Origin of the sequence: Vibrio sp. EA2, assembly GCF_033042495.1 — a bacterium.
Classification (GTDB): domain Bacteria; phylum Pseudomonadota; class Gammaproteobacteria; order Enterobacterales; family Vibrionaceae; genus Vibrio.
The window spans coordinates 230,265-271,171 of sequence record NZ_JAWLID010000005.1 but is presented as its reverse complement, the minus strand read 5'-3'; the positions used below and the strand labels follow the sequence as shown (position 1 = coordinate 271,171).

At 45.0% G+C, this 40,907-nt stretch carries 38 protein-coding genes (1 of these 38 only partly in view); 15 read left to right on the top strand and 23 right to left on the bottom strand.

The annotated features are described in order from the left end of the window. Positions 1-372 (top strand): transketolase-like TK C-terminal-containing protein (locus RXX31_RS14020; RefSeq protein ID WP_317590111.1); only part of this gene is annotated, 372 nt, incomplete at its 5' end. A gap of 87 nt (positions 373-459) precedes the next feature. Here RXX31_RS14020 and RXX31_RS14015 read toward each other — a convergent pair. Both RXX31_RS14015 and aroG read right to left on the bottom strand, forming a co-directional pair. Continuing rightward, positions 460-2,028 (bottom strand): PAS domain-containing methyl-accepting chemotaxis protein, encoded by a 1,569-nt coding sequence (locus RXX31_RS14015; protein ID WP_317590109.1) that lies wholly within the window; start codon positions 2,026-2,028, stop codon positions 460-462. 344 nt (positions 2,029-2,372) lie between these two features. After that, positions 2,373-3,425, bottom strand: coding sequence for a 3-deoxy-7-phosphoheptulonate synthase AroG (aroG, locus tag RXX31_RS14010; RefSeq protein ID WP_317590128.1), 1,053 nt, complete (start codon positions 3,423-3,425; stop codon positions 2,373-2,375). Positions 3,426-3,884: 459 nt separating this feature from the next. Between aroG and RXX31_RS14005 the strand changes: the two genes are divergently transcribed. After that, positions 3,885-4,868: an OmpA family protein gene (locus RXX31_RS14005; RefSeq protein WP_317590108.1), complete on the top strand. Its 984-nt coding sequence runs from the start codon at positions 3,885-3,887 to the stop codon at positions 4,866-4,868. 104 nt (positions 4,869-4,972) lie between these two features. On the opposite strand, the gene RXX31_RS14000 is transcribed toward RXX31_RS14005, so the two are convergent. Continuing rightward, positions 4,973-5,575, bottom strand: coding sequence for a beta-phosphoglucomutase family hydrolase (locus tag RXX31_RS14000; RefSeq protein ID WP_317590106.1), 603 nt, complete (start codon positions 5,573-5,575; stop codon positions 4,973-4,975). A gap of 76 nt (positions 5,576-5,651) precedes the next feature. Here RXX31_RS14000 and arfB point away from each other — a divergent pair, with 76 nt between their 5' ends. After that, the gene (gene arfB, locus RXX31_RS13995; protein WP_317590104.1) at positions 5,652-6,065 is read left to right on the top strand and encodes an alternative ribosome rescue aminoacyl-tRNA hydrolase ArfB; all 414 of its coding nucleotides are present in this window, start codon (positions 5,652-5,654) and stop codon (positions 6,063-6,065) included. An 89-nt stretch (positions 6,066-6,154) separates the two neighbouring features. Here arfB and vmeZ read toward each other — a convergent pair whose 3' ends face one another. Further along, on the bottom strand, positions 6,155-9,307 hold the full coding sequence (gene vmeZ / locus RXX31_RS13990) for a multidrug efflux RND transporter permease subunit VmeZ (protein WP_317590103.1): 3,153 nt from the start codon (positions 9,305-9,307) through the stop codon (positions 6,155-6,157). Positions 9,308-9,315: 8 nt separating this feature from the next. Beyond that, positions 9,316-10,443: a multidrug efflux RND transporter periplasmic adaptor subunit VmeY gene (vmeY, locus tag RXX31_RS13985; protein ID WP_317590102.1), complete on the bottom strand. Its 1,128-nt coding sequence runs from the start codon at positions 10,441-10,443 to the stop codon at positions 9,316-9,318. A 404-nt stretch (positions 10,444-10,847) separates the two neighbouring features. Between vmeY and RXX31_RS13980 the strand changes: the two genes are divergently transcribed. After that, the gene (locus RXX31_RS13980; protein WP_264908610.1) at positions 10,848-11,312 is read left to right on the top strand and encodes a dCMP deaminase family protein; all 465 of its coding nucleotides are present in this window, start codon (positions 10,848-10,850) and stop codon (positions 11,310-11,312) included. Positions 11,313-11,391: 79 nt separating this feature from the next. Here RXX31_RS13980 and pepT read toward each other — a convergent pair whose 3' ends face one another. After that, entirely contained in the window at positions 11,392-12,624 is a 1,233-nt protein-coding gene (gene pepT, locus RXX31_RS13975; RefSeq protein WP_317590100.1) for a peptidase T, read from the bottom strand. Between the two features lie 103 nt (positions 12,625-12,727). After that, positions 12,728-13,591, bottom strand: a complete 864-nt coding sequence (locus tag RXX31_RS13970) for a DUF6279 family lipoprotein (protein WP_317590099.1) — start codon at positions 13,589-13,591, stop codon at positions 12,728-12,730. Positions 13,592-13,850: 259 nt separating this feature from the next. On the opposite strand from RXX31_RS13970, the gene RXX31_RS13965 reads away from it, so the two are divergent. Continuing rightward, positions 13,851-14,024, top strand: a complete 174-nt coding sequence (locus RXX31_RS13965; RefSeq protein WP_317590098.1) for an RNA helicase — start codon at positions 13,851-13,853, stop codon at positions 14,022-14,024. Positions 14,025-14,063: 39 nt separating this feature from the next. Here the strand turns inward: RXX31_RS13965 and RXX31_RS13960 are convergent, their stop codons facing one another. Both RXX31_RS13960 and narQ read right to left on the bottom strand, forming a co-directional pair. Beyond that, a complete protein-coding gene (locus RXX31_RS13960; protein WP_020334165.1) occupies positions 14,064-14,678 on the bottom strand; it encodes a response regulator in 615 nt (204 codons plus the stop codon). 4 nt (positions 14,679-14,682) lie between these two features. Beyond that, positions 14,683-16,419: a nitrate/nitrite two-component system sensor histidine kinase NarQ gene (gene narQ / locus RXX31_RS13955; protein WP_317590096.1), complete on the bottom strand. Its 1,737-nt coding sequence runs from the start codon at positions 16,417-16,419 to the stop codon at positions 14,683-14,685. Between the two features lie 262 nt (positions 16,420-16,681). Here narQ and napF point away from each other — a divergent pair, with 262 nt between their 5' ends. The 6 genes from napF (at position 16,682) to RXX31_RS13925 (ending at position 21,292) form a co-directional block, all read left to right on the top strand. Continuing rightward, complete coding sequence (gene napF, locus RXX31_RS13950) at positions 16,682-17,173, top strand: ferredoxin-type protein NapF (protein ID WP_317590095.1); 492 nt, start codon at positions 16,682-16,684, stop codon at positions 17,171-17,173. Positions 17,174-17,208: 35 nt separating this feature from the next. Beyond that, positions 17,209-17,517 (top strand): chaperone NapD, encoded by a 309-nt coding sequence (locus RXX31_RS13945; RefSeq protein ID WP_317590094.1) that lies wholly within the window; start codon positions 17,209-17,211, stop codon positions 17,515-17,517. Then, the gene (gene napA / locus RXX31_RS13940; RefSeq protein WP_317590093.1) at positions 17,514-20,003 is read left to right on the top strand and encodes a periplasmic nitrate reductase subunit alpha; all 2,490 of its coding nucleotides are present in this window, start codon (positions 17,514-17,516) and stop codon (positions 20,001-20,003) included. The genes RXX31_RS13945 and napA overlap by 4 nt, the downstream gene beginning before the upstream one ends. A 79-nt stretch (positions 20,004-20,082) precedes the next feature. Next, positions 20,083-20,538 (top strand): nitrate reductase cytochrome c-type subunit, encoded by a 456-nt coding sequence (locus tag RXX31_RS13935; protein WP_317590092.1) that lies wholly within the window; start codon positions 20,083-20,085, stop codon positions 20,536-20,538. A 28-nt stretch (positions 20,539-20,566) separates the two neighbouring features. Further along, entirely contained in the window at positions 20,567-21,145 is a 579-nt protein-coding gene (locus RXX31_RS13930) for a NapC/NirT family cytochrome c (RefSeq protein WP_317590089.1), read from the top strand. A 12-nt stretch (positions 21,146-21,157) separates the two neighbouring features. Beyond that, positions 21,158-21,292, top strand: a complete 135-nt coding sequence (locus tag RXX31_RS13925) for a TIGR02808 family protein (protein ID WP_317590088.1) — start codon at positions 21,158-21,160, stop codon at positions 21,290-21,292. Between the two features lie 197 nt (positions 21,293-21,489). Here RXX31_RS13925 and phaC read toward each other — a convergent pair whose 3' ends face one another. The 4 genes from phaC to RXX31_RS13905 all read right to left on the bottom strand — a co-directional run bounded on the left by phaC (position 21,490) and on the right by RXX31_RS13905 (position 25,680). Further along, positions 21,490-23,259 carry a class I poly(R)-hydroxyalkanoic acid synthase gene (gene phaC, locus RXX31_RS13920; RefSeq protein WP_317590086.1) on the bottom strand — a complete coding sequence of 590 codons (1,770 nt, stop codon included), beginning with the start codon at positions 23,257-23,259 and terminating at the stop codon, positions 21,490-21,492. A gap of 66 nt (positions 23,260-23,325) precedes the next feature. After that, positions 23,326-23,673: a phasin family protein gene (locus RXX31_RS13915; RefSeq protein ID WP_317590084.1), complete on the bottom strand. Its 348-nt coding sequence runs from the start codon at positions 23,671-23,673 to the stop codon at positions 23,326-23,328. Positions 23,674-23,718: 45 nt separating this feature from the next. Beyond that, complete coding sequence (locus tag RXX31_RS13910) at positions 23,719-24,927, bottom strand: acetyl-CoA C-acetyltransferase (protein WP_317590083.1); 1,209 nt, start codon at positions 24,925-24,927, stop codon at positions 23,719-23,721. A 12-nt stretch (positions 24,928-24,939) separates the two neighbouring features. Then, entirely contained in the window at positions 24,940-25,680 is a 741-nt protein-coding gene (locus RXX31_RS13905) for an SDR family oxidoreductase (RefSeq protein WP_317590082.1), read from the bottom strand. A 722-nt stretch (positions 25,681-26,402) separates the two neighbouring features. Here RXX31_RS13905 and RXX31_RS13900 point away from each other — a divergent pair. Then, the gene (locus RXX31_RS13900; RefSeq protein WP_317590081.1) at positions 26,403-27,023 is read left to right on the top strand and encodes a LysE family translocator; all 621 of its coding nucleotides are present in this window, start codon (positions 26,403-26,405) and stop codon (positions 27,021-27,023) included. A 236-nt stretch (positions 27,024-27,259) separates the two neighbouring features. Here RXX31_RS13900 and secF read toward each other — a convergent pair whose 3' ends face one another. From secF to RXX31_RS13880, 4 genes are all read right to left on the bottom strand, one after another. Then, a complete protein-coding gene (gene secF / locus RXX31_RS13895) occupies positions 27,260-28,162 on the bottom strand; it encodes a protein translocase subunit SecF (RefSeq protein ID WP_317590079.1) in 903 nt (300 codons plus the stop codon). A gap of 2 nt (positions 28,163-28,164) precedes the next feature. After that, positions 28,165-30,003, bottom strand: a complete 1,839-nt coding sequence (secD, locus tag RXX31_RS13890) for a protein translocase subunit SecD (protein WP_317590078.1) — start codon at positions 30,001-30,003, stop codon at positions 28,165-28,167. Between the two features lie 170 nt (positions 30,004-30,173). Continuing rightward, positions 30,174-30,644, bottom strand: coding sequence for a hypothetical protein (locus tag RXX31_RS13885; RefSeq protein WP_317590077.1), 471 nt, complete (start codon positions 30,642-30,644; stop codon positions 30,174-30,176). 338 nt (positions 30,645-30,982) lie between these two features. Further along, positions 30,983-31,651: an SH3 domain-containing protein gene (locus tag RXX31_RS13880; protein ID WP_317590075.1), complete on the bottom strand. Its 669-nt coding sequence runs from the start codon at positions 31,649-31,651 to the stop codon at positions 30,983-30,985. Positions 31,652-31,755: 104 nt separating this feature from the next. Here RXX31_RS13880 and RXX31_RS13875 point away from each other — a divergent pair, with 104 nt between their 5' ends. Further along, positions 31,756-32,322, top strand: a complete 567-nt coding sequence (locus RXX31_RS13875; RefSeq protein WP_317590074.1) for an ATPase — start codon at positions 31,756-31,758, stop codon at positions 32,320-32,322. A 439-nt stretch (positions 32,323-32,761) separates the two neighbouring features. Here RXX31_RS13875 and RXX31_RS13870 read toward each other — a convergent pair whose 3' ends face one another. Further along, the gene (locus RXX31_RS13870) at positions 32,762-33,217 is read right to left on the bottom strand and encodes an Lrp/AsnC family transcriptional regulator (protein ID WP_317590072.1); all 456 of its coding nucleotides are present in this window, start codon (positions 33,215-33,217) and stop codon (positions 32,762-32,764) included. Between the two features lie 149 nt (positions 33,218-33,366). On the opposite strand from RXX31_RS13870, the gene RXX31_RS13865 reads away from it, so the two are divergent. Further along, the gene (locus RXX31_RS13865) at positions 33,367-34,293 is read left to right on the top strand and encodes a DMT family transporter (protein WP_317590070.1); all 927 of its coding nucleotides are present in this window, start codon (positions 33,367-33,369) and stop codon (positions 34,291-34,293) included. A gap of 232 nt (positions 34,294-34,525) precedes the next feature. Next, on the top strand, positions 34,526-35,188 hold the full coding sequence (locus RXX31_RS13860) for a flagellar brake protein (RefSeq protein ID WP_317590068.1): 663 nt from the start codon (positions 34,526-34,528) through the stop codon (positions 35,186-35,188). A 21-nt stretch (positions 35,189-35,209) separates the two neighbouring features. Here the strand turns inward: RXX31_RS13860 and RXX31_RS13855 are convergent, their stop codons facing one another. The 5 genes from RXX31_RS13855 to RXX31_RS13835 form a co-directional block, all read right to left on the bottom strand. Continuing rightward, positions 35,210-36,247, bottom strand: coding sequence for a DUF2955 domain-containing protein (locus RXX31_RS13855; protein ID WP_317590066.1), 1,038 nt, complete (start codon positions 36,245-36,247; stop codon positions 35,210-35,212). A gap of 12 nt (positions 36,248-36,259) precedes the next feature. Then, on the bottom strand, positions 36,260-37,318 hold the full coding sequence (locus RXX31_RS13850; protein WP_317590065.1) for an HlyD family secretion protein: 1,059 nt from the start codon (positions 37,316-37,318) through the stop codon (positions 36,260-36,262). Between the two features lie 32 nt (positions 37,319-37,350). Beyond that, a complete protein-coding gene (locus RXX31_RS13845) occupies positions 37,351-37,806 on the bottom strand; it encodes a MarR family transcriptional regulator (RefSeq protein ID WP_317590064.1) in 456 nt (151 codons plus the stop codon). A gap of 175 nt (positions 37,807-37,981) precedes the next feature. Next, positions 37,982-40,555 carry a quorum-sensing autoinducer 2 sensor kinase/phosphatase LuxQ gene (gene luxQ / locus RXX31_RS13840; RefSeq protein WP_317590063.1) on the bottom strand — a complete coding sequence of 858 codons (2,574 nt, stop codon included), beginning with the start codon at positions 40,553-40,555 and terminating at the stop codon, positions 37,982-37,984. Further along, positions 40,555-40,907, bottom strand: partial view of an autoinducer 2-binding periplasmic protein LuxP gene (locus RXX31_RS13835; RefSeq protein WP_317590062.1) — the end only. It continues 745 nt past the right edge of the window; only the last 353 of its 1,098 coding nucleotides appear in the window; its start codon lies beyond the right edge, outside the window — the gene reads right to left on this strand; the stop codon is at positions 40,555-40,557. The genes luxQ and RXX31_RS13835 overlap by 1 nt, the downstream gene beginning before the upstream one ends.

Genomic DNA, 40,907 nt, shown 5'->3' with positions numbered 1-40,907 from the left:
ATCCTGAAAGATTGCGAAGGCAAGCCAGAGCTTATCCTTATCGCAACAGGCTCTGAAGTTGAGCTAGCAGTAGAAGCCGCAGCACAACTAACCGCAGAAGGTAAGCAAGTACGTGTTGTTTCAATGCCATCAACAGATGCATTCGACAAGCAAGACGCGGCTTACCGTGAAGCAGTACTGCCATCAGACGTGACAGCACGCATCGCTATCGAAGCGGGCATTGCAGACTTCTGGTACAAGTACGTGGGCTTCGACGGTCGCATCATCGGCATGACGACCTTCGGTGAATCTGCACCGGCAGGCGAACTGTTCAAGATGTTTGGTTTCACTACTGAAAACGTAGTAAACACAGCAAAAGAACTGCTTGCTTAATCGAAGATTCGCTTTCGATTAATTGCTAACAAAACAAAGCCCCGCTAATACAGCGGGGCTTTTTATTGTCTGAATAACCGATAATTCTTACGACGGCTTATCTTCAAAACGAAGCGCCAGTTGATAGAAATCTTTGACCTGCTCTTTTAGCTGAAGACTGTTTTGTTCGACAGAATGCGTCGCAGCTAAGTTCTGTTCTGCAGTAGAGGCGATAGACTGAATGTGCAAGTTCACATCACTCGCCAGTTTTAGCTGATTATCCGCTGTCTGCGCTACATCGACCATTAAACCACTCATGGTTTGCATCATCTGCTCGACTTCCGATAAGCGAACGGTACTCTGCTCTGCCACTTTAGAGCATGCATCAGTCTGCTCTTTATTGGTCAGAATGTCTTGCTGCCAACTCTGTATAGTCGACAACATGGTAGCAATGGACGCCTGGATTTGTTCTGTCGCATTAGAAGTCCGGCCGGAAAGCGCTCTGACTTCATCCGCAACGACAGCAAAACCACGACCTTGTTCGCCAGCCCTTGCAGCTTCAATCGCAGCATTCAATGCCAACAGATTGGTTTGATCAGCAATGCCACCGATTTCTTCCATCAAGTGACTCACTTTTTGTGCCTGATCACTCAATTTGTATGTCGTTTCAGTGGCCTGTTCAGCCTGCAGACTTAACTGAGTCAAGTTACTGTGAGTCTGAACGATGGTTTCTTTTGCCATCAAACACGACTTAAGCGTGTCATCAATAAGTAGATGCGCTTCATTCGTCGTCGAAGACGCCGAGTTAGCCGAGAGCTCGACCTCTTGCATGGCATCACGGACTCGATGAATATCGATGTTTTGCTGGTTGAGCGCATCATGCACTTCAGCCGTAGTCAGACTGAGATCTTCTGCGCACTCTTGTAGTGGTAAGGCTGAGTCTGTCATGCGCCCCAACACGGTTCGTATTCTGGCTGACAGCATTTTTATATGAAAGTCCGCAATCGAGAAAGCGCTACCACCCGAGTAAATGAGCCGGCTTACACTGTCATATTGCTTATGTAGTTTTTTTAATTGTTGCGGAGTATCAATCAGCTCTTGGCGAAACAGCAGAGCTAGCACTCCAGCTGGTAAAGCACTTGCTAACCAAGCTAAAGGGCCTTCAGCAGATAATGCATAAGCGGCAGCTGGCGCCGTCAAAGCACCAAGTAAAATCGCATAACGCAGTGTTTCATTAATCTTTACAGACCAAGTGCGACCAGACTTTTCCGCCGCTTTCATACGCTTATAAGCTCTGGTGGCGATATCTACCCATTCACGTTTCGGTTTAACACGTACGGATTGGTAGCCTACGACCTGATTATTTTCATATATCGGCGTCACATAAGCATCAACCCAGTAGTATCCGCCAGATTTGGTGCTGTTTTTTACCATGCCGCGCCACGCTTTACCTTGCTTAAGACGAGCCCACATGTCGCCAAACGCCCCTTTCGGCATATCATTATGACGTACAATGTTATGATTTTGACCGATCAACTCTTGGTTTGTGTATTCTGCAACTCGACAAAATGCCTCGTTGCAGTAAGTGATAACACCTTTCAGATTTGTAGTGGAGACCAGTTCTTCAAACTCTCCGATAAGAGTCTCATGATCGCTGTGATTTGAATTGACTGACATAGACAATGCTTCTCATATTTATAGTTATCATTCAGTAATAATTTGTTGAGCTATTACGAAGTAATTGATTCACGACCCTATCTGGGTGACCCTTTAACGGCAAGTCCTCACTTTTCTTAAGAGTAAATACGGAGAAATTTACGCAATTGCTTGCATTGAAAAGTTGTGCTTCGGCCTGTCAGGAAACTAACTACGGCTTGGTACAAATCAACGGGAAGATATTGAGATAGGGTTTGCCCCTCGATCGGAGCATCAGCCAGTTTGAAAGGATATAGCAGGGAGAAATAAAAAGAGCCAGTGGCATCAACTGTCACTGGCTCTTTAAAGTCTATGATTAAAACGTGTTACTTGTTACGGCGTGCTTTTACCGCATCGGCAAGCTGACGTAAAACAACTTCAGTATCTTCCCAGCCGATACATGCATCAGTGATTGACTGACCGTAAGTTGCTACTTCGCCATCAACAAGATCCTGGCGACCTTCAACTAAATGAGATTCAATCATCACACCAAAAATAGCGTCTTCTCCACCAGCAATCTGCTCTGATACATCGTCCGATACCAGCATCTGACGCTTGAACTGCTTCGAGCTGTTAGCATGGCTGAAATCGATCATCACTTTTTGTGGTAGACCTGCAGCTTCTAGCTCATCTTTAATTCGCGTCACATGCGCCGCACTGTAGTTTGGCTCTTTACCACCACGCAGAATGATATGGCAATCTGGGTTACCCGCCGTTTCAACAATCGCTGAGTGGCCGTACTTCGTTACCGATAAGAAGTGGTGAGAAGCACTTGCAGAACGAATAGCATCACTTGCAATCTTAATATTGCCATCGGTGCCGTTTTTGAAACCAACCGGGCAAGATAGACCAGATGCTAATTCACGGTGTACCTGTGATTCTGTCGTACGCGCACCAATCGCACCCCAGCTAATAAGATCAGCAACGTATTGAGGCGTAATCATGTCTAGGAACTCACTGGCTGTTGGTAATCCCATATCAGTGAGGTCAAGAAGCAATTTACGTCCGATGCGCAAACCGTCGTTCAGTTTATACGTGTCATTCAGGTACGGGTCGTTAATCAGGCCTTTCCAACCTACGGTCGTACGTGGCTTTTCAAAGTAGACTCGCATCACGACTTCCAGCTGATCACCGAGCTCATCACGCAGTACTTTTAACTTTTTACCGTATTCAACTGCCGCTTCTGGGTCATGGATCGAGCACGGACCCACGATAACAAGCAGTCGGTCATCTTTCCCTTCCAAGATGTTATGAATAGCATTACGACAATCAAAAGTAGTTGAAGCAGCGGTTTCAGTGGTTGGAAATTTCTCTAAAACTGCGACTGGTGGTAGCAGTTCTTTTACTCTATTAATTCTTACATCATCAGTTTGAAACATTACTTCTACATCCTGGTTGTTATTACTGACCCACTTTTTGCCAACGATAAGCATTGCAATATTGTTCATAAAGCAAGCAGCAACAAGGGCTGTGGTTCATTTTTGACTTTCGATGCAAGTAACTTATCGGCTTCGCCATAGACTTGCAATCACTTTTTGCAAATGAATGCAAACAAATTACCAGTAATAAACAATGAACACGATGTAAACTATTGTTTACGTAAAAAAGTTCAAAATTATCAAATATTTTCTTATGCATTTTAAATTCTTTACTACAATGTAAGAAATATCAGAAGTTTGTGGGGTATTAAATACAGAAAAGTTTTTCTAGTTCTAATATTTTGTTGCTTGATATGAAATGAATAAACTATTAAACTAATTTCTTATAATCACTAGTTTTTTCTTTAATTTTGATAACTAGACGTATAAATTAATATGCAATCAATACAAGGAAACATTATGAACAAAGTAGCAATTGCAGTAGCAGCGGTGGTAGCTGGTGGTAGCGCTCTTTTGAACACTGCTCAAGCTGAAATGTATATCGGGGGCAAAGTGGGCATGAGTACACTCGATGATGCTTGCTATCTAAACAGCCCTTGTGATGATGAAGCATTCGCGGCCGGAATGCACGTTGGCTATGGCTTTAATGAATATTTTGATCTTGAATATGGTGTAGACTTCCTAGGCAACTACGAAGCTAACTTCAAGTCAGCAGCGGGCGCTGATACTATCGATGGCGACCTGTGGGCAATGACACTTGCACCTAAGCTAAACCTACCTCTTTCAGACGATTTCAACTTGTTTGCTAAGATCGGTGGTGCTTACATGATGTCTGGTGACGAAAAAGATTTCGTACCAACAGGTTCACTAGGTGCTGAGTACGCTCTTAACCGAAACCTAAGTCTTCGTGCAGAATACCAACGTTACCAAGACATGTCTGATGACGTGTGGGACGATATGGACGCAAACTTCTTCTCTGTTGGTGTTAACTACACATTCGCAGCTGCTCCTGTAGTCGCGGCCGTAGTTGAGCCAGAGCCAGAGCCAGAACCAGTAGCGGTAATGAAGACCCACAAAGAAGAGTACGGTTCAGGTACGTTTGAGTTTGATAGCGCAAAACTTACACCTGAAGCGACTGGACGTCTTGACACCTTCGTTGATCACTTGAACGAATACCCTCAAGCTAACGTAGAGATTACAGGTTACACTGATAGCTCAGGTCCAGCAGCGTACAACCAAAAACTGTCTGAGCGTCGCGCTCAAGCGGTTGCTGATTACCTAACAGCAGCTGGTATTGATGCAGGCCGTCTAACTGTGTCTGGCATGGGTGAAGAAAACCCAGTGGCTGACAACAGCACTAAAGAAGGCCGCGCGCTAAACCGTCGTGTTGAAGTAGTGGTTCCAGAATTCGAGTACGAAGTAATCGAAATGGTTCAACCATAAGCTCAGAGCTTTCAATACATTGATCATCAAGGGGTGCATTCGCACCCCTTTTTACTTGCAGCTACAGCGCTTAAAACAGGCTAACCGTTAACGCACTTACTCGTTTACGGCTTAGCGAAGAAAACGAGATCATCCTCTACTACCATGACGCAATCCATTCCTGCGGCATGTGCAGCTCGCTTGCCCAATTCCGTATCTTCGAAAACTAGACAGTTTGACGCTTCTAAGCCCAGGTGTTCTGCCGCCATAAGAAATGTGTCTGGAAACGGCTTGTGATTTTCTACATCTGTCGCGGTAACGACAGCATCCAACTTGTCTAATAAGCCCGCGTGACTTAGTAAGCGCATCGCACTTTCGCGTTGACTTCCCGTCCCTACTGCGATTTTTTTAACGCCTAGATACTCTTCTAACACGACGTTAGTGCAAGGAATATTCTCACCGTGCAATTCCATTGCAGAGAAGGTTTCCATCTTAAATCGCGCTACTTGTTTCGGGTTAAGCGATAGCCCGTGTTTGTTATTTAACTCAATAACAATCTTAAAGCTCGGCATGCCCCCTAAACTGTGGAACCAATCCTGACAAAATGGAAAATCAAATCGTTCTGCTGTTGCTTGCCAAGCGGCAAGATGGGCTGGCATGGTATCAATCAAGGTACCATCCATATCGAAGATGAATCCCTCATATGGTCTAAAATCAATCGTATTCATGTCTTTTCTTCTATTCTTATATCTGTAATGTTAATTTATCAGCTCTTTTAATCGTCCCTATCGGCATTCTCTTATCATGCTCAAAATTTCGAACTCCGTCACACTTCAAGAATGGGAAATCCAGTTATCCCCAATAAGAGCTCAAGGAAATGGTGGGCAGAACGTTAATAAAGTTGCGACTGCAATTCACTTGCGCTTCGACATACACCACTCAACATTACCGGAGTTCTACAAAGAGCGTTTACTCGCGCTTTCGGACAATCGTATATCAAAAGATGGCGTAATTATTATCAAAGCACAGCAATTCCGGACGCAGGAACAGAACAAAGAAGACGCACTAAATCGTCTACAAGAGCTGATTACATCTGCTGCTATACAACAAAAGAAGCGCATTAAAACAAGACCAACCCGCGCTTCGCAACGTCGTCGGCTTGACAGTAAAAATAAGCTGGGCGCTAAAAAGCAACAACGTAAGAAAGTGCAGTATTAAACACAAGTAAATAACCAAGAAAAAGCCCGAACCGGATGATATTTCGGGCTTTTTTGATTTAAAGGTAGCGGGCTAACCTTTGATCATCACTACTCATCATCGAGAGGAATAGGTTTGGTATTACCACCGTGTACCTTCTCACGCTGTTTCTGCACCAGAGCATAGAAGCCTGGGATCAGGAAGGTACCCGCGAGAAGCACACATAGCAGACCACCAATGAGGGAGATACCCAAAGAGTTCTGACTCACATGTCCAGCGCCTGCAGCAAAAATCAGTGGGAAAATACCCAAGATAAATGACCAGGATGTCATGTTCACCGCTCTAAAGCGCAATGTACCGCCCTTCACTGCCGCACTATCAATATCTGCGTCTTTCTCTTCGCGTTCCTGCTTCGCAAACTCCACAATCAGGATCGCGTTCTTGGCGGCTAACGCTATCAGCAGTACGAGACCTATCTGAGCGTACAAGTTCAACGGCGTTCCGGTTAGATTGAGTGCAAGGAAAGAACCGAGTGTCGCGACCGGAACGACGAGTATTATCGCCAGAGGGATACTCCAGCTCTCATACTGCGCCACCATGAACAGGTAAATAAAGATCAGTGCCAATGCAAAGGCATAAATCGCCTGATTGCCGGCCAGTACCTCTTGATAAGCCATGCCCGTCCACTCATAGGTGTAACCTTGAGGTAGAACCTCTGCCGCGACACGCTCCATGGCTGCGATCGCGTCACCACTTGAATAACCCGGTGCTGGTTGGCCTTGAATAATCGCGCTGCGGTACATGTTGTATCGCCATGCAACATCTGGCTCAAACACCTGCTCGTAACTGACCAGTGTGCTTAGCGGAACCATATCTCCACCAGCCGTACGCACGTGGAAACGTTCTAAGTCCTGCATGCTACTACGATGTTGGCTGTCCGCTTGCATGGTCACTCGGAAGTTCTTACCAAACATGGTGAAGTCATTCACATACAAACTGCCTAAGTTGCCTTGCAGTGTCTGGAAGATTGAGGACAATGAAATACCGAGTTGCTGCGCCTTTTCACGATCAATATCAACGTAGTAATGCGGTACGTTGGCTCGGAATGTACTGAAGGTATAAGCAATTTCAGGCGCTTGATTTGCTGCCTGAATCATCTCACCCATCACCATGGACAAATCGGTACGGCTACGTCCCAATGTATCTTCTAGGACGAATTCAAACCCTGATGCCGCCCCCATGCCCGGAACCGCAGGCGGCCCCATTGCAAATACGACAGCCTGAGGCAACTTCGTCGCGGCAAGGCCGTTGATACGGTTAGCAATAGTATTCGCGGAATGGTCTCCGTCTAAGGCGTTTCGCGTCTCCCAGTCATGCAATTTAATGAACATAGAGGCACCGTTTGAAGCGGCTGCACCAGTCATAAATGAATAACCGTTTGCTACTGTTACCCCATCCACGCCCGGCTCTTGCTCAACCATTTGCATCAACTCGCTCGTCACTTCTTCAGTACGAGATAATGAAGCAGAATCTGGCAGTTGAACATTCACCAGTAAGATGCCTTTATCTTCCTGAGGAACAAATGCCGTAGATGTCGTCTTGGCAAAGAATGTTACCGCTGCCACTGCAACAATGAAGAAGGTCACTAGCAACAGTGATTTCTTGACCAAGAAACCTGCAACCTGACTATAGCCTTTGGTCACACGCTCTAAACCACGGTTAAATGCTTGGAACCAGTTTGCGGTATTGCCACCACCTTGTTTTAACACCAATGAACATAACGCCGGAGAGAGGGTTAATGCGTTGATCGATGAGATCACTACCGAGATACAAATAGTCAGTGCAAACTGACGATACATAATGCCAGTGATACCAGGAAGCATCGCAACCGGTAGGAACACCGCAAGAAGCACCAAGGTTGAGGTGATGATCGGCCCGGTTACCTCCTTCATCGCGAGCAAGGTGGCTTTACGCGGTGAAATCGTCGGGTCTTTCGCCATAGTGGTATCGACGTTTTCGATAACCAAGATAGCGTCATCCACCACGATACCAATCGCGAGAATCAAACCAAACAGGGTTACGGTATTAATCGTAAAGCCGGTCACTTGCATGATGGCGAACGTACCAATCAGAGAAACCGGAATCGCGATCACCGGAATCAGCGTTGCGCGAGCACTGCCTAAGAACAGATACGTAACGGCAATAACGAGTAAAATGGCCTCGATTAGAGTTTTGACAACCCCTTTAATAGACTCCGAAACGAAAAGCGTCGTATCGTAACTGGTTTCGTAGGCCATGCCTTCCGGGAAATCTTGACTTAAACGTTCGAGTAGATCCATGACCGCTTGGCCACTTTCCAGCGCGTTTGCATCAGACTGAAGAGACAAAGCCACAATAGACGCATCTTGGCCGCGGAACTGACCGTTACCATCGTAAAACTTTTTACCCAGCTCCACGCGAGCGACATCTTTCAGGTAAACGCTTGAGCCATTGGAATTGGCGCGAAGTACCACATTCTCAAACTCGCTCACGCTCTCCAAGCGACCTTTAGTCACCAGATTGAACTGAACTTCCTGAGGATTATTGTAAGGAGCTGCGCCTACTCGGCCAGCCGCAACCTGAACGTTTTGCTCCGCCAGCGCGGCGTATACATCCGATGTGGTTAGCTTAAGATTGGCCATTTTTTCAGGGTCCAACCAAACTCGCATCGCGTATTCACCGCCACCAATTACATTAACTTCACTGATCCCTTTCGCACGAGCAAGCTGATCTTTGACGTTAAGATTGATGTAGTTGATGAGGAACTGGTCGTCATACTTGCCGTCCGGCGAGTAAAAGTTCAACACCATCAGCAGGTCTGGTGAACGTTTTTTAACCGTCACACCCACCATTCGAACTTCTTGGGGTAGCTTCGACTCAATCTGTGACACTCGGTTCTGAACGTTAACCTGTGCCATGTCGGGATCGGTTCCCACATCAAAGGTAACGTTCAAACTGTACGAGCCATCGTTGGCACTTTTAGAAGACATATAAATCATATCTTCTACCCCGTTCACGGATGTTTCTATCGGGTCGGCTATCGCTTGTTCGACAACCTCAGCGCTTGCCCCTGTGTAATACGCTGAGACGCTGACAGAGGGCGGGCTTATTTGTGGGTACTCCGCCACGGGCAGGATCGCTAATGAGATCGCACCCGCCAAGGTCAAAACAATCGAAATGACCAGAGCAAACTTAGGTCTTTGTATAAAGAAACGACTTAACATTCTACCTCCTACTGTTCAGTTTCAGTTGGAGTTTGAATACTGACTTCGATGCCGTTGCGTACTCGCTGCAATCCCTGGGTAATGACAGAATCATTCTGCGCTAAACCTTTGCGAATAATGATCCCTTGCTCTACTTGTGCGCCCAACTCGACGTTACGACGTTCTGCAATATTGCCTTCAGTGGTCACCATCACAAAGTCACCTTCCAGATCGGTCTGCACCGCTCGGCGTGGCACAGCAATAGCGTCTCTTGCATTCTTATCACGCAAATTTACTTTGATGTGCTGGCCCGGCAGCAGCTTATGATCCGGGTTTGTTACGATGGCTCGCATCGCAATCGTCCCCGTCTGGGTATCAATACGGTTACCCAAGAAGTCGAGTTGTCCTAAGTGTTCAAAAAACTCGCCGTTCTCAAGCTCTAACTGTACTTCGACACTGCTGGATTCGGCTGAACCATCACCTTTCACACGGTCCATGCCCATAGCAAGGCGTTCACGTTCACTGACGCTGAATGATGTATGAACCGGATCTAAACTCACCAGAGTAGTCAAAACGCCTGATGATGGAGAAACCAAATCACCGGTGCTGACTTTAGTATCACTGATGCGTCCGCTGAATGGCGCACGAATTTGCGTGTAAGAGAGATTAACCTCGGCGAGCTTAAGCTGCGCGTTAGCGGCTTCAAGCTCAGCCCTTGCACCTAAAAGTGCAGCGGTCAGCGCGTCAAACTCTGATTGAGAAATACTGCCGCGAGGAAGCAGGTTTGTTCCGCGTTGATGGTCGAGTTCCGCTTTCTTGAGCGCCGCTTTCGCCTGGGCTAATGTTGCTTTTGCACTGGCTACCTGAGCCTCGAAAGAAGAAGGTTCGATAGAATAAAGGAGCTGGCCTTTTTCTACCATTTGTCCTTCTTCGAAATGACGTGCTTTCAGATAGCCCGAAACTTGAGCGGTAATATTGGTATCTTCTACCGCCTCAATACGGCCGATGTACGACTTGCTCGGTTGGTAGTCGATGACGATCACATCCTGTGTCACAACGAGAGGCGCTTGATTGCCTGTCTGGCTCATGTTTGCTTCTCCGCATCCTGCAAGAATAGTTGTAGCCGCTATTAGCGTGACAAGTGTTTTCTTTTGCATGTATTTACCATTTTTATGGAACAGGATATTATTAAAAACCCGTCAACCTTACCGCCTGTCGAGTGCGAATTCTCCTACATAAATTGTTCAGATCGTTTCTAAGTGTAATGAAATGAAACGAAGTAAAATTAATGTGATACGAAGGGAATTTTTTTATGATTTTTATTTCTCCCACAACATCAAAACTCGCCAATCATCCGTGCTGTGTATGCCTGTTCATCTAGCCCCTATTGAAGCCATCAGCGCGTAGATTTAGATACGTGTTAAGCGAAAAAGTGACTTTTCTCCTCCACCAGAGCAATGAAAGTGGCTATTTAAGCGCTAATCATGGTTTTTTGACTATTTTTTACAACAAAATGAGTTATCATTTCGATATTTCAAAGCCTTCGATAGAGAGGATGTACATGATTTCTAAATGGGCGAAACGTTTTTACCAAATGGCTGAGTTGGTGGCGTCTTGGAGTAAAGACCCGTCGACGCAAGTTGGTGCCGTCATTACTAAGCAAAACCGTATCGTTTCTGTTGGCTTTAACGGCTACCCACACGGGGTTTCTGACAGTGTAGACACCGATGAGCGAGAGCTGAAATACCTAAAGACGCTGCATGCCGAAGAGAACGCCATTCTGTTTTCTAAGCGCGACTTAGACGGCTGTGATATCTGGGTTACGCATTTCCCGTGCCCTAACTGCGCAGCAAAGATTATTCAGACGGGTATCTCCCGGGTACATTGCCCAGAGCAATCAGAAGATTTTCTGTCTCGCTGGGGAGATAAGATTCAGGTTAGTCAGGATATGTTCGATCAAGCTGGTGTAGAAGTGGATTGGTTGCCGTTAGAAGACATCGAAATTGAAGGTAAAGACGTTCGTTAATCTTTATTTAAAATAACACTAAAAACACAACAGCCCAGATCTTGTCTGGGCTGTTTTTATTTGTTCGCGGTAGTTTCTATCACTTTTGGTATTTCTTCGCAGTTAGCTCTGCAATTTTGGCGATCACTAACACCGATTTTTCCATCATTTCTACTGAAACGAATTCATGGATACCATGAAAGTTAAACCCGCCGGTGAAGATATTTGGGCATGGTAACCCCATAAACGATAAACGAGCGCCATCGGTTCCGCCTCGTATTGGTTTAATCATAGGCTCAACATCGCACCCTTCCATTGCTTGCTTTGCAATATCAATAATATGAGGATGTGGCTCAACCATCTCACGCATGTTGTAGTAACTGTCTGTGATCTGAATTTCTACACCACCATGTTTGAGACCAGAGTTCATCTCATCCACCAATTTACGCATAAAAACTTTACGACTCTCTAAACCTTCGCGATCGAAATCCCGGATTATATAGCCCAGTTCACTTTGGGCAATACCCATGCTGCCGGACTTGAGATGGTAGAAGCCTTCATAACCTTCTGTGGTTTCGGGCGTTTGATCTTCTGGCATCTGAGTTTGGAATTTGGCCGCCAGGTTCATCGCGTTGACCATTTTCCCTTTAGCGGTTCCCGGATGAACACTGACACCATGGAAAATCACATCCGCACTCGCGGCATTAAAGTTCTCATATTCCAGCTCGCCTTGTGGACCACCATCGATCGTGTAAGCCCATTGTGCACCAAACTTCTCAACATCAAACTTATCGGCACCTCGGCCAATCTCTTCATCGGGCGTAAATCCGATGCAGATGTCTCCGTGAGGAATATCAGGGTTTGCATTCAGCATTGCAACTGCCGACAAGATTTCTGCTATTCCCGCTTTATTGTCTGCGCCTAGAAGGGTCTTACCATTGGTGGTGATAAGGTTGTGACCATGAAGCTGATGCAGCTCAGGATATTGAACTGGCGAGAGCACTTCGTCACCAAGCCCCAATGCAATGTCACCTCCCTGATAGTCTTCTACAAATTGTGGTGACACATTTTTACCAGAAGCATCTGGTGATGTATCCATATGAGCGATGAAACCAATAGCTGGTACGTCGTAATTCACATTGGATGGCAGCTTGGCCATCAGGTAACCATTGTCCGTTAGAACGATATCAACTAACCCAAGGTCAATCATTTCTTGTCTTAAATGTTGTGCAAAAACAAGCTGCCCCGAACTGCTTGGACAGGTTGTCGCTTTGGGGTTTGACTTAGTATTGAACGTGACGTAGCGAAGAAATCTCTCAACTAAATGCTTCATAATTATTCTCATTACTCTGGGCTTTTTTGCATGTTACGCCCACAGTAGAATAAGAACTTGCTTTGAATCAGTTTCTACTTAAAAACAGCGTGAATAACACTGGTCAATTGAGAAGCTCTTGCCCTAACACACGCCAGTCCGCAACGTTACCGTGAAAATGTTGCCACTGCTTTTTGGTCATTGACTTAGAGAGGGAGAACATAAGCTGCTCCACCAGCTCGATATTGCTCTCGATATTTTTAGACAATCGTTGACTGTAAAAACTCTCTGGCTCAAACAGTAATTGCATGAACACTCTCTGATAAATAGCGCGGTCAGATTTATGCTCGAACATATATTCAAGCTCTTGATATATTGACGCACGATAATTACGCCACAGAGGACTGTTGAGAATAACTTGATTGGAAAATTGCTTCACATACCCTTGCTGGTCATCATTTAATTCTCCTATCCATTCTGTCACCCACTCCTCAGTATTATCAAGCACTATCTCTCTGACTTCACTCTCTGTTTTATCAGCATATTTGGCGTTCCTCTTCCTATAGTCCTTTTGCACGTTGAGTAAAAATTCTCGCTCCTGCTCCGGTGTTAATAGCAAGCTGAGTGAGAACAATTCAGGCGCCACTTTGCTGACTATTCGGTCATAATGTTGACGAAATCTATCACGACTTTGCTGTAGGTAATTTAACGTTACATCTTCGGCGGTCATTGTTTCCATTTGCTTTAAATGGTCAACATAACGCGGTAGTTCTTCTTTCTTATGCCACTCAACTAATAGTAATAACCTCTCTTCGAGTAAGCTCTCTTGCTCCTGATTGAGCGTGACATAATCGTCCAAATATTCGAGGACGAACCAATCCAGATTGTTATATAAAAATTTCTTCGTGCACCCAGCCAGAACAAGAATGGAAATCAATATAAGACTGTACCGAAGCACTTTTTTAGATACGCCATATAATTTAATCACTTACTGAATTCCCTTTTCTTTCGATTACGCTCTATAATCAGTGATATCACTTAATATTGCGGCAAACTTACCTTGAAGTGACAAATATTTGTTGTCACCCTAATAGAATATAGAGTTTGAAAATAACTTTTAGATCATTACTATCCGCAAAAAAGTGAATTAGAGCGTATTGGTTGGCTAAAAATTACACCGAATAGCGCTCCGTATAACGGCATATAATTTGCTTGAATAGTTTTAGGATGGTTTATGGAGGCTAAGTATGGCTGCCGTTGAGCAACTTGATGACAGTGTAGAGTATGAAATTCTATATTTTGAGCAGGGAAGAATGTTCCGCATGATGGTCGACGCCGAGAGCAAAGACTCGGCGTATCAGTTTTATTTAGGGTGTGGGAAGCATATTAGCGACTTGTACTCGATTCGCCCAGATTATTAATATCCCACCTCTATGGTAAATAGAGGTGGGTTTAAAGTGTTATTTGCTATCGCCAAAACGTTCTAAGTAAAGAACGGTTGCTGCTGTGCGAGACGGTACTTTCAGTTTTTTTAGCAAACTCTTCATGTGCACTTTGACTGTCGATTCTGAGATGAAAAGGCGGTCTGCAATTTGTTTGTTGCGAAACCCTTTCGCCACTTCTTTGAGTATTTGGCTCTCACGCTCGGTTAACGCATCAAATACGTCTTCTTGCTCGCCTCGCTCACTCAGATACTTTGCCACTTCCTGGCTGTATGTTTTGTCACCACTATGAGCCTGCTTCAACAACTCTACTAGCTCATCTGGCTCAGTATCTTTAAGCAAGTACCCATCGGCACCGGTGCGAACAATCGCATCAATATCCGCCGGACTATCCGAGACCGTTAAAATAACAATGCGCGCTTCACATCCGTCAGCTCGCAATGCTTTTAGCGTATCCAAGCCAGACATTCCCTTCATATTAAGATCGAGAAGCACCAAATCCAGTTCTAATTCATGCGCTTTAGCAACAGCGTCCGCGCCATTACTCGCTTCTGCAACCACTTCAAATTCCGGCTCGAAACTCAAAAGCTGTTGGATACCACGTCGCATTAGTGGATGATCATCCACCAGCATCACTTTATACGCTGTCAATGTTTACTTCCTTACTATGTTGGAATTCAAGTGTTACGGTACAGCCGTTATTTTTCGATGCTTCCACGTGAAGATCGGCATGCAGCCTTGTGGCTCGCTCCTGCATGATACTCATACCGTAATGATTAATTTTTTCGTCTTGATGCTCAAAGCCTACTCCGTCATCTTCTATTGTTACTGTGATCTTTCCTTCATAATCAAGGCACTGAATAACAATATTGTCGGCTTGCGCATGCTTAATTGCGTTAATGGTTGCTTCTCTAATCAACTGTAGTAAATGAACCTGTTGATGCGCATCTAATTCTGTCGAAGAAAGACGGTTGTGTAGGGAGATCTCAGTCACGGTTTGTTCATTCAACGTCGCGACCATTTCTTGCAACGCCTGTCCGAAACTGCCCTCTTTGATCGTTAAGCGGAACGTCGTCAGTAGTTCTCTGAGCTGTGTATACGCAGCAGATAAGCCAGTATCCAGCTCAGCAATCACCTGATTCGCTTGCTCTATCGCCTTTTCATCTGGCAAATTTTTCACACTTCTTTTGAGCAAAGCGACCTGGATCTTCAGGTAAGACAGTGCCTGAGCCAATGAATCATGCAATTCTCGCGCAATGGTGGCGCGTTCTTCCATTAGCAATATTTGTTCGGCTTGGAGCTGGGCCCGATTGTAATACACGGCTCGGGAAAGAATTTGCACAAAGTTATCAATTAAGGATTCATTGGGACAAGGCAGCCCCGCCTTCCAATAAAGGAACCCCAAGTGCTCGCCATCAAGTTCCAACGGCTCAGCATGGCAGGCTTCATCACAGTCATGACAACATTCTTCTCCTTCAGTGAGGATCCAATTAGGCTCGCCAAGCTGTTCGATCTCCAGTTTGACCGCTTTAATGCCCTCCAGGCTAGCCAGGTGCTGTAAAATCGTCTGAAAGTTATCCTGACTAATTCGTGAAGCCGTCAGTTCTTTTGACGAGTCATACAGCACTTCGAGTGACTGGTTCGCTTGCTGTAATTTTCGCGTCTTCTCGTCCACCGCTTTCTCTAAACCTCGGTATAGTTTGCCAAGATCGGTCGACATACGATTAAAGGTACGCGTCAATATGCCCATTTCATTGTTGCTGGGTGCTTCAAGGGCAATATTGAAAGAACGGTTTTGTATCTGTTCACTCGCCACGATCAAAGAGCGTAGTGGCTTCACCACTTCACGACGAACAAAGAGAACGACGAAGATACTGACACAAAGAATCCCACCGAGGCCAAGCCCACCAATCCAGGCCAAATTGATCAACTTTTGTTCTGAAAAACTTTGCAGCTTAAATACAAACTCATCAATCTGCTGAACGAACCCTGCGACTAACATTTGATAGTCGCTTGGGTCGTCTCGCTTGAGAACGACTTTGAGTTCATGCCATCGAGTAATTAAACCGAGGTAATCTTGGGTAATGTCTTTTGGAACCGACCAATTTTGCAACGCTTGCATGGAAGGCGAATAAATCGATCGCTCGAATGCGTCTATATGAGCAGCGTAATCATTGGATTTGATCTGAATGTCATTAGCTAAGCGGTAACTCTGCATACGCATAGACCCTGCAACGTTAACCGCTTCGGCATCATTGAGGCTGGATGCAAGGGTAAAGATAGCAAAACCAGTCGTAGCGACAGACAACAACAAAATGCCCAGCATGGCCGTTGCAATCGTCCCGGTTACTGACTTTTTTACATTTTTAAACAACCTAGGTTCCTCACTTTATTGTCCAATTGGCTTGTCCAGTGAGCCTATGACGTTTCAACATCATCAATATGTGATCACTCGCGACAGAATTTATTGATCTAAAACAATAATACCCCCCGTTTAACCCCTTGGAGGTATTTATACGAATATGTCAAAAACTACAATTTCGTGAGCGTTAATGACAGTTTATTAATAAAAAATTGTGGTCTAAGCTTAGTTGAGTGCCAAATTTTAAAATGAACATCCGCGTCGAGGTGGCTAAGTGGTAAACCTTTCGAGAAGAAGACTCTTTGCAAGAAAAACGCACTCCGATGATGCGGTACGACTACCTTGGTTAGCACAGCCTGAGCACTTTACTGACGGTTGTACTCGCTGTGGTAAGTGCATAGATGTCTGTGAAACTAAAATTATAACCAAAAGTGACGGCGGATTCCCATCGGTCGATTTTACTATCGATGAATGTACATTTTGTTATCAATGCGCCGACGCCTGTCCAGAGCCACTATTTTTAGCAGAAACAGAGCAACCTTGGCAGGCCAAAGCGCAAATCAATGACCGATGTTTAGCAAAAAGTAATGTTGAATGCCGAAGCTGCGGGGACATGTGCGACCCAATGGCCATTCAGTTCAAATTAGAACTGGGCAAAGTAGCACAACCAATTTTGAACCTTGATGAATGTAACGGGTGTGGCGCATGTGTTTCAGTGTGCCCAACTTCATCCATCAATGTGAGCAACATAAATATAACTGCCTGAGCCGTATCTAGAAAGGCAACAACAGAGAGAGCTGTATGTCACTAAACGAAGTGCATATTTCAAGTTTGGTAGTACACGTACTGCCTGAACATCTGGATGAGATTAAAGCCCAGATCGAAGCATATGAAAATGCAGAGATTTACGGCGACAGTCCTGAAGGCAAAATCGTTGTGGTGCTTGAAACCGAGAACCAGGGTTTCATCACCGACACTATCGATGCGATTAACAATTTACCGAATGTCTTAAGTACAGTCCTGGTTTACCACCAAATTGAGACTGAGCTTGAACAAGCTGATGAACAAGACACTGGAACACAACATTCCCAAATTGAGGGTGAAGTATGAAAATGACAAGACGTGCGTTTGTGAAAGCAAACGCGGCTGCATCAGCGGCTGCTGTCGCAGGTATTACACTACCAGCGTCTGCAGCAAACCTGATCGCAAGCTCTGATCAAAGTAAAATTACGTGGGACAAAGCGCCTTGTCGTTTTTGTGGTACAGGCTGTTCTGTTCTTGTTGGTACGCAAAACGGCAAAGTCGTTGCGACACAAGGTGATCCAGAAGCACCTGTAAACAAAGGCCTGAACTGCATTAAAGGTTACTTCTTGTCTAAAATCATGTACGGGCAAGACCGTCTGACACAGCCATTATTGCGTATGAAAGATGGCAAGTACCATAAAGACGGTGATTTTACGCCAGTTTCGTGGGATGCCGCATTCGATATCATGGCAGAGAAGTGGAAAGCCTCTCTGGAGAAAAAAGGCCCAACTAGTGTTGGTATGTTTGGTTCTGGTCAATGGACAGTAATGGAAGGCTACGCTGCAGCAAAAATGATGAAAGCAGGCTTCCGTTCGAACAACATCGACCCGAATGCTCGTCACTGTATGGCCTCAGCAGTAGTCGGCTTCATGCGCGCCTTTGGTATTGATGAGCCAATGGGCTGTTACGACGACTTCGAAAACGCGGACGCATTCGTGCTTTGGGGTTCTAACATGGCCGAGATGCACCCAGTACTATGGACTCGTATCACTGACCGTCGTTTGAGCCACCCTCATGTGAAAGTAAACGTGCTTTCTACTTATTACCACCGTTCATTTGAGTTGGCTGACCACGGTTACATTTTCAATCCTCAGTCTGACCTTGCGATCGCAAACTTTATTGCCAACTACATCATCGAGAATGATGCGGTAAACTGGGACTTCGTCAACAAGCACACCAACTTTACACAGGCTGATACTGATATCGGCTATGGCTTACGTGATGATGACCCATTACAAGTCGCTGCCAAGAATCCAAACTCAGGCAAACTCACTTCTATCTCTTTTGAAGAGTACAAGAAGTCTGTCGCTCCTTACACTGTAGAGAAAGCGTCAGAGATTTCTGGTGTTGAGAAAGAGAAACTGATCGAGCTTGCTAAGCAATACGCCGATCCAAACACCAAGGTGATGTCACTTTGGACCATGGGTATGAACCAACACACTCGTGGCGTATGGATGAACAACCTGGTTTACAACATTCACCTGCTAACGGGTAAAATTGCGACTCCGGGTAACAGCCCATTCTCACTAACGGGTCAGCCATCGGCTTGTGGTACGGCACGTGAAGTAGGTACCTTTGCTCACCGTCTGCCAGCAGACATGGTGGTAGCAAATCCTAAACACCGTGAAATTGCCGAGAAGATCTGGAAATTACCTGAAGGTACGATTCCACCAAAACCAGGCTTCCACGCGGTTCTCCAAGATCGCATGCTCAACGATGGCGTGTTGAACTGTTACTGGGTTCAATGTAACAACAACATGCAAGCAGGTCCGAACATTAACACTGAACGTCTTCCTGGTTACCGTAACCCAGAAAACTTTATTATTGTGTCTGACCCATACCCAACCGCGACAGCACAAGCGGCAGACTTAGTGCTTCCTACCGCAATGTGGATTGAGAAAGAAGGCGCTTACGGTAACGCAGAACGCCGTACTCAAGCCTGGTATCAACAGGTTGGTACTGTGGGTGAAGCGAAATCAGACTTATGGCAGGTGATGGAGTTCGCGAAACGCTTCAAAATGGAAGAAGTGTGGCCTGAAGAGTTACTGGCAAAAGCGCCAGAGTATCGTGGTAAAACCATGTATGACATGCTGTTCAGAAACGGTCAGATCGACAAGTTCCCAGTCGAAGAAGCGCGTGAACTGAACGACGATTCTCATCACTTTGGCTACTACGTTCAGAAAGGCCTGTTCGAAGAGTACGCAACATTTGGTCGCGGTCATGGCCACGACTTGGCACCATACGATGTTTACCATACTGTGCGCGGATTACGCTGGCCAGTTGTCGATGGCAAAGAAACGCAGTGGCGCTTCAAAGAAGGCTCAGATCCTTATGCGAAAGCAGGCTCAGGCTGGGATTTCTACGGTAACGCGGACGGTAAAGCGAAGATCATCTCTGCGCCATACGAAGCGCCACCGGAAATGCCGGACTCAGAATACGACTTATGGCTATGTACCGGCCGTGTTCTTGAACACTGGCATACAGGCACCATGACTCGTCGTGTTCCTGAGCTTTACAAAGCGGTTCCAGACGCAGTGTGTTACATACACCCGGATGACGCGAAAGCGCGTAATGTTCGCCGCGGCGAAGAAATACTCATCACCAATAAACGTGGTGAAGTCCGCGCTCGTGTAGAAACCCGAGGCCGTAACCGTCCGCCAAAAGGCTTGGTCTTTGTACCATTCTTTGATGCTCGTATCTTGATTAACAAGTTAATCCTGGATGCGACTGACCCACTGTCAAAACAGACAGACTTTAAAAAGTGTCCAGTCAAAATCACCAAGATCGCTTAACGCTTCAGATATCGAATAATATGGCCGTCCTCGTGGCGGCCTGAAAAAGAATTTAAGCCATAAAGGCGGAGAAGAAATGATGAAAAAATTACTTGTCGCACTTCTATCTGTAGGTGCTTTAGTGACAGGCATTGCACAAGCTGAGTTAGATAATCCGGGAGGCACCGGCGGTTTAGAGTCTCTTCGCGGCATGTCTCAACTGGAAGATACTCGCGCTGCTGACGAGTTCAAAGATTTCCCAAAAGATCAAATCGTTGAAGACAGCTTTGTTTACCAACCACCGTTGATTCCGCATAGTATCCGTAACTATGAGGTCTCTTTGAACGCCAATAAATGTCTTGCCTGCCATAGTTGGAAAAACGCCAAGGCCTCTGGTGCAACAAAAATTAGCGTAACCCACTATGTTAGCCGTGAAGACGCGGTGCTGGCTGATGTCTCTCCTCGTCGCTTCTTCTGTTTGCAATGTCACGTTCCGCAAACGGATGCGAAGCCGCTAGTGGAAAATGAATTCCAATCCGTAGATTCACTTCAGTAATTGAAACGCAAGTGCTAAGAGGTTACTTATGAAAATACTTAAAGCGTTTTGGAATAGACTGAAGAGCCCGAGCAAAGCTGCCGCTGGTGTGGTTTTATTCCTAGGTTTTGCTGGCGGTCTGCTATTTTGGGGCGCATTTAACACCGGGATGGAAGCGACGAATACCGAAGAGTTCTGTTCTGGCTGTCACGCGCCAATCGTTGCTGAAATCAGAGAGACTATCCACTATTCAAACCGTTCTGGGGTCCGCGCTATCTGTTCAGACTGCCACGTTCCGCATGAATGGACAGATAAGATTGTACGTAAGGTCCAGGCTTCCAAAGAATTGTTTGCTCACTATGTGCTTCGTACCATTGATACGCCGGAGAAATTCCAGGAACGTCGCGGACATTTGGCAGAGCGTGAATGGGCACGTATGAAGAAGAATGACTCTTTAGAGTGCCGTAACTGCCATGAGTTCGACTATATGGACTATTCACAACAAGGCTCTCGTGCTTCTGCTCAACACTCAACTGCGTTGGCTTCAGGCGATAAAACCTGTGTCGATTGTCATAAAGGTATCGCACACAAACTACCTGATATGCACGGCGTAGAAGGCTGGCAATAAGGAGAACTGACCATGAGTACACTAGAATCTGTGATTTGGCACATCCTTGGATACAGCGCAATGCCAGTAATTATCCTGTCTGGCTTTGTTGGCGTCGCTGCGGTTTCTCTGTGGGTATTGTCGCTAGGTAAAGATAAGAACCAGTAATCCAAGAACCTCAAGAACCTAATGCATGGGCACCTTTAACTACTTTGTCCATGTAATCACTAACGAGACAGCGCTGAGCAGAAACTCAGCGCTTTTGCGTTTTTAGACTTTTTTTTTGACAATAAAAAAAAGCGACCACGAGGGCCGCTAAAAGTATCGCCAAATTTTATGCTAAAGGAAACAATGACCGTTCAAGCTTATTTCACAGGCAGTACCTGTTTCACATAAGTTCCCGGCGCTTCGTCAATCACTGGATTGTCTTCAGAGCCGACAGGGAATGGTTCAACTTGTTCTTTTGGATTGAACTGAAGTAGCCATTCGTTCCAATGCGTCCACCAAGACCCATCTTTACGTTCTGCATTACTGAGCCATTCTTCGGCAGACTCATCTAGCGTATCGTTGAGCCAATAGCCATATTTACCCTTAGACGGAGGGTTAACAATACCCGCAATGTGTCCCGACTCACCAAGAACGAAAGTCTTATTACCGCCGGTGTTCAGAGCACCACGGTACGTCCCCTGCCAAAGCGCAATATGGTCTTCTTTCGTCGATACAAAATAACTTGGGATTTTGATCTTATTCAAATCCATCCACACGCCACCAATTTTCACGCCTTTATCTTGTATCAGTTTGTTTTCCAAATAGAGCTCTCGAAGCAGGAAGTTGTGCGCGGCTGCACTGACGTTGGTACTGTCGCTGTTCCAGTACAACAAGTCGAAATCTACAGGACTGTTACCTTTTAAGTAGTTGTCCACGTAGTAGTTCCAGTACAAGCTGTTTTCACGCAGCAAACTGAACGTCACACTTAAAGAGCGACCATCCATGTAGCCTTTCGCATTGTTCTGCGCTTCGATCGCACTGATGATCACATCATTGATATAAGCACCAACCTCTCCCGGCTGAGAAAAGTCGAGTAGCGTCGTAAAGAACGTTGCGGACTTAATGCGTTTTTTCATTCGCTTAGCCGCGTAATACGCAACCGTACTAGCAAGAACCGTCCCGCCAATACAGTAGCCAACCGCATTGATCTGCTCTTGACCGGTAATGTCCTCGATCGCTGCTACGGCTTTCACAACACCTTCGGTTACGTAGTCACCAAACTCAACTTCGGCTTGCTCTTTGCCAGGGTTACGCCAGGACATCATAAATACGCTGTGTCCTTGCTCTAGCAGCCAACGAACCATCGAGTTTTTCTCGGTGAGGTCCAAGATGTAGTACTTGTTGATGAACGGGGGGACGATCAATAGCGGCGTTGCGTTGACCTTCTCCGTTAGCGGGCGGTATTGGATCAGCTCAAACAGTTCGTTCTTGAAAACCACATCGCCCGCGGTGGTTGCGACATCTTCGCCTACACGGAACGCATTGTTGTTGGTCATACGGATTTTCAAAATATCCGCGCTCGACTCAACGTCTTCTTTAAACTGCTCCAAACCGGCTAAGAGGTTTTGACCGTTTTGTTCAAGTGTTAGCTTTAGAAGCTCTGGATTGGTTGCGATGAAGTTAGATGGGGAAAGGGCATTAATCGCCTGGCGGGAAAAGAACGTAATTCGTTCTTTCGCCTTTTCATCTAAGCCTTCTATTGACTCGATGGTATCCAGGTACGTCTTACTAAAGAGTAGATAAGATTGCTTGATAAAGCTGTACATCGCCTCATTTTGCCAATCCTCATGAGAGAAACGTTTATCGCCCCTATCCGCTTCTATTGTTTGCGTCTGGTTGCCCGCCAGAACGACGTTCTGCCAGATTTTTAACTGCTGCTCCCACCACTCTGCCTGCAGTTTAAGAATCGCAGCGGGTTGATTGGCAGCTTGTTCAAACAGTTTGGCAGTGTCCTCAAAGTTCACTTCTTGCATAGCCTTGTTCAAAGGAGAATTCACGACTGCCTTGTTGACTTCGAAATCATGCCACCATTGTTGATTGGTTTCCTGAAGCTTTACAAGATAGTCCGAAAAGAAGTGTTGAAACATAGTCTTACTCCTATATTCGGAAAAAACAACGCCGCCCAAATTTAGGGGCGGCGAGAATCGGACAAATTACGCTGGAGTAACAGTCTTAAGATTTTCCGAAGTCATTTCCTCAACGTCTTCTTTGAATTCTTTTGCGATAGCTTGCAGCTTGTTGCTGTCATCCATCATTTGTTGAGAAAGCTTAGTCAGTACGCTTAACTGCTGGCTATTGAACGCAGTAAGAGAAGTCACGTCTTTGATTTCTGACGCCGCTTTCATTTGGGCAATGCCCATTTCACTGTACGTGCGCATCGCGTTAAGTTGAAGCTCAGTTAGTACTTCAACGTTTTTAGTCACAAGCTTGTTAAACTTCATGTAAGGTTCTAGCGTTTTTTCTGTTTGATCGCTGAATGTTTTGAAAAAATCAGTGTACATGGTGTATCTCCTAGATAAATGAATATAAATGTCCGTTTAAAAAAATTACTTAATTGCTTTTAGAATGACAGCTGTCCCCATACCGCCGCCCACACACAATGAAGCCACACCGTATTGGGCGTCCTGCTTATGAAGTTCGTGAACTAAAGTGACCAGGATTCGGTTACCTGATGCACCAAGTGGGTGGCCTAATGCAATCGCTCCACCGTTAAAGTTAGCCTTGTCTTGAATCGCACTGACTGATACTTGGTTGGTTTCAGCCAACTGATGAATCACACCGAGAGCCTGAGCAGCAAACGCTTCATTCAACTCGTATACGTCAATATCCTGAATAGTTAGGTCTGCTTTCTTCAGCGCTTTATTCACCGATTCAACGGGTCCGAGACCCATGATCTTCGGATCGAGGCCTGACTGCGCGTAGCTCACAATCTCAGCCAAAGGTGTTAAACCATGAGCCTGTACTGCGCTTTCTGATGCCACGATTATCGCACTCGCACCATCGTTGATCCCCGAAGCGTTACCCGCGGTGACCGTACCTTCACGGTCAAATGCAGGTCGAAGCTTACTCAACCCCTCCAGTGTCGCATTGGCTTTCGGGTATTCGTCAGTATCGAAAAGAACCGTTTCACGGCGCTGTTTCACTTCCACTGGCACGATTTCATCTTTGAATTTACCCGCTTCAATCGCTGCGACTGCTTTTTGCTGGCTGGCTAAGGCAAACGCGTCTTGCTGCTCACGAGTGATACCCACTTCCTTCGCCACATTTTCCGCAGTTACGCCCATATGGTACTGGTTATAAATATCCGTCAACCCGTCGGTGATGAGCAAATCTTTCATTTCCATATTGCCCATTCTGTTACCATCTCGGATGCTACTCGGCACCGTGAACGGGATCTGAGACATCACTTCAACACCCGCTGCGACGACGACTTGCGCATCCCCGCTACGAATGTGCGAGACGGCTTCCATCACGGTTTTCATGCCGCTACCACAAACCATGTTGAGACTATAGGCAGGAACCGATTCAGGAATCCCGGCAAATAAGGCGGCTTGACGGCCAACACCCATGCCTTGGCCTGCACTGACAACATTACCGACTATGACTTCATCGATCTTGTCGCTACCCAACTTTGAAGCTTCGAGTGCGCCTTTAATAGCGACGGCTGCAAGATCACCCGCCGAGGTATTTTTTAGACTGCCACCAAATGCACCAATCGGTGTACGCTTTGCTGCTACGATATAAACTTTTTCCATTTTCTAGACCCCTTAGTGCATGTACAGACCGCCGTTCACCGACAGCGTTTCGCCGGTGATATACGCCCCTGCATCACTCACTAAAAAGCTAACGGATGCTGCAATTTCTTCGGGTGTTGCTAATCGCTTCATTGGAATTTGATTGGTAATAGATTCCAACACCTCAGGTTTCATTTGCTCAACCATCGGAGTTCCGGTGTACCCAGGTGCAATGACATTGACGGTAACGCCTGAGCGTGCACCTTCGAAAGCCAACGCTTTAGAGAAACCAATCATGCCAGCTTTCGCTGCGGAGTAGTTCGCTTGACCAAACTGCCCTTTCAAACCGTTAACCGACGAAATATTGATGATGCGTCCACCGCCTTTCTCACACATTGCGGCGAAAATTGGCTGAGTGACATTGAACAAACTATTGAGGTTGGTATTGATAACGTCATGCCAAGATTCCGCCGTCATCTTCTTGAAGACACCATCACGAGTAATGCCCGCGTTGTTAACAACAACATCAAGCGTCCCTTCTTCTTGAAGCAGAAGTGCTAGCTTTTCTGCACATTGAGCAGTGTCGGTAACGTCTAACTCAAAAAGGCGAACCTGGTCTTTAGTAAACCCTTTGCTGTTAAACCACTCAAGCGCACATTCGTAGTTGCCGGTGTTGTAGGTAGCAATGACGCGGTAACCGTCATTGACTAGTTGAGAGGAAATTGCGGAACCAATTCCGCCTTTTGACCCGGTGATCAAAGCGACTTTATTCATTGACGACTCCATTCTTTATCGGAAAATAAAACAAACTACTAATTACAAAATCGAATTGTTTAATAATTTATTCGGCAGAAATCCTTTACTGCCTTTTATTTTAATTTAATCCAAAAGTATTACATTTCAAATAATACTATAGTCTATTTTCGTATTATTGATTTAGATCTCACAAACAATGAAAGGTTAAATAATTGTTAAATTGGAAGAATTTGGATGTAATGCATTGTTTTTTAATGAAAAACACCTTAAGCAAAACCAGCCCAAAACAAATAAAAACCTTTAAAATCATAATCTTGCATAAATAAAAACAAATTACACCATTTAATGAAATAAGATCATATTGAATATTTTTCGAGAGTTTTATAAACAAAAAATAGAGTATTAGTTCAAAATTAATTATTGATTATATTACTGTAAACGTTTAACACGTTTAAAACAGCACCTTTGGTTTCGTAATTAAACTTGGAATATGAACTGTAAAAGAGAACTATTACTAATAATTAATTTATAACTATAACAATCAAATTAAAACCTTAGCTCCGAGTTGGTGCAAGCGCACTAATATGACGCGATGATTAAACATTGATGTATTTTACTTTAATATAATTAATTAAGTTCAATAATATAAATATAAAAGTGATTAAAAGTTAGTAGTAGCATCTGAAACGACTTTGCACTATCTTTGTGAGTCGTCCTTTATTAGCTAGTCGATACCACCTATGAATATGACATTGCTTAGTATGTTCATCCCTACCTTCTTTTTTGTCTCTATTACACCAGGGATGTGTATGACACTCGCACTCACGTTAGGAATGAGTGTCGGATATCGCCGCACACTGTGGATGATGGTAGGTGAACTCGCTGGCGTCGCGCTTGTTTCGGTATCCGCAGTACTGGGGATTGCCGCAATCATGCTTAATTACCCGTGGTTATTTGTCGCCCTTAAATTTATCGGTGGCGGCTATCTGCTCTATCTGGGCATTGAAATGTGGCGTTCACGAGGCAAACTTGCCATCAACCTAGAGACAGAGTCCACGTTGCCTCAAGGCAAATTGAATTTGGTTATTCAAGGTTTCGTGACCGCAATTGCGAACCCAAAAGGTTGGGCGTTTATGATTTCTCTACTCCCACCATTTATTGATCAGAATGCAGCGTTAGCGCCTCAATTGACCGTTTTAATCTCGATCATTCTGATGTTTGAATTCTTGTGCATGTCACTTTATGCAACCGGTGGGAAAGGATTAAAACGCGTATTAGGCCATTCAAAAAATGTCCGACTAATGAACCGAGTGGCAGGAACTTTGATGATGGGCGTTGGTGTTTGGCTATTAATGAGTTAAAGCTAGTCGCTTAACGCCTATAATCGGGTCATTCCAGCGAGACTAGGAATCTATTATCAGCAAGCTAAAACAATATAGGAATAATTTTGGCGGCAAAGTGCTCGGATAGAAGATTCTGAATCACGTTCCCTTCGTCGCTGTCCAGAATGACGGATGAGAATACCGTTTGCTGTTAAACAAACGGTATTAACTCTAAATGAGTGGCGTTTTTGCTTACCTACGAGCAAAAATATGCATTAAGGCGCGCTATCAATCTCTACTGGTAAATAATGTTTTGGTTCCAGTTTCAGCCGCTCGGGTAAAACGGTACCAATTGAAATAGACGACCAAGTGCCCGATAGAACACCAATAAACATGGCGGTAGAAAACCCAGCCAATGCCGCACCGCCCATGATCCACAATGCTCCAACCGTGATTAACGTGGTTCCTGATGTCACCATGGTACGGGAGAACGTCGCAATAACGGCCTGATCATTGATCGCTTCTGTTTTCCAACTTTGCTTGGCGATCAATAACTCTCTGATTCGGTCAGCGATGATTATCGAGTCATTGAGAGAGTAACCAAGAATCGCCAAAATTGCGGCAAAAACGGTGAGGTTAAACTCCATCTGAGTAATCGCAAAGAAACCTAATACAAGTACCACATCGTGCGCGAGGGCGAATAAAGAGCCACTGGCTAAACGCCATTCAAAGCGGAAACATAAATAAGCCAAGATGGTTAGTACCGAAACAAGCAGCGCCAGACCACCTTGCTCAAACAGATCCTGGCCAACTTGTGCTCCGACGATGCTGTTACTGACCACATCGACTTGATGCGAAATCGGCTTTAGTACATCCGCGACACTTGGTAGCTCTTGTCCTTGTTCTGGCGCTGAATAACGGATAACCCAGCGACCTTCTTCGCCAGAACGCGTCACAGAGGTCGATTCACCCAATTCAGGCTGCAACGCGCTGAGCAACTCTTGATTGGTTAACTGCTTGTCGATTTTAACTTCTGTTACCATGCCGCCAGTAAAATCGAGACCAAGATTGAGCCCTTTCATTGCTAACGCTGCTATCGCAATCACGGTTAGAGTTAATGACACCAAGGTAGTAAAGTAGCGAATTTTACGAATATGCTGCTGTAATTTTTTGACCATGATTAAACCCTCACATCACGACGGGCATCGCGGCCCCAAATTAAGTTGATCATTGCTCGAGAAGCAAATACGCCGGTAAACATACTGGTTAACAGACCCAAACCTAGCGTTAAAGCAAAGCCTTGGATCGGACCGTTACCTATGGCATACAAAATCACAGCGGTAATCATGGTAGTAATGTTGGCATCAAGGATGGTGGCAAATGCACTGTCAAAACCGAGATCAATAGCCTGAGCGAAGCTTCGACCTTCGCGCATTTTGTCCTTAATTCGTTCAAAGATAATCACGTTAGTGTCAACCGCCATGCCGACCGTAAGTACCAAACCAGCTATGCCCGGAAGAGTGAGAACCGCACCGGGTAACAAAGCGATCAATCCCAACAAACACAGCATGTTGGAACACAGAGCCACATTGGCAACCCAACCTAACCGGCGGTACCAAAGCGCCATGAAAGTCAGAGTTAGTCCCAAGCCTAAAGCGAGTGCTGCAAAGCCATTTTGAATATTTTCAGCACCAAGAGAAGCACCAATCGTGCGCTCTTCAACAATCGTGACCGGTGCTGTCAGAGAGCCAGCTCGCAGTAAAAGTGCCAGTTGCTGTGCTTCATCCATGCTTCCTGCACCAGTAATACGGAACTGGCTGCCGAGCTGAGATTGAATCGTCGCAACACTGATGACTCGTTCGTTACGCTCGGTTATACCGCGTTCATTCGTCTGATATTCACGGTAAACCGTCGCCATTGGCTTACCAATATGTGTGGCGGAAAAGTCACTCATTTTCTTACCACCAGCGTGGTCGAGAGAAATGTTGACTTCTGACATGCCCATTTTGTCGACACCAGCTCGGGCGTTCACAATGTGCTCACCCGTGAGTACCGGACGCTTGGTCAGTGTCACAGTCCGGCCGTCATTATCCTTGAGAACTAAATCGTGACTGCTTTGCGCTTTGCTAGCGTCTTTCACTTCATAGAAAGCCAGGCTGGCAGTAGCACCAATCACATTTTTCGCTTGCGCTGGATCTTGCACACCAGGAAGCTCAATGCGAATGCTCTCTTTGCCCTGACGCTGAACAAGCGCTTCAGTAATGCCCAACTCTTCAATTCGACCACGCATGATCTTCAGGTTCTGCTGTAACGTGGTTGACTGGAACTCCTGGATATTCTGTTCACTCGGCTCCAGCACAAAGCCTCTTGCAGAGCTCTTTGCCACCCAACCTGAGTAGTTTTGCTGCAAAAACTGGTTTACCTTAGCGAGTGCACTGTCACTATCGCTGTTAACAACAATACGATTACCATTTTCAGCGCGAACCTGAACGCCACGTATACGTTGATCACGTAGGTCGACTTTGATCTCATCGATCAAGGCGTCTCGCTGCTCTTCGAATGCTTTGTCCACATCAACATTCAATAGAAATTGCACACCACCACGAAGATCAAGGCCCAGCTTAATTGGGTTAAAGCCCAACTCGCTCAACCATTCTGGCGCGACAGAGACATAGGAGAAGCTGATGCTATCCTCTTTATCCAGCTGTTTATTAAGCACAGCACGAGCTTTACTTTGTGCACCTTCGCTGTCAAAAACGATGGTGGTTTTGCCATCCTTTTGGATGATTCTGTCAGTGGAAATATGGTTCGTTTTGAACAATTGATTGAGTTGTACCAGTGACATTTCACTCTGGTTGTGGTCAGAAAAGGTTACTTGGATCGATGGCTGCTCGCCGAACCAGGTCGGAATGGCGCTCAGCGTCAGAATAATGATTGTCGCGATAAGCACGACATATTTCCAAGCCGAATAGTGGTTTAGTAATTTTCTGCTTTTGGCTGGTTTTGGTGTTTTCTTCATATAAACATCATCCCTTCACCCTTAGGTGAAGATTTTAATTTGATCGTTTCAAGGCACGACAACCTACGCCTGGAAAATAAACCAGGATAAAGAATGCTCAGAACACAGATCTGTTCTGATGAATACCGTCGTCGTGTTGAGATTGCACATAATGTGCAGAGTGATGGTGTCTAGGCAGGAAACTGACTATTGAGAGCAACGTACATCGCATTAGTTTCTTTCCAACCAGAAAGGCGATAGTCGCTTGTGAAATGATGAAAAACGGACTGATTTTGACGCCAGTTGATATTAATGAGACTGTAACTATAACTGACATCAGCATAGAAAGGCGCATCTAGGTCGCCAACAAACTCAACATCTTCATCATCAAGCCCTTCTCGGACATGAGAGAGCCAGCGCTGCGAATTAAATATTGCTGATGTATCTGAATTTGCATGACCTTCAGAGGCAGGCGCGCGCGTGGATTCTTCAGAAAAATCATCGTCTGAAATTGGGGATGTGCTTGCAGCAACAAAAGGTTGTAGTTTACTGAAATGCGGTAAGTGAGCTTTCTGATCTGCTTGGGCAGTCGAAACATGCACTGGCAGCAATACCGTTGCAAGCAGCAGAAAAAATAATTTTCTTAGATAAATCAGAGGCATGAAATCTCACTAAAAGAAAAAACAAACCGAGTTAAAAACTAAATAAATTCTTAGCTTTAAACAAAATACGCAAACTAGTTCGTCATTCTGAACAGCGAGGAACGAGCGTAATTCAGAATCTACTATTAGAGAGCTTTGTTACTAAAGAGATGACTAAAACATCTCTACAAACTGATACTAGATTCCTAGTCTCGCTATGGCTCGCTGGAATGACACCAACAATTAACATTAAGTTTATAAACTCGACGCGGTCAATACTATGCCTATTGATCAAGCTGAACAACTAAAAAGATCTAAATCTCTGATTCCATCTTTGCCGTGACTTGAGCGCCTTGCGTTTATCGATAGAAGATTTCCTCACTATCAACGTCTAGGTAGATTTTATTCTCTTGCTCCAATCCACCACAGTAGATGAAATAGACATTGCGCTCCTTATAAGTCACGGAACGAACCCACCCGCCGAGTTCTGAGAAATCTTCTGGCTCACACGTATTATCGTCCAATAACAGCTGTGTCTTGCCACGGAATATATCCAGATTTTGTTTTAAATCGTCTGACTTTTGTAAATACCCATCGAGTATCTCTAAGCGCTCTTGTTCTTTAATCACAGGCTCAGCATCAGAAAGCCCTTTTGCATCTAACCATTCCGCCGTTTCTTCACCGCCGTCCTCATAAACGAGATAATCGGAGATGCGATACCAACCGTTAGACTTTTCCAAAACGACGACCTTTTCCCCTTTGTAGATCGTATCAACAACTAACGCGTTATGGTCTGGTTTGTTGTACGCGCTAACCTGGCGTTCAATCACGTAATACTCGGTCGTTTCAGGCGGTACAGATTCCAAATCCATGACAGGTTTTGACGCTTCTTCTTTTACTTGAGCTTTAGGAGAGGTCGCTTCGGCCGCCTGTTCAGGCTGATCCTTTTGCATAAAGAAGAAATAATAACCAAAACCAGCGCCTCCAAGCAGTAATACAGCCATCATCACGATAAGCGCTTTCTTCATATCTTTTCCCTTCTATTTTGGGCAAATATCCCAAAAGATACTTGATTATACTTCGCCAGCAATAAACTATAGTTAAAAGAGTCGCTTAACTAACGTGAATAATAATGATAAACAAGCTTAAATGGATACTTTTGCTTTTCGTCTTCCCATCGGTATGCTATTCAAATGTGCCATGCAACCCATCTTCATGGGAGGATAACCTTAATGAATTCAGTAGACTAGAGTCCAAGTACAATAAACATGTTAAAGTCTTCAACGCGCTTCTTGTGGAACATAAACAGCGACCACTGTTATCAAAGGAGTTTTCTCCCGACGAACTTGTGATGCTATGGCGTGTAAAGTCTCGTCGGGATATGCTCCAGACCCAACTCGACGCATCGATAAAATATCGCCAAGAATTAACGCATAAAGCCGGTGAAATCACCAAACTCAGTACACAATCTAAGTGGTCGGCCAACGGCTGGGAAAAATTAGCTCAAAGTTGTAAAGTAGCAGATGAAATGTCAAACCAGATCACCGCAGAGTGGTATCACAGTAATGCCACTCAACTGGCTGAAGACTATACTAAATTATCCTCACTTTATCTTGGTTTAGCCGCCGTCTACGATAGAGAAGCAACCGCATTAACATCTGCGAAACATAAAAGAAACACAAACACAGTTGCACAATAATCTGTCGCACCATTTTGAATCATTTGCATTCAACATGAACAGATTTAAGAGACACAGGTCACAATAATGCTTTACTTGTGGCTAATAATTGGTTACTTTAGTCGTTAATAAAGTTTAACAAATAGTCACAACTGGCTGGGATGATACTACAAAAAATGGTTATCAATCGATTAAGTAACAGGCAAGACCCTAATACTACTAAAGCCAAGTTTTTGTCAGTAGTTAGGCACGTAAAACAATTCGGTTCAATCAGTGATCTGGACCTTTGTAAAATCTTCGGAGAAACAATTTGGAGCGATGGGAGGGAATACCATTCAGCTGCTTTCTCATTTAAAGTAGATAGACGGACCGGCAATTGTGAAATATCACAATACAAAAAGCGCCAATAGCGCATAAAGAATCCTAAAGCGAAGTCAGTAAACAGACTTCGCTTTTTTGATCAAGCATAAACCGGAAGGCTCCCATTCCCCTTTACTTCTCGTATTGCTAAATGAGTATGAATGTCTTTGACGTTCTCCAGCCTCTGTAGTTTTCTGGTGAAGTTTTCATAGCCTTCAAGATCCTTACTGACCACTTCCAACAAGTAGTCGTACGCGCCCGAAACCACATGACACGAGATGACCTCGTCCATTTCAACGATCGAATATTCAAATTCATCAATCGAAGAGGCCTGGTGATTATTCAAGCTGACTTCAACGAATACCGTCATCGCGATACCAACCTTGCTGCGTGATAATATCGCCCGGTAACCATTAATCGCACCTTCCTGCTCAAGACGCTTGATTCGTCTTGCACACGGTGAAGGTGACAACCCGACTCGATCCGCGAGATCAGCCGTGGTCAATGTGGCGTCTTTTTGAATCAGGTTCAGAAGCTGCCTGTCTATTTTATCCATTTCTCTTCACTTGCCATATTTCATCAATAACTAGAGTTTATACGCGCTTTTTCACCAACATTAAAATAAATCACGTCACAAATTGCCACCATTGAGCGTCATTTTTATTCGACAATGAATACGTCGATAAACAATTGGATACCTTAAGCATGATTCTGGGATACGCAGCAATATTAGTGACGTTACTTCTTTGGTCCGGTTTTTTTATTTCTCTCAAAGCAGGCGCGATCTCAGTACTTCAACCCACAGATATCGCCTTGGTTCGATTTGTGATTCCAAGTGTGGTGTTATTACCTTTCGTCCTAAAACACAGGAAAACCATCTCGGCTATTCCCAATAAATACTTAACCGGCGTAGTCATTGGTAGTGGGCTGCCTTATTTAATGATTGTAGGTAGCGCGATGCACCTTGCTCCTGTCTCTCATGCCAGTGCACTCATCCCAGGCACATTACCGCTATTTGTCTCTACTATTGCCGTTATTTTTTATCAACAATCATTGAGCCAACACCGTTTATTTGGCCTTACCGCGGTATTATTGGGTATCTTTGTCTTCCTGTTTTCCAATATAGGGGCTGATTACAACTGGTCACAATTGCAAGGACATCTGTTATTTCTGACTGGCAGTTTAATATGGGCTGTCTTTACCATCAGCGCACGTGTCGCGAACCTAAATGCTCATGTGTGTGCTGGCTTTGTGGCGATTGCTTCACTGGCACTGCTTACCATCGCAGTCGGTTTTGGCTGGGCAGACAGCTATTTGGCTATTACGCCAATGAAGTACTGGCCTTGGAAAGAACTATTCGGACACGCTTTACTTCAAGGGGTAGGAGCAGGCTTGATCGCTTCCTATACTTTTATATACGCCATCCGAATCATTGGTGCCGAAGCCAGTGCCGCCTTTGGCTCTTTAACCCCTGTCGTGGCAACGCTACTCGCGATCCCAATCTTTGGTGAGCAACCGGATACTCTAACCTGGCTAGCACTGATGTTTGTAACCTGTGGCAGTATTATTGCGAGCCAGATATTTATGAAAAATGATCTTAGCCAGCCCTATCGCCCGCCTGTTCATCGTTAGAACGAGTTAGCCTTTTAAACAGATTGTTGTGACCACGAGTTTTACATTTTCTAATGTGAAATGATTAGACAAGTGGTCACTCAATAATCAATTTTTTGTATTAACGAGGATAGCATGGTGTTTAATGAGGTTAAAAAGCCCGAATAAGCAGTTATTTACTTAAAGTATGTTGCCTGAACAAATGGTGTTCTGCTAGCCTCCCAAACAATAAGGGATTAGATTACTTGACGATATGCCAGCAACGCACACCAAAGATAAACTGAGTCATTTTTTGAAACCAGGAACTAAGTTATCCATAGAGATGGAACTGGGTCCACAAAAGAGCAGTTCATACACTACAACTTATTTGGGCTTTAAGGAAAACGCCTACCTGATCATTGATATTCCAGCGAAACTACTCGAAGATCATGCGATCAGAAGGCTCAATAATGCCGATGTTGTTATTCGTGGTGTATCAGACACGGAACTGGGGCACGTTGTTGCGTTCAAATCCAGCGTCTTAACGCACGTTAGCCATCCATCCCCTCTTTTATTCGTCCGAATACCGACGACGTTTGCCACAAAACCCGTTCGCGAATTCGAGCGCTACAAGCTGAAAATGGACTGCACTATTGACCACAAGGGCAATCTTTACAGCGGAAGCCTAATTGACTTTTCACTAGCCGGGATCGGCATTTCTACCTTAATTGAGCCCGAGTTTCAGGTGGGTGATAACGTTACGATTACTTCAGCACTCAGTACCTATGTGGGCAACGATAATCCTTGCCTAATCGCGAATATCAAAAAGTTAACAAAGGGCTGGATGATTGGAATTAAGTTTGAGAAACCAATCACGATGACTGAGCAACTTAAAGTAGCGTTGCTGGAACCGTATTTTATGTCCAGCAACGTATAGAGCTAAAAGTGAATTGAACAGCTATTGTTCGCCAAAACGAGTCGCCTCAAATTGATTGAGCACTCGATGTACCATGTAGGTCACTAATAACGTCGCAACAATAGCAAACAGGATACTGCTCACCCGATAGAGCGCGCTAAAGATCAAATCACCGCCAGGACTTAAGTATTGACCAAATAAGATACCCAGCGTGGTTAACCCACCGAACCCCGCACCAGATCCACTCGATTCTTTAACGTGCATGTAACTAAAGATCATAGCGCCAATCCACAGCAGAGGCACGACGAATAGTAAAGTATCCGACCAGTCATAAAGCACCAGCTGACTGGTAATACCGAACGTCACGCCAAGCAACGTACCCATCGCTCTTTTACGAGCATAACCGAGGGCACCATTCCAATGCATCGGAAACAACAACAGTATCGTTGTTGCCTGAGCCGACAAAGAGTCGTTTAAGTCGAAAATCTGGAAAACCAGAAACGACGCCGTTACGATACTCGCTCCCATCAAGGCTTCATGACGCATGCGATGACTTTTCTTCGGCTCAGAGGGTCTGGCCGGTGGTTGACGAGGCTCTGCATCTGGGATCAGAAACGTCACTAAGTAAGCCACAATGACTGAGAGCACATTCGCTTCCAGATTACTGAAGATCAAATCATTGAGATCGGTACTCACATAACTGGAAAAGTGCAGCATGATACTCAGGTTCAGTACGCTACTAGCGCCAAACAGGAATAAACTGCCTTTGGACATACAAGCAAATTTGTACAGAAATAACCCAAAAGCAATCATCGTCATCATAAATGGATGACCGCCAAACAGTCCGCCGAGAATACCAACTTCAAGACCACAGACGACGGCTGCAAAAATCATCTGACGAGCGGCATGCAAGCTCATAACAGGTATCATCCCGAGTAGCAGCATAGGCGTCACAGTATAAAAGACACCGTAGTTCCAGCCGAACATTTTACAGATGGTAAAGCCTATCGTCGCGCCAGTAGCAATCCGTAGACACTGTCGGAGATCATTCTCCGACATGGGGTGGTCCCATAACTTCATACCACCTCCTGATTAATAGATGTAATGCAACGCACTCAAGAAATGAATCTGTAGGTTACTAAACCACCCAGAGACCACATTCTCAGGTAACAGTTGGACTGTCGCACGTGCGCCGGCTGGGAACGAGCGTTGTTCTTGATCGTCGATAGCTAGATGCAAACGCATACGCTGTGCATCCCTAACCCAGCGGTCAGTCTCTGTCGGTGTGGCAAGTCGTCCATCAGCATCGAACTGACCGGAACTTACGCCCGCATCAATACTTGTGATTCGAGCTTCAAAAACTTCACCCGGCAAGCTGTCAAATGCTACCAATGCACGGCTGTCCCGATTAAAGTGGCGCAGGCTTTTTTCTCGGAAATCAGCAATAATGTCAACGTCATCTGACACCAATGCAACCAGAGGACTCGCCGCAGAAGCGTAAGCACCTGCTTCCAGTTGAAGGTTTGCAACCACGCCATCATGCTCAGCAATAACTTTTGTGTAAGACAAATTGAGCTCAGCTTGCTTGAGTTGGTTCTGCGCAACACGCACGCTGACATTATCTTCACCTATTTCACCACGGCTTACTTCAAGCTCCTTCAGGCGAGCACGGGCTGCCAAAAGGTTGGCTTTTGCCGCAGTGGCATTACTTTGTGAATCATCAAGTTGCTGCTGAGAGGTGCCATTGCGGTGAAACAGCTTATTCAAACGCGCCGCTTCCCGCACTTTTTGCTCGGCAACAATCTTGCTTGCTTCCACATCCGCTTTGGCTGCGGCAATTGAAGCGTCCAGCTGATCATTATTTTGAATCACCTGATCCAAATTGAGCTGAGCACGCTCAACCGCCAATTGGTAAGGCTGTGGGTCGATCTGAAACAACACGTCACCCTTATGGATCTCTTGGTTGTTTGTCACGTAAATATCGGTGATTTGTCCGCTGACACGTGGCGCTACTTTCGTTACCACGCGAGTTGCCATTGCTTGAGGAGTAAGGGGCATTGCCAGGTCAGCAATTAGAAAATAAGCAAAGACAAAGACAAACGCCGCGCATGAATATTTAATCCAGCGCGCGAATTTTTGGTCTGGAGTCATAGGATTTAACTTCTCTTTATTAGGTTTCTGACTTATTCACTAAGTGTATCGAGTGCATTGCGAGCCATTTGTTCCAGGATTAACCCCATGGTTTTTAGCTCGTCATCATTGATGTCAGACAGTAATTTCCTGCGAACGGCAAGGATTCGGCTCTCTAGTTGAGTAATAAGTGCTTTACCTTCATCCGTCAGGCTGACGATACGAGCCCGTTTGTCATGTTCACAACAACGTCGTATAACCAGAGACTGCTCTTCAAGTAATTTTAAGGTTCTCATCAATGACGCCAGTTCAATCTCTAGTTCTACCGCAAGATGCTTCTGACTGACGTTGTCCCCCATGCGATGTAACTTCCATAAGGCAGTCCAGCGCGGATACGTCATATTCAGTGGCTCAAGCTCTCGGTCAGCGACCATCTTCCATAAACGAGAGACACGAGATAACTTTTCCGCAACAGAAAGCTCTCCCAAAATGTCGGTATCTTGAATCATTTGAAACACTCAATTACTTAGCATGCTAAGTAATATAAAATAGTTAGCGTGCTAAGTAAATAGTTTTGTGACAAAAATCACATTAAGTTCAAGGCAAGTCATTGTGTGGCAGAGAAAGCTAAGGAAAATAAAAAGGCACAACGTGCGTTGTGCCTGATGAATGCTGATATTTTTATTACGCCGAGCCACCTATAAATCGCCGCTTATAATCCAAAAGTGCATCGTGGAACGCGCTCTCTTTTATCGGTTTGAGCAAGATGTAATTCGCGCCCGCTTCCATAAACGCATCACCGGTTTCTTTTGCGGTATCAGCCGTGCAAGCATAAATCGGCGTACCTAATTTCAAATTTCGGCGAATCTCTTTTGTGGTTTCGATTCCACCTAAGTGAGGAAGTTGATTATCCATCAATATCAAATCGTACGTGTGATGTTTCAATCGCTCGATTGCCTCAAGCCCATCTTTTGCCCAATCAACCTGCATTCCATATTTATTACAAAAGGCTTTTAGAATAAACGCATTGGTATGATTGTCTTCAACAAGCAGGACTTTCAAGGCTTCATTAAACAGTTCCTCAGGATTGACACGTTGGTTTGGTTTGTTTGCATGTAAAATACGCTCACGATCTTTCACTGGCAACGTGACAACAAAGGTCGTTCCAACGCCTTTTTGACTGTGAACCTGGACATTACCCTCTAGCATATCGACCAAACTCTTGACGATCGTCAGCCCTAATCCACTCCCTCCATATTCACGCGTTGTGGTTTCCTCTTCTTGTACAAACGGCTCAAACATCTGGTCGAGCTTGTTCGGGTCGATACCAATACCAGTGTCGGAAACTTCAACTACGAGCACGCTGTTCTCAACTCCCTCAAACTGATCGAGTTCCGCGCTCAGTCGGACACAACCAGAAGGGGTAAACTTAACGGCGTTACTAAGCAGATTAAACATGATTTGGTTGAGACGAACCTGATCGGTAAACAGCGCGACTTTTGGGTCTAACTGGTTTTCGATGACCAGCTCAACCCCTTTGCTCTCACAAATCGGACGATAAATGTTCTCTAAAGTACGAACCGTATCGGTAAAGGAAAACGAGTGTTTTTGAATATTGAATTTGCCTTGCTCGATTTTTGAGAAGTCTAAAATATCATTCAAAACAGCAAGTAAGTGCTCACCACTATGACGGAGTACATCTATTTGGTTACTCTGCTCCTGCGATTTAACCGAGCCTTTCAATAACTGAGCAACACCTAAGATCCCATTTATTGGCGTTCTGATTTCGTGGCTCATCTTAGCCAGGAAATCGGCGCGAGCTTGAGCGGACTTTTCAGCCTCTTTTCTGGCAACATTACTTTGCTTTTCAGCCTCAATAAGCGTTGTGATGTCTTGCCCTTGCACAATGATGCCGCTGAGATCGCCGTCAACAAAAATGGGAGATAGGTTCCAGCGATACACTTTTTCACCAATCGGCACATTCACCCCAGTTAAGGTCGCGCCTTGCGATGCCATACGCAGATGAGGAAGCAATTTTTCCTTAAAGCTTTTAAAGACGGGAGTCATTACTTCAACGTCATTCTCGAGCACCAGCTCTTTTTTCGCCGCAGGATTTATTTGTATCAGTACCCCAGCTTCAGACCACACCATGATCGGAGATAAAGCGAAGTTAAACAGGTCTCGAAAGGAACGTTTTTGCGCTTCAAGCTCTTCAAAGGTGTTCTCCAGCGTCGTCCCAATATCATCGAACTCTTCGATATCGGACCCACCAAAACGCTCAAACCCTTTTTCTTCACGTGCTGAGCGCGTATAAGACATCAAGGAGTCAAGCTGTTCGGCTACCTTGTTCTCTATCCATTCTTTGGTCAGTAGGGCGATCAAGATCATCCCGATAACCGAAGCCATCATCGCCAAAAGATGCTGAACCTGTAGGGTAACGACACTTTGATTATCCTGAACCGTCAGTAGAGACAAATCGGTATTAGCCGCATTCACCTCAATTGGCGTCTTAATAATCAATAGTTGGTCGAGTTTCTCTTGAGACTCTCTGCGTTTTAAAACATCAAATATTTTATAAGACTCATCACCCGCTAATGAATTGGCTAACGGTAGGTTGTTGGAAATGAGAACAACATTATCGACGTTACCTTCATTCTTCAGCCTTTCCATCAAGCCAAAGTTGTTATCCAGAACGACAATATTGTAGGAGTAGCCCATCACTTCACCCGTTTTAGGCTCAAGTACCGGGACTCTTCTAACCAGCAGGTGACGTGCGCCCATCGGGGTTAGTGACGTTATGTAATACCAGTTATTGGTGAATGTGACGCTACTGGCGATAGTATCGAGTATCGAGTCATTAATGCCATAGAAATGGGCGTTGCCATCATCCCAGATAATGCCTTGATGATTAGTGAGGAAGCGAATTTCAGGCGTGTGTGACGGATCACTCTGATCAATGCTAAGGAAAAAGAAATTTAAGGCTTCTTCATCTCGCTTACTATAAAAGTCCAATACCACATCGCTTTTAGAGTTGCTGTCGTGGTGGATTTGAATCGCAGCGAAATGACTGTCGAAAATATTCAGAATCAGGGCGGATGTTTGTTGCTTTGTCCTGTCGACTTCTTGCCAAATAATCTGTTTGGAGAAGTAATAACTCTGAACGAATATGCCTAAAATTATCGGAGCAAGAACGAGAACAATAATTTTAGTAATCAGCGTCGACAAAGAGCGACGTTTTCTGGTTGATGTATTTGTCATCAATTATCTGAGTATCTGAATGCGCGTTTTCTTAATGTTTCTATTCTGTCGGGAGAATCAGATTTAGTGACGACTTCATAGTCACCAGAATAAACAGTTGGTACTGACTTCCCTTCCAGATCCCATTTGATGGCTTCTGCCATTGCAATACCGGTATCATCGTTCATACGCATTACGGTTATATCTAACTCTCCGTTTAAAATGGCGTCTAGCTCCGCAGAGCCCCCTCCCCAACCGTTAATCATAATATCCTCGCGCCCTAGTTCCGCTAACGCTTCGACGGCACCAAGCGCGACGTCTGTTGAGCAAGCATAAATAAAATCGACATCTGGGTACTTGTCCAAACTGGCTT

What these genes read in the sequence shown, in the direction of transcription:
- vmeZ (WP_317590103.1), bottom strand. Translation starts at nt 9,307, where the DNA reads ATGTTAAGTCGTTTCTTTATACAAAGACCTAAGTTTGCTCTGGTCATT.
- RXX31_RS13915 (WP_317590084.1), bottom strand. Translation starts at nt 23,673, where the DNA reads ATGTACACTGATTTTTTCAAAACATTCAGCGATCAAACAGAAAAAACG.
- RXX31_RS14015 (WP_317590109.1), bottom strand. Translation starts at nt 2,028, where the DNA reads ATGTCAGTCAATTCAAATCACAGCGATCATGAGACTCTTATCGGAGAG.
- aroG (WP_317590128.1), bottom strand. Translation starts at nt 3,425, where the DNA reads ATGTTTCAAACTGATGATGTAAGAATTAATAGAGTAAAAGAACTGCTA.
- RXX31_RS13935 (WP_317590092.1), top strand. Translation starts at nt 20,083, where the DNA reads ATGAAAAAATTACTTGTCGCACTTCTATCTGTAGGTGCTTTAGTGACA.
- vmeY (WP_317590102.1), bottom strand. Translation starts at nt 10,443, where the DNA reads ATGCAAAAGAAAACACTTGTCACGCTAATAGCGGCTACAACTATTCTT.
- RXX31_RS13980 (WP_264908610.1), top strand. Translation starts at nt 10,848, where the DNA reads ATGATTTCTAAATGGGCGAAACGTTTTTACCAAATGGCTGAGTTGGTG.
- RXX31_RS13930 (WP_317590089.1), top strand. Translation starts at nt 20,567, where the DNA reads ATGAAAATACTTAAAGCGTTTTGGAATAGACTGAAGAGCCCGAGCAAA.
- RXX31_RS13865 (WP_317590070.1), top strand. Translation starts at nt 33,367, where the DNA reads ATGATTCTGGGATACGCAGCAATATTAGTGACGTTACTTCTTTGGTCC.
- RXX31_RS13855 (WP_317590066.1), bottom strand. Translation starts at nt 36,247, where the DNA reads ATGAAGTTATGGGACCACCCCATGTCGGAGAATGATCTCCGACAGTGT.
- RXX31_RS13960 (WP_020334165.1), bottom strand. Translation starts at nt 14,678, where the DNA reads ATGCTGGTGGATGATCATCCACTAATGCGACGTGGTATCCAACAGCTT.
- luxQ (WP_317590063.1), bottom strand. Translation starts at nt 40,555, where the DNA reads ATGACAAATACATCAACCAGAAAACGTCGCTCTTTGTCGACGCTGATT.
- RXX31_RS14005 (WP_317590108.1), top strand. Translation starts at nt 3,885, where the DNA reads ATGAACAAAGTAGCAATTGCAGTAGCAGCGGTGGTAGCTGGTGGTAGC.
- RXX31_RS13870 (WP_317590072.1), bottom strand. Translation starts at nt 33,217, where the DNA reads ATGGATAAAATAGACAGGCAGCTTCTGAACCTGATTCAAAAAGACGCC.
- RXX31_RS13875 (WP_317590074.1), top strand. Translation starts at nt 31,756, where the DNA reads ATGATAAACAAGCTTAAATGGATACTTTTGCTTTTCGTCTTCCCATCG.
- pepT (WP_317590100.1), bottom strand. Translation starts at nt 12,624, where the DNA reads ATGAAGCATTTAGTTGAGAGATTTCTTCGCTACGTCACGTTCAATACT.
- RXX31_RS13885 (WP_317590077.1), bottom strand. Translation starts at nt 30,644, where the DNA reads ATGCCTCTGATTTATCTAAGAAAATTATTTTTTCTGCTGCTTGCAACG.
- secD (WP_317590078.1), bottom strand. Translation starts at nt 30,003, where the DNA reads ATGAAGAAAACACCAAAACCAGCCAAAAGCAGAAAATTACTAAACCAC.
- RXX31_RS13880 (WP_317590075.1), bottom strand. Translation starts at nt 31,651, where the DNA reads ATGAAGAAAGCGCTTATCGTGATGATGGCTGTATTACTGCTTGGAGGC.
- RXX31_RS13925 (WP_317590088.1), top strand. Translation starts at nt 21,158, where the DNA reads ATGAGTACACTAGAATCTGTGATTTGGCACATCCTTGGATACAGCGCA.
- RXX31_RS13850 (WP_317590065.1), bottom strand. Translation starts at nt 37,318, where the DNA reads ATGACTCCAGACCAAAAATTCGCGCGCTGGATTAAATATTCATGCGCG.
- RXX31_RS13900 (WP_317590081.1), top strand. Translation starts at nt 26,403, where the DNA reads ATGAATATGACATTGCTTAGTATGTTCATCCCTACCTTCTTTTTTGTC.
- phaC (WP_317590086.1), bottom strand. Translation starts at nt 23,259, where the DNA reads ATGTTTCAACACTTCTTTTCGGACTATCTTGTAAAGCTTCAGGAAACC.
- napA (WP_317590093.1), top strand. Translation starts at nt 17,514, where the DNA reads ATGAAAATGACAAGACGTGCGTTTGTGAAAGCAAACGCGGCTGCATCA.
- RXX31_RS14000 (WP_317590106.1), bottom strand. Translation starts at nt 5,575, where the DNA reads ATGAATACGATTGATTTTAGACCATATGAGGGATTCATCTTCGATATG.
- secF (WP_317590079.1), bottom strand. Translation starts at nt 28,162, where the DNA reads ATGGTCAAAAAATTACAGCAGCATATTCGTAAAATTCGCTACTTTACT.
- RXX31_RS13845 (WP_317590064.1), bottom strand. Translation starts at nt 37,806, where the DNA reads ATGATTCAAGATACCGACATTTTGGGAGAGCTTTCTGTTGCGGAAAAG.
- RXX31_RS13905 (WP_317590082.1), bottom strand. Translation starts at nt 25,680, where the DNA reads ATGAATAAAGTCGCTTTGATCACCGGGTCAAAAGGCGGAATTGGTTCC.
- arfB (WP_317590104.1), top strand. Translation starts at nt 5,652, where the DNA reads ATGCTCAAAATTTCGAACTCCGTCACACTTCAAGAATGGGAAATCCAG.
- RXX31_RS13945 (WP_317590094.1), top strand. Translation starts at nt 17,209, where the DNA reads ATGTCACTAAACGAAGTGCATATTTCAAGTTTGGTAGTACACGTACTG.
- RXX31_RS13965 (WP_317590098.1), top strand. Translation starts at nt 13,851, where the DNA reads ATGGCTGCCGTTGAGCAACTTGATGACAGTGTAGAGTATGAAATTCTA.
- RXX31_RS13910 (WP_317590083.1), bottom strand. Translation starts at nt 24,927, where the DNA reads ATGGAAAAAGTTTATATCGTAGCAGCAAAGCGTACACCGATTGGTGCA.
- RXX31_RS13860 (WP_317590068.1), top strand. Translation starts at nt 34,526, where the DNA reads ATGCCAGCAACGCACACCAAAGATAAACTGAGTCATTTTTTGAAACCA.